Consider the following 57,671-nt stretch of genomic DNA (forward strand, 5'->3'; position numbering starts at 1 on the left):
TTTATAAGTGTCCATTATTCGGGTTATAGTTCAGCACGGGGCGGCTTTTTTTACATATCACTCTTTGAATTTGTCGACGGCTGGGGAATGGGATCAGGATGAACAGGGTCCGGATCTGGAGTAGGTTCAGGATCTGGATCTGGTTCCACAGGATCTGGATTCGGATCAGGCTGAGGATCAGGGTCCGGATTTGCAGGATTCTTATCCTTGTCTGGATTGGAATCAGCAGATCCGGAGTCAGAACTATCCCCATCAGACTGATCTGAGGACGACCCTGAAGAATTTGAATCCCCCGAGGACCCTGAGGATCCTGAGGAACCCGAAGATCCCGAAGATCCCGACGAACCTGAAGATCCTTGGCTAGAAGAACTTCCGGTGTTTCCGGTATTACTGTTAGAACTGGAATTATTATAAGAAGAGCTGTTACTTCCGCTTGAATGGCTTCCAGTAGAACCCTGGTAGCTGGAACTATTTGATTGAGAATGAGTGGTACTCTGACTGGACTCTGAGTCATTTGTGAAATCAGACTGGGAAGAGGTATCTTCCTCTTCAGTGGAGGTTGAGGAGTCCGTGACATCGGTGTTATCGTCTAAAGCTGTCTCTTTAATCGCCGCTAGTTCCTTTGTAAGATCACCCTCACCTTCAAACTCACTTTCCATTGTACGACTTTCTTCATCCTTTTCTTGATAATCCGGGACAACTTCTTCAGAGGATTGTTCTTCTTTCATATGTAGTGATAATTCCGTTTGGTCATCTGGAGTGACATTTTCAAATTCATTAGTACTTCCACAGGCAGATAAAAGCACTAAAGAACTGAACAAAGCGCATGGAACCCAACGTATTTTCATAGAGGCTACTCTCCTTATATGTATAATGGCAATTTTTTCATGAGTGATTAAATATTGGTTTGATTATAACATAGGTCCTTAGACCGTGGAGCATAAAAATAGGATGCCTGATTCAATCAGACATCCTGAGAAAGTGAAAATTAGAAGTTTGTTTTATCTAGCTCTTCTCCCTGGGATTCATAGCCTTGCATATATTTAATGCGGCGCTGAGCTGAAGTTTCGTTTACCTGCTCATCGGCGTGATAAGAGGAACGGACCATTGGACCCGCTTCACAGTGCTTGAAGCCTTTCTCCATGGCAATTTTTCTTAGTTCTTCAAATTCATCCGGGTGATAATAGCGCTCTACATTCAAGTGCTTTTTCGTTGGCTGCAAATATTGGCCAATGGTCATAATGTCTACATTATGAGCCAAAAGGTCGTCCATGGCTTGAATAATTTCTTCTTTTGTTTCTCCAAGTCCGACCATGAGGCTGGATTTAGTTGGAGTGTTTGGACGGATTTCTTTAACTCGGCGCAGGAGTTCAAGAGAACGATCATACATAGCCCGGGCACGGACGCGTTTGGTCAGACGGCGCACGGTTTCAATATTATGGTTGAAAATATCGGGTTCCCCGCCCATAAGGGTATGAAGACTATCATAGTCTCCTTTCATGTCTGAAGGAAGAATTTCTACTGTACATCCAGGGACCCGGCGGCGAATGGCCTTTACCGTCTCACCGAATACAGCAGCTCCGCCATCGTTAAGGTCATCTCTTGCCACGGCGGTTACTACAACGTGTTTTAATCCCATAATTTCCACTGATTCAGCAACACGTTCCGGTTCTCCCAGATCCAATTCATTGGGCAGTCCGGTTTTAACTGCACAGAAGCGGCAGCCGCGGGTACAAGTATCTCCAAGGATCATGAATGTCGCTGTTTTACGTTCACTCCAGCATTCATGGATATTCGGACAGCGAGCTTCTTCACAAACAGTGTTGAGTTTCTTCTCGCGCATGAGTTTCTTTAGACCCGTATATGATTTATTGGTGTTGATTTTTATTTTTAGCCAATCGGGTTTTCTTATGTAGTCTTGTTTCTTAGCCATTTGTATAAGTCCACTCCTTTTTAACGTGCATAATTCCAAGCATCATTATTGTAGCGTTCTTCAGCAATTTTATAAACTTCATCCCATTGTTCATCACTGAGGTGAAAAGGCTGCAATTGAATCCCTAATCCTTTCTCGAACCCTTCGTGGAAAGCTTTCTTCGTTTCGTCGAAAGTGACTGGGGAATCGAGAACGCTGTTAATAGATACAGCTTTATCGCCAAAAGCACGACGGGCGCGTTCTTTTATTCGCTCGTTTTTATAAATAAACATATCAAACAGTTTCATATCATCGACATCGATGGGGATGGAACCATGTTGAAGTATCACGCCTTTTTTCCTTGTCTGTGCACTGCCAGCTGCTTTCTTGCCTTCTACAATGAGTTCATACCAGGAAGGTTCCTCAAAACAAACTGCTGATCCGGTCGTTCCTAATTTGCCTTCTGGAACAGCGAATTCAGCATTTATATCAAGGTTTTTAAAACCCTCGAGCAGTCCTTTGGAAAGAACTAAATAGGCTTCTTTAACCGAAGCGGGCATATCTTCATGATCCTCAGATACGATCACACTGTAGGTGAGCTCCTGATCATGTAAAACAGCTCGTCCTCCAGTTTGGCGGCGGACGAGTTCAAATCCATGCCTTTTTACACCTTCAAGATCGATTTTACCTTTTACTTTTTGGAAATATCCTACAGAGAGTCCTGCTGGAGCCCAACCGTAGAAGCGTAAAACCGGTGGTATTTTACCTTCACTATGCCAATTCATAAGTGCTTCATCTATTGCCATATTGATGGCAGGGGTGCAATGGCCAGAATCGACAAAGTACCAAGATTCCATCATGTTGACCTTCTTTCCCAATTAAATTGCTTTACCTAGCTAAAATATTCAAATTAATTCTAACAAGGCATATAGAGTAAGTCAAAAAAGCTTAAATAGAATGTTAACTTCCTAGAATGTTTATTTTGGAGAGTCTCTCTCCCTGCTTTAGAGCGATTCAAGGGATTACCGATACGTAAAACAAAGATAGGGGTAAGGTAATTCCTGAGGGATGAGGAGACGAAACCAAAAATATACTTAAGAGAACGTAAAAATTTCTCAGTAACTCCCATTAAATGTAACATTTACCTTCGAGAGAATAAATAGTAAGAAATCACATGGGCCAGAAGGAATGGTGTAAAATAAGGTAAGGAGGGCGTTACCCATGAATCAGACTCTATTATCAAGTATTCTATTCTTTATAAGTGCTGCCATTTGGGCGATCCTTGCTTTTGTATACTTTGATTTAAGATGGCTGAACTTGTTACTTTTTATAATTTTTTTAGTTCTTGCCCTTACTCAATATAATCGCTATTACAGAGACCACGAGCTGGAAGATGATGACTGATCACTGGATTGGTCATCTTTTTTTGTCCACGCGATCCAAAGCTATCTATCCCAAGTGACGGGAGGTCGCCCTTCTTGCTGCCGCTGACTTAGCTCAGAAGATCTCTTTGCTTCTCTTCGCCGTTCGTCTTATGCTTGTCGGATTTTCCTGGTCGCTTGCGTTGTTGAACAACTAGTTCAATTGTACTAAAGATGTTTCTCTTATGATTCTATCTAGGATCAGACTTCTGATTTCTCTTCTTCTTACATAGGATAAATCGTACCCTCCAGCTGCATTAGGAGGGGCCAGTGCAGGAATTATTCGTACATGTTTTGTTTTTTTACAGCATAGGATTAAATAAATTCGTCTGTTACGACGGGGGAGGTCGCTAAGTGGACATTTTAAAGAAAATACAAGACCACCGGGAACAAGAAGAGGAACTTAAATGGGAAGGTACATTTGCCGAATATTTGGATTTATTAAAGGAACGTCCTTTTTTAGCTCAATCAGCACATTCCCGTGTATATAACATGATTAAAAATGCGGGTGTAGTAGAAGAACATGACCATAAGCGTTATAAATTCTTTGATGATGATATTTATGGTCTGGATCTTGCTATGGAGAAGCTAGTGGAGGAATATTTCCATCCAGCAGCACGGAGACTGGATGTACGGAAACGTATCTTGCTTCTAATGGGGCCGGTAAGCGGCGGGAAGTCAACCTTAGTCAATCTTTTGAAACGCGGACTTGAAAAGTTTTCTCACACCGATGACGGTGCCGTGTTTGCTATAAAAGGATGCCCGATGCATGAGGATCCGCTTCACTTAATTCCTCACTTGCTGAGAGAAGAGTTTGCAGAGCAATACGGGATTCGGATTGAAGGAAGCTTGTCACCTTTGAATACTATGAGGCTGGAGAGTGAATTCGGCGGAAGAATTGAGGATGTTCTTGTTGAGCGTATTTTCTTTTCTGAAGATAAGCGTACAGGCATTGGTACCTTTAGTCCATCTGATCCTAAATCGCAGGATATTGCTGACTTAACTGGTTCCATTGACTTTTCAACCATTGCTCAGTATGGATCTGAATCTGACCCTCGTGCCTATCGTTTTGATGGCGAGCTGAATAAAGCCAACCGCGGGATGATGGAATTCCAGGAAATGCTGAAATGTGATGAGAAGTTTCTCTGGCACTTATTAAGCCTGACTCAGGAAGGAAACTTTAAAGCAGGAAGATTTGCTCTTATTTCGGCAGATGAATTGATTGTAGCCCATACCAACGAGGCAGAGTATCGTTCCTTTATCGCGAACAAAAAGAATGAAGCGCTGCATTCCCGGATGATTGTTATGCCAGTTCCTTATAACTTAAAGTTCAGCCAAGAAGAAAAAATCTATGAAAAAATGATTAACGAGAGTGATATCCGTGATGTACACATTGCTCCGCACACGTTGAAGGTTGCTGCAATGTTCTCTATCCTTACAAGATTAAAAGAATCGAAGAAAGCGTCCATCGATATTTTGAAAAAACTGCGGCTCTATGATGGCGAAATCCTTGAAGGGTTCAGCGATGTGGATGTGGAGGAACTTAAAAGGGAGTTTTCTGACGAGGGAATGAGCGGAATTGACCCTCGATATGTTATTAACCGGATTTCTTCTACTATTATTAAGAAAGAAATGACTTCGATTAATGCTTTGGATGTCCTAAGATCTTTAAAAGACGGCCTCGACAGTCATGCTTCTATATCCAGTGACGATAAAGAGCGCTATCTGGAGTTCATCTCTTTGGCTCGTAAAGAATACGATGACATAGCTAAGAAAGAAGTACAGAAAGCGTTTGTTTATTCTTATGAAGAATCCGCTGTAACGTTAATGGATAACTATTTAGACAATGTCGAAGCTTACTGCAATAAATCTAAACTGAGAGACCCGCTTACAGGAGAAGAATTAAATCCTGATGAACGTCTGATGCGTTCAATTGAAGAACAAATCGGAGTCTCAGAGAATGCTAAAAAAGCATTCAGAGAAGAAATTCTGATACGGATCTCAGCTTATGCTAGAAAAGGAAAGAAATTTGATTACCAGTCCCATGAACGATTAAGAGAAGCGATTCAGAAGAAATTATTCGCTGATTTGAAAGACGTTGTAAAAATTACAACTTCTACGAAAACTCCAGATGAACAGCAGTTGAAGAAAATGAATGAAGTGGTAGCTACTCTAGTAGACGAACATGGTTACAATTCAAGTTCTGCGAATGAATTACTTAAATACGTTGGAAGCTTGTTAAACCGATAGTTAACCTCAGACCGTCGGACCGTGAACCCTTTCACAGTCCGGCGGTTTGTTGTGTTATAATGGCGTCAAAATGAAAGTGGGTGGGACGATTGGCGAAGAAATATTATGCAATTATTGATGTAGGTTCAAATACTATGAGACTGGTCATTTACCTCAGAGATAAAGGCGGACGTTTGCGGGAAATTGAGAATGTCAAGGCTGTCGCCCGACTAAGAAATTACCTGCTGGATAATGAAACACTCTCAGAACAGGGCGTGCAAAAGCTGACGAGTACATTAAACAGCTTTAATGAAGTTGCCAAATCGTATCAACTAGAAGAGATGGTTTGTGTAGCAACGGCAACAATCAGGCAAGCCGCTAATCAATCAGAAATCCTGAAAAGAGTTTCTGATGAAACAGGTTTCCACATGAGGATTCTCTCAGAACATGAAGAAGCTTACTATGGCTACTTAGCGGTTGTGAATTCTACTTCTGTGACAGAAGGGATCACAGTCGATATCGGCGGTGGAAGTACGGAAGTTACATATTTTAAAGATCGGCAGCTTATTGAATCACACAGTTTTCCTTTCGGAGCTCTTACTCTAAAACAAGACTTTTTTAAAGAAGATCTCCCTACAGAAGAAGAGTTTTCTAATCTTCGCCACTATGTACTTGAGCAGTTTCATTCCTTGCCGTGGCTGAAAGACCGTCAAGTCCCTTTAATTGGAATAGGCGGTGGCGCGCGTAATCTTGTGCAGATTGATCAAAGTCTGAAAGATTACCCTCTCGCTGGTCTTCACCAATATAAAATGAAAGACAGCGATTTGTCTTTTGTTAAAAATTATTTGTTTACGCTGCCGATGAAAAAACTTCAGAAAGTAGAGGGGTTATCCAAAGACCGGGCCGATATTATTCTGCCTGCTACAGAGGTCTTCCACTCGCTTTATGACACCATCCAGGCTTCGGGCTTTATATTGAGCCGTAAAGGTCTGAGAGACGGTGTTTTTTACGAACAGCTTACAAGAGACATGGGGACTTCCCTGTTTCCTAATGTCCTGGAAGAAAGTATCCAGGAGTTAATCAACGATTATGAGTTAAGCATGAAACAGGTTCATCACGTTCAGCATTTGGCCTATGAGCTCTTTCATCAGCTTCATGATAAAGGGATCGGATCCTTAACGAAAGAGGATTGGGTCGAGGTGAAAAGGGCGGGTTATGTGTTTAATTTAGGGGAATACATTGATAATGAAGCCAGTTCCCAGCATACTTTTTATTTACTGGCAAACCGGACAATTGACGGCTTAATGCATATCGAGCGGCTCCGTTTAGCTTTAATGGCATCCTTTAAGAATAAAACGATTTTCAAGCAGTTTCTGCACCCTTATAAAAAATGGTTTTTAAAAACAGAACAAAAAAAGATCCGGCTGCTTGGGGCAATGCTTAAATTCTGCTACAGCCTCGATAGTACCCGGAGACAAACGGTGAAGGACATTCACATTACTATACATGATGGTGATCTGCAGATTACTGCTTATTCTGGAGGCGACTGGATGCCGGAAGAATATCAAGCAGAGAAACAAAAAAAGCACTTGGAAAAAGCTTTGAAGAGGTCGATCGAATTGTCTTTTGAAGAGACAAGTGGAAGTTCCTCCTAAATCATTTTTTTCACGAACTTTACAGGATATTTAAACAGATTTAACGTTCAGCTTATATTTAGGGGGTATTGTGAAAATAGGACTACAAAATGTAAAGGGTGAACGTTAAATGTTAACAGAATCCAAATCTTTAGAATTAGACAACCCGTTATACTATAATAATCGAGAATTGAGCTGGCTTGCGTTTAACGAACGTGTACTGGAAGAAGCACAGGATGATGATAACCCTTTGCTGGAACGGCTTAAATTTCTTGCCATTTGTTCTTCTAACCTGGATGAGTTTTTCATGGTTCGGGTGGCCGGGTTAAAAGATCAGGTGAAGGCAGGGTTTAACAAACCTGAAAATAAGGCAGGCTTAACACCAAAGCAGCAGCTTGCAAAGATTGCAAGTATTAATCATGATATTGTGCACAAACAATATGAATCCTACCAGAAAATGATGCCTCAGCTTGAGGATGAAGATATTTCAATTCTATCCATTGAAGATCTCACTCACGAGGAAATACAGCGGATGGAGAAATATTTTGACGAAGAAATCTTTCCGGTACTCACTCCCATGGCCGTAGATGCTTATCGCCCATTCCCGATGTTATTAAATAGATCCATCAACTTAGCAGTGGTCCTAAAGGATGCCTTTGATACGACTGAGGAAGTAACGAAAACGGCAATCGTCCAAGTTCCTTCAGTGCTGAACCGATTTATTGAAATTACTCATACATCGAAGCATCAGTTCATTCTACTAGAAGAAATCATTAGTTATTTCATCAATAAATTATTCCGAGGGTTTATCGTCGAATCAATTTCTGAATTCCGCATTACGAGAAATGCGGATATGACGATTCACGAAGAAGGTGCTAGGGATTTATTAAAAGAAATAGAAAAAGAACTTAAAAAACGAAAATGGGGAGCAGCAGTCAGGCTGGAGGTACGGGAAGGGAAATTTGATGACAAGGTCATTGCCTTTCTTCTGCGGGTGCTTGAGATTCATAAGGATGACCTTTACATCACGAATGGACCGCTTGATTTGACATTTCTCTTTAAGTTTCATAAAACCATAGCAGAATGTAAAGACCATCTTGTTTACGAGAAGCTGATGCCTCAGCCTCCCCGTGATTTAGAAGGAGAAGAGAATATCTTTGATGCAGCATGCGAAGGTGATGTTTTTTTGCATCACCCCTTTGAATCCTTTGAACCGGTGGTGGAATTTGTCTCGGAAGCGGCAGATGACAGTGAGGTACTGGCTATTAAACAGACACTGTACCGGGTAAGTGGAGATTCTCCCATCATCGAAGCCTTGAAAAGAGCTGCCGAGAATGGAAAGCAGGTAACGGTGCTCGTGGAGTTGAAAGCCCGGTTCGATGAAGAAAATAACGTTCAATGGGCAAAAGAACTAGAGAAAGCTGGGTGTCATGTCATTTATGGCATGACATACTTGAAAACTCATAGTAAAATAACATTGGTCGTTCGTAAACGGCAAGACAAAATTGAGCGTTTCGTTCACCTGGGGACAGGGAACTATAATGACCAGACAGCATCGCTCTATACAGATATGGGAATTATTACGTCTAAACGTAAATTTGGAATTGATGCTACTGATTTCTTTAACTATTTAAGCGGTTATACTGAAAAACCGCATTACCACCATTTATCGATGGCTCCTTTTGATATTCGCAATGACTTCATTCGATTCATTCATAATGAAATCCGTTTTCATAAGCAGCATGGTAACGGAAGAATTATTGCTAAAATGAATTCATTAACGGATAAAGCCTTAATTATGAAACTTTACGAAGCTTCTCAGGCGGGTGTGCAAATTGATTTGATTATCCGGGGCATTTGCTGTTTGCGGCCTGGAATTACAGGAGTCAGTGATAATATCCGGGTAATTAGTATAGTGGGACGCTTTTTGGAACACAGCCGTATTTTCTTTTTTAACCATAATGGTGATGAACGAATATTTTTATCCTCAGCGGATATGATGACGCGGAACATGGCAAAGAGAGTAGAACTTTTATTTCCAATTTATGATTCTTCAGTTAAATCCCGGTTAAATAAAATTTTATCTCTCATGCTTCGTGATAATGTCAAAGCCCGTGAACAAGCGAGCGATGGCAGCTACCGCTATGTAAAGCCCCAGAAAGGGGAGGAACGCATTAACAGCCAAATGAAGCTTTTTGACTTAGCGTACCGAGTTCTTGAGGATGAAGAATAACAAGTTCATACCACTTTACTGGTAAAAGAGAAAAAGGCGTACCCAATGGTGCGTCTTTCTTGTTATAATGGTAATGTTGTTAAGATGCAAAAAATAAGCTGTATATGTTGAATAAGTATTCGAATCAATTCTATAATAGGAAATGGGCTTGCAAACGTTTACGAAACAACACTAGTCAACAACTACTTGGGGGTATTACACGTGTCAATACAAGGGTCCACCGAAAGATTTTGGGAAAACTTTCACGGCCCCAATATGGGGTACATCGAAGAACAATATGAACAATATCAAAAAGACCCTTCTGCAGTCGATCCTTCTTTAAAAGAAGTATTTGATGAGCATGGGGCACCTGATTGGATGAAAACAGGGGCAGCCGCACAGCCAAATGGGGCAGCTTCAGCCACATCAGCCGATATTGAAAAGGTAACCTCAACGATGAAACTTGTTGAGGCTATTCGCCGTCATGGCCATTTACAGGCCAATATATATGCCGTGGGCAGTGATGAGCGCCCAGCAACAAGACTGCTTGATCCTGACTATTACGGATTAAGTGAGAAAGATTTAGAAGACATCCCAGCAGAATGGGTATGGCCGAATTCACCGGTTAAATTGCAGAACGCTCTTCAAGTTGTGCGCACATTGAAAGAAAGATATGCGGGAACGATTTCATTTGAATTCGATCACGTTAATAATGATGACGAGCGCCACTGGCTGCAGAATAAAGTAGACGCTGGATTGTTTCAAGTTAATTTGAGCAATGAAGAGAAGAAAACACTACTAAAACGTTTGGCTAGAGTGGAAGGGTTTGAACAGTTTTTAGGAAAAACATTTGTTGCCCAGAAACGCTTTTCAATTGAAGGCCTGGATATTATGGTACCGATGCTTGATTATCTTATTCATTCAGCATCCACTGACAAAATTGAGAACATAATGATGGGAATGGCTCACCGCGGTCGTTTAAATGTTCTCGCTCACGTTCTAGGGAAGCCATATGACCTTATATTCTCTGAATTTCACCATTCAGCGGATAAAGAACTCGTTCCTTCAGAAGGTTCTACAGGCATTAACTATGGCTGGACGGGAGATGTGAAGTATCACTTTGGTGCTCACCGTAAAGTTGGAAATGGAGAGCAATCCACTACCCGCGTTACCTTGAGTCATAATCCGTCTCACTTGGAATATGTAAATCCAGTAGTAGAAGGCTTTACAAGAGCTGCACAAGATGATCGCACTAAACCTGGATACGCTGAAATGGATCAAGATGAAGCTTTCGGCGTATTAATCCATGGGGATGCTGCCTTCATCGGTGAAGGAGTAGTAGCGGAAACCCTTAACATGAGTGACCTGCCTGGTTATCGTACGGGGGGGACAATCCATATTATTGCTAACAATCTTGTAGGGTTTACAACGAATCGCAGTAATGGGCGATCTACCCGCTACGCCAGTGATCTGGCAAAAGGATTTGAAATTCCAGTCATTCACGTAAATGCCGACGATCCAGTAGCTTGTTTGTCAGCGGTGGCATTTTCTTATGAGTATCGTCAGGAATTCCATAAAGACGTATTAATCGATCTAGTAGGCTACCGCCGTTATGGTCATAACGAAATTGATGAACCTAGGGCGACACAGCCGCAGCTGTACCAGGAAATTGATAATCATCCTACCGCAGCCTCCGTCTATGAAGAACGCCTGATTGACGAAGGTGTAGTAGATAAGGGTGCATTAGAAGAGTTAAAAGAAGAAATCGATAAAAAGATGAAAACTATTTATGACAACATGGGTGAGCACGATACGGACGAGCCTGAAGTCAAAGAGCGTCCGGGCGGAGTAGAACGTCCTCTTGATGAAATTGAAACTGCTGTAAGCATTGATCGTCTCCGCAGTTTGAATGAAGGAATGCTCGAGCGTCCAGAAGGATTTAATGGATTTAAAAAGCTTGAGAAGATTCTCCAAAGACGTGGAAAAATGCTGGACGAAGACAATCAAGTAGATTGGGCTGCAGCGGAAGCTCTAGCATTTGCATCGATAATCGAAGATGGTACTCCTATCCGAATTACCGGTCAGGATACAGAGAGAGGAACATTTGCTCACCGTCATATGGTTCTTCATGATGTAGAAACGGGAGAAACGTATTGTCCGCTTCATGGATTAGAACAAGCGAAAGCTTCCTTCGATATCCACAATAGTCCATTATCGGAAGCGGGAGTTATTGGCTTTGAATATGGCTACAGCGTTCAGGCACCCGAAGCCTTAGTTCTTTGGGAAGCTCAATTTGGAGATTTTGCTAACGCTGGACAAGTTATTTTTGACCAGTTTATTGCTGCTGGACGAGCAAAATGGGATGAAAAATCCAACATGGTCTTCCTGCTTCCTCATGGTTATGAAGGACAGGGACCAGAACACTCCAGTGCAAGACTAGAACGTTTCTTACAAATGGGCGCAGAGAATAACTGGACTGTAGCTAATGTTACTTCCTCTGCTCAGTATTTCCATCTGCTAAGACGCCAGGCTGCTATTAGCAACCAGGAAGAAGCGCGTCCTTTAGTATTGATGACACCTAAAAGTCTGTTAAGAAATCAACGCGTTGCCGTCGAAGGTAAACAGTTTAGTGAAGGTAAGTTCCAGCCTATCCTTAGACAGCCTGGGTTAACGAAAGAAGAGAACAAAGATAAAGTGAAAACCTTGCTGCTTGGAAGCGGAAAGATTATGGTCGATATCGAGGATACGGTTGAAAAAGCTGAAAATCATTCGTTTGATACTATTGATGCCGTTCGTATTGAACAAATCTATCCGTTCCCAGAGAAGCATTTGAAAGAAATCTTGAGCGAATATCCAAACCTTGAAGAACTTGTTTGGGTTCAAGAAGAACCGCAAAATATGGGGACATGGTATTATGTAGAAGGAATTCTTCACAAAATGCTGAAAGATGGTCAGATTCACCGTTATGTTGGACGTCCTCACCGTGCTTCGCCATCAGTGGGTGAACCAAACATTCATAAAACCGAACAAAATCGTATAATCCATGAAGCGCTACAGATGTCTAAAGGAGGAAATTCAAATGAAGGAAATTAAAGTACCTGAATTAGCTGAATCCATTACTGAAGGTACGATTGCAGAATGGCTAGTAAAGAAAGGGGATCAAGTTGAAAAAGGCGATCCTATTCTTGAACTAGAAACAGATAAAGTAAATGTAGAAGTTAACGCAGACGCTAGCGGTGTCATTGCAGAACTGCTCAAAGACGAAGGGGAAGATGTAGAAGTAGGAGACGTCATCGCCAAAGTTGATGAGAATGGTGAAGCAGGTTCATCGAATGAGGATTCCTCCTCAGACAAAGATCAAGAGGAAGAAAAGCAAGAAGAGAAACAACCTAAACAAGAAGAGCAGGAAGAAAAACCTGCAGCAAAATCTAATGATAAACAAGATACTTCTTCTGAGAAGGGCAATAAAGGGGAAGTAATTGCTACTCCTGCAGCTCGCAAACGGGCTCGTGAGCTTGGAATTGATCTTTCTGAAATCTCTGCACGTGATCCACTTGGCCGTATTCGTCCTGAAGATGTAGATGCGGCAGCAAGCAGCAGCAGTCAGAAAGATGAAAAGAAAGCTCCTAAAAAAGAGAAGAAAGAAAGCAGTGAAAAAACAGAGTTTGAAAAGCCGGTAGAGCGTGAGAAAATGTCCCGCCGCCGTCAAACGATTGCCAAGCGTCTAGTTGAAGCACAGCAGACTTCTGCCATGCTGACTACGTTCAATGAAGTGGATATGACAAATGTGATGAAGCTCCGCAGCGAACGTAAAGAATCCTTCATGAAAAAGCATGATGTTAAACTAGGGTTTATGTCATTCTTTACGAAAGCAGCCGTAGGAGCATTAAAAGAATTTCCACTAATCAATGCTGAAATTCAAGGAAACGAAGTTGTGAAGAAGAAATTCTACGATATCGGCATGGCGGTATCTACCGAAGAAGGTCTGGTTGTTCCTGTAGTACGTGATGCTGACAGACTTGACTTCGCTGGCATAGAAAAAGGAATTGCAGACGTGGCAACGAAAGCACGTAACAAAGAACTTCAATTGGAAGATCTTCAAGGCGGGTCATTTACGATTACAAATGGCGGAATCTTTGGTTCTATGCTTTCTACACCGATCCTGAATTCTCCACAAGTGGGAATCCTTGGTCTTCATAACATTGAAAAACGCCCGAAAGTGATGCCTGACGATACGATCCAGGCTCGCCCGATGATGTACATTGCGCTTTCTTATGACCATAGAATTGTAGATGGTAAAGAAGCAGTTCAATTCCTGCGCAGAATTAAAGAAATGATTGAAGATCCTTATGATCTACTGCTAGAAGGTTAATTAATAGGAGAACCGCCGGCTGAGCCGGCGGTTCTTTTGTTTTTTATGTGTCCTCTTTAGAAGATAAATTAGGAAAGACTTCCGCTGGATAAAGCAGGCGACCATCCACTTTAAGAAAACGGTTGTATAAGCACAACTTTGTGTCCAACTTTATCTTTTTTGGAAGAAACTAGTACCTTGAGGTAACAACCATTGCGATTTTTTGCAAAGCGATTTATGATAGAGAATAGAGTAATTAGAAAGACATAATTAGTGATTTGGAAATACAGCTAAGAATACGAAGAAAAGAGTTTTGACTATGACAATAATTGCAGAATTATTTGATGGGTCTTATGATTTATTATTTCTATCCATCTATATAAGTCTATTTGTGACGGTAGCGGTCGATACCATTTGGCTGCATATGGTGAAGAAACCCTCTAAGGGTCTCGTAACTCACCATCTTACTGCAGAAAAAAAGCAGGCGGAAGTGAAAGAACGGCTTCATTTATTGTCGCCGGTTAATGAAATGATCCATTGGCTGCAGAGAACCGTTAGAAGAAAAGATGATTCCGGAGATGACGACCATTTCCTTCTTTATATTTGCTGTTAGATATTCAAATATAGAGGAGGAATTGTAAGTGAAACGTTTATTAGGTATTATCAGTGTTTTTGGGTTAATGTTAGCAGGGTGTTCACCGAAGAGTGCAGCAAATGGGGATGGCTTTTTCGGCCACTATTTGGTACAGCCTTTTATTGATTTAATTAAGGTAGTAGCAGATGCATTTGGTGAGAATTATGGCATTGCGATCATTCTTATAACGCTTGCCGTTCGTTTTGTGTTAATGCCATTTATGTTGAGAACATTTAAAAATAGTCAGGACATGCGGGTGAAAATGGACGCTGTAAAGCCTGAGATGACAGACATTCAAACTCGTTTAAAGGCAGCGAAAAATCAAGAAGACAAACAAAAAATCCAAGCAGAAATGATGGCTCTTTACAAGACTCACAATATAAACCCTTTAAATATGGGCTGCTTGCCGCTTATTATTCAGATGCCTATTCTGATGGGCTTCTATTATGCGATTCGCGGGTCTCACGAAATTGCTACTCACACATTCCTCTGGTTTAATTTAGGCCAGCCGGATATGGCGATGGCGATTATCGCAGGGATTCTGTATTTTATTCAGTACCGTGTATCTATGATCGGTATGACTGAACAACAGCAGAAGCAAATGAAGCTGATTGGTTTGCTATCACCGGTAATGATTTTATTCATTTCCTTCTCAGCACCAGCAGCTCTTCCTTTATACTGGGCCGTTGGCGGACTGTTCCTGATTCTGCAGACGCTTATTTCGAAGAAGCTTTATCAACAGCCAGTGATTAATAAATAACTGACTACCGGATGCATTCCCTGCATCCGGTTTTTTTGGTATGTCTCAAGACGGTCTGTTGTTTATATCCCCTTAAATTAAAAGAGGAGCATGTAAAGCATTGATTGCTGCTAAAATTCCGATTTAATTGCGTGTAGAAAGGTAGAGCGATAATTTTCCTTCGATTGAAAATGTCCGTTCACTTTATAGACAGCGGGGTTGGATGGGAAATAGCGAGACTCCCGCGGGAGAAGGAGCTAGGCGAGACCCCACAAGGAGTGATAACGACTGAGGAGGCTTGCCAGTTCCCCCGCAGGAAAGCGAGTTATTTCCCATCCAACCCCAGTCTTGATATGGCAACGGACCTGAAATGTCTCGAAACTGAGTCTTCAAGAATAGGGTGCTTTAGCGGAATAATGAACTGCCTCAATTTTCATCTTCAAAGCTGCTGATATAATAAAACCATTTTTATAAAAAATATCTAGGATAGCCTGCCTGAATTATAGGAGAAAACACAAATAATTTAGGTATATTAGATTTCGTTTCATCCAATCACGTGGACCTGCATACGATAGAGTAATACTCGAGTAGGAGGGGGAAAATGATGGAAGATGAGAAAAGTTTCATAATTGCCGAAGACGACTGGTCCCTCCATCGGAAAGGCTACGATGATCAGCGGCGGCACCAAGAAAAAGTAAAGGATGCTATGAAGAAGCAACTGCCAGATTTAATAACAGAAGAAAATATCGTAATGTCCAACGGAAACCGTGTCGTTAAGATACCTATACGTTCACTTGATGAATATAAAATCCGTTATAACTACGAAAAAAACAAGCATGCTGGTCAAGGTGAGGGAGACAGCCAAATAGGCGATGTAGTTGCACAGGCGCCGTCATCCAAAGGTAAACCCGGAGCAGGAGAGGGAGCTGGAGATCAGGCAGGAGAGGACTATTATGAAGCTGAGGTTTCATTAGCTGAGCTAGAGGAAGCATTGTTTAGGGAGTTAACCCTTCCTAATCTAGATGAGAAAGAAAAGGATACCATCATTCAAACAGATTTCGAGTTTAGTGACATTCGTAAGACTGGATTAACCGGTAATATTGATAAGAAAAGAACCATGCTTGAGGCATATAAGCGGAATGCTCTGGGTGGAGAGGCATCATTTGCTCCTATTTTCCCGGAAGATATTCGATATAAAGCTTGGAATGATTTCGAAAAGCCAGAATCAAAAGCAGTAGTTATTGCTATGATGGACACTAGTGGATCCATGGGCCAATGGGAGAAGTACATGGCTAGAAGTTTTTTCTTCTGGATGAACCGGTTTTTAAACAAAAACTATGAAACCGTGGAAGTTGAATTTATTGCCCATCACACTCAGGCAAAAGTAGTCAGTGAGGAAAATTTCTTCTCGAAAGGTGAGAGTGGGGGAACGATCTGTTCATCTGCTTACAGAAAAGCTTTAGAACTTATTCATGATAAATATTCTCCGCAGCGCTATAATATTTACCCGTTTCACTTTTCTGATGGTGATAACTTAACGTCTGATAATAAACGTTGTTTAGGGTTAATAGAAGAACTGATTTCTGTATCGCAAATGTTTGGCTATGGAGAAGTGAATCAGTACAATAGAGCTTCCAGTTTAATGCAAGCCTACAAATCCATTGATCATCCAAAGTTCAGGTATCATATTTTACGAAAGAAAGCCGATGTCTTTTACGCTATGAAAGAATTTTTCAGTGAAAAAGGCAGTATGGAAATTACAAGCTAAGACATAAAGAACGCCAGATCAGTCGTGATCTGGCGTTCTTTATGTCTGCTTACGATGGGACATTATTTCGATTGAAGCAAACCACGAAAAAAGCCGAGCTTGAGGCAGCTCGGCTTTTCTCGTAGCAGCTATGATATTTGTGGTGAATCGTTATGATATGAAGAATACATTCTTTATTATAGGGAAAGAATGTCCATTTGTAAACCTTTTCGTCATAAAACATGAAATATTTACTAGTTCTTTACGTTCACAAATTATGGGTTTGTGGTGGTAGTGATTATCAGATACAATATAAGTCACTAAGGAGGAGAGGCCACGTGAATAAAAAGATCGGATTTGTAGGGTGCGGAAATATGGGTCAAGCGATGATCCAAGGAATGATGAACTCTGGCACCGTTAAAGAAAATCAAATATCTGCTACAGCACTAACCGATGAAACCATCGATTTTGTTGCAGAAGAATATGGTATAAATATTACAGATGATAATAAACAGTTGGCAAGAGAAAGTGATGTTCTATTTTTAGCGGTTAAGCCATACGTTTATCAAGGGGTCATACAGGAAATAAGGTCGGAAGTTCCAGAGGATACGGTCATTGTTACTGTAGCCGCTGGTATCACTCTGCAATCCATTCATGAAGCGTTTGGATTTAATGTGAAAGTGATCCGCTCGATGCCAAACACCCCATCACTGGTTGGGGAAGGGATGAGTGTCCTTTGTCCTAACGACTTCGTGACGGAAGAAGAACTGGCTGAAGTGATGGAGATTTTCCAAAGCTTCGGGGAAGCCGAGGTTATTGAAGAGAAATTGATGGATGCGGTACCTGCGATTAGTGGTTCTTCCCCGGCCTTTGTTTACATGTTTATCGAAGCCATGGCAGATACAGCAGTACAGCAAGGTTTTCCGAGAGATAAAGCATATAAATTAGCTGCTCAGGCTGTCCAGGGAGCTGCTAAAATGGTGAAAGAAACAGGGAAGCATCCCGCTCAGTTGAAAGATGAGGTTTGTACACCAGGAGGAACCACCATTGCTGGGGTCACCTCATTGGAACAAAGTGGGTTAAGAAATTCGGTGATACAGGCTATGACAGCTTGTACCAATAAAGCGAAGGAATTATCCAGCAAGAAATCATAAACATATTGTCATGCTACAAGACCAGACATGTTTTATATGCATGTCTGGTCTTATTAGATTGTGAAACCTATAGGTTGGATGAAACGTACTTTAAATGGAAGATGAAAGAGCAGGTGAAGTAAGTGAGAGAACCAAGTCAACGAATATCTGAAAAAGCTTTAGAGTTATGGCGCATTTATGGTGCGATCCAAGTCGGTATTATGCTCCTTATTAGTATTGGATTTATCGTTCTTACAAACATTTGGGATTGGCCAACCTGGATCATTTCCATACCCTTGGCCGCGACCATCCTGCTTCTCGTATTTTCTGTATGGCTGATTCCACTGGTAAAATGGAAGAGATGGAGATATGAGGTGACGGATCAGGAAATTGAGCTTCAGCATGGATTATTCATTATTCAACGCACTCTGGTGCCTATGATCAGGGTCCAGCACGTGGATACAGAGCAGGGACCTTTACTTAGAAAGTATCGCTTAGCTACAATCAGCATTTCTACTGCAGCGACTGTTCATAAAGTACCTGCCTTGAATGAACAGGAAGCGGAACGGCTTCGTCTGTCTATCTCTTCTTTAGCAAGGGTGGCGGAAGAGGATGTCTGAAGTGAAACGGCTTCATCCAGTTTCCGCGGTTATCAATTTTGTTAAAAGCTTAAAGGACTCCCTTCTGCCTCTACTAGCGATTATCTTTTTAAATGGCAATTTCTCGGGAGGCTCCGTGAATTGGATATCTATAGGAATTACGGGATTAGTTTTGCTCAGTGTTCTTCTAAGAGGGATATTTCGCTGGATTAGTTTCACTTATCGCGTAGAAGAAGGGGAACTGAGGATTGAATATGGGCTGATTTTCAAGAAGAAAAGGTATATTCCAATTGATCGAATCCAAAGTTTGAATTTTTCTGAGGGGATTTTCCACAGGCCGTTCCACTTAGTAAAGGTATCCGTCGAAACTGCCGGCGGATCGGGAGGGAAGCAAAAGGCGGAAGCAGAATTAACCGCCATTAAGAGAACAGAGGCGGACGAACTCGAGAATCTTATTTATAAGGAACAGCAGACAGATGTATCGCTCGAACAAGAAGTGAATAAAAGGACTAATCGAAAATTGGTTTATGAAATGAAATGGAAGGATATCGTAGTGATGGCAATTTCCTCAGGCGGCGTAGGCGTGGTTTTGTCTGGGGCAGGAGTGTTCTTTTCACAGTTTATGGATGTTCTGCCGCTTGGAACCCTATACAACGAGATCAAAGATTGGCTGCAGTTCAGCGTGTTAATTATTGCTTTCTCTGCTTTTGTCCTGCTATTGATTGCTTATGGTATCTCAATTATTTTGACAGTATTCAGGTATGCAAACTTTGCGGTTTATCTTGAAGAAAACGATGTAATTATTACGAGAGGTCTGCTAGAGAAAAAGCAGATGACCATTCCAAGGAAGAGAATTCAAGGGATCCGTATGGACGAAAACTTAATTCGCCAGCCATTAGGGTATGCCTCCTTGACTCTAATTAGTGCAGGAGGATCCATGAACAAGGAAGCAGAGCAGCAATTACGACTCTTCCCATTAATTAAAAGGAATCAAATAAGGGGCAAACTGGCAGGAATCTTAGATGATTATGGACTAGATGTTTCTATCAAAAGGCCGCCAGTCCGTTCTGTGCGCCGCTATCTACTGCGAAAATCTTGGATCACCTGGATTCTTTCGGCAGCGGCCATCATTATTTTCTTTCCACTTGGACTTTTTTCATTAATTGTACCTTTATTTTTTACAGGTATCGGCTGGCTCAGTTATCGAGATGCGGGATGGAATGTGAACAACGACCAGCTGCTTTTGAGAAACCGGGCTATTGGATTACAAACGTATATTATGAAAAGACATCGGATCCAATCGGCGGCCGTTTCCCAGACCATCTTTCAAAAACGTGCTGAACTGGAAAGTGTTGCCGTATCACTAAAGTCAGGCGATGGCAGAGCTAAGGCTGAATGTTTGTATCTGGAGAAAAATGATTGTGAAACAATTATGAAATGGTACAGACCATTCTCTAAGGCATAGATGCATAGACCGTGCTTTTAAAGCGCGGTTTTTTGTGTGAATAGAAAGAGTATAATTCATACGGTGATGTCTTTTATTCCAATATAGTGCCTCATTCATGAAGTATTTGTTCGAGACAATAGTGTTCTATAGGGACAGAGGGACAGTTTAGTTTTCTTCCAGGTGTGATCTTAAAAATCCGAACGATAAAGTAGAATCACTTGAATTTTGTACGGAAAATAACTAATATAGTAAACGGTGTTATTTTTCAAGAAAGTAAGGTGTTTTCTTTTGTTTAAGCGATTTAAATTAGCTGAAAATCAAACGAATGTAAAAACTGAAGTGCTGGCAGGAGTTACTACTTTTTTAACTATGGTTTACATTATTGTGGTGAATCCGGGAATTTTGCAAGCTGCTGGACTGCCCTTTGAACAAGTATTTATGGCAACTGTAATTGCGGCAGTTATTGGCACTTTAACTATGGCTCTGGCGGCAAATTATCCGATTGCGATTGCGCCGGGTATGGGAATGAATGCGTATTTTGTCACGGAGGTAGCTCAGCAGGGAGTCACTTACTCTGTTATTTTAGGTACGGTTTTTCTTGCTGGAATTCTCTTTATTATTCTGAGTTTAACGAGTCTTCGGGAAAAGTTAATTACTGCGATTCCTCCATCATTGAAATATGGAATTACTTCAGGAATAGGCCTGTTTATTGCTTTTCTGGGACTTAGAATGTCTCATATAATAGTTGCTAGTGACGTGAATCTGGTAGCTCTCGGGGATTTATCTGCTCCAGGGACACTGTTAACGATTGTTGGACTGTTGATTACTCTTGCTCTTGTTACACGTAAAGTTACGGGTGCTCTGTTTATAGGGATGATGATTACCGCCATTATTGCTTATTTTACAGGTCAATTAAACCTTGAAGGTTTTGCCTCTGCCCCGCCTGCTCCAGTATTTTGGGATATTGATCTTGGAGGGGTAGTAAGTCACAGCTTATATACCGTAATCTTTGCTTTCTTGCTTGTTACAATTTTTGATACGACGGGAACTATGGTCGGTGTCGCGGAACAAGCCGGTTTTATTCGAGAGGACGGAAGTCTGCCTCGAGCTCGTGCAGCTCTCATGTCTGATGCAGCGGCCACAACCATAGGATCGATGTTTGGGACAAGTCCATCTTCCGCTTACATTGAATCTTCTACCGGTGTAGCTGCGGGAGGAAGAACAGGATTAACGACTGTTGTTGTGGCATTATTATTTATTGTATCGATTTTCTTTTCTCCATTTATCGCTGCTATTTCAAGTCTGCCTGCGATTACTGCTCCCGCTTTAATTATCGTGGGCTGCTTTATGATGGGGGGGCTCGCGAAAGTGAATTGGAGTTCTTTCGATGATGCTTTTCCTGCATTTATTATCATTCTTTCCATGCCGTTAACGTCGAGCATAGCGACGGGGATTTCACTTGGGTTTATTACGTATCCATTCGTAAAAATATTCCGCGGTAAGGCGAAAGAGGTTCATTGGCTCATTTATGTATTTGCATTGATTTTTATTTTGCAGTTGATTTTCTTCCCCGGTCATTAGTAGAGAGAATGTATTTTTAATGTATAGGGGAAGTTGATCATACAGAGAAAATGTAATTATCTATACTAGAAAACCCGAACCGATTATTATACAACGGTTCGGGTTTTTGTGTTTTCTAATGAAAGATAGCAAATTATTTATGAAAGCACTTATTCTATCCTCCGTTCTTCCATTCCTCCTACTAATTTGAATGCTCCTTTTTTTACAACTATTTCCTTAGTACAGACATTTATTTAATTGACTCTCCTCAGTATAAATATTTCTTACTGTGGGAAGATATGGATAGGATAGGTGATGTGTATGGGTTTTTTTAAACGAATATGGCAAAGTAACCATAGTAAAATTACGGATCGGCAAGTTAGGGATGATTCTAAGGATCCAGAACAGCCGAGTTCTGGGAATCTAAAAGATGATGTAAATTATATATTGAATGCGTTACACCAAACCGCTGATTTAAAAGTAAGAGCCTTAAAAAAGGGAAAAGCGGCATTGCTTTACTTGGAAAGTTTAAGTGATCAGGAAAAAATCCAGGAGAACATTTTTGTCCCTTTGGAACTCGGTAAATATGATGACATATCTGAAATTCCTAATGCGAAGGTATCTGAAAACTTAGAAGAAGTAATCATCACCTTACTTCGCGGTCATGCCGCTTACTTAGAAGAAGGAAGGAAGAAAGTCAATTTATTTAACGTCACTTCTTCCTATAATCGCAGTGTAGATGAACCTGCAAATGAAAAGGTTGTCCGTGGCTCTCATGATGGTTTTGTTGAAAATATCTTAATCAACATCAATTTAGTTAGAAAGCGCATTGAGCACCGGGATTTAAAGGTAAAATATTTTAAAGTTGGAAAGAAGACCAATACCAATGTCGCACTCTTGTACATGGATGGCATCGTTGATCCAGAGATTGTCCAAAAGGTCGAAGGAAGAATTAAAGATATTAGCGCGGATATGATTCATAGCCCTGGGTATATTGAAGAATTTATAGAAGACCAAACGTCTTCACCCTTTCCTCAGATGTTGAATACAGAGCGTCCGGATAGAGTAGTAGCCAATCTTATTGAAGGAAGAATAGCTATAATGGCTGAAGGGAGCCCTACCACACTCATTGCTCCTTCTACTTTCTTTATGTTTTACCAATCACCCGATGATTATAATATGCGGTGGTACACGGGAACATTTGTGCGGATTATCCGATTAATGAGTTTTTTAATAGCGGTAGGTCTTCCAGCTTTTTATATTGCGATTGTTAGTTTTCATTTTGAAGTTATCCCAGATGAACTTATCATGCCGGTAAAAAGTTCGATTAATGAAATTGCTTACCCACCGATTATGGAGGCACTGGTAATGGTGGTCATTATTGAATTGATTCGTGAATCCGGGATCCGGCTGCCGCAGCCAATTGGTCAAACGATTGGTATTGTAGGCGGTCTCGTTATTGGAGATGCGGTTGTGCGAGCGGGTCTGGTTTCAAATGTAATGGTGATCGTCGTTGCTCTGACGGCAATTGCTTCCTTTGTTGTACCGTCAAATGAATTGAGTACAGCGCTAAGGCTGTTAACCTTCCCTCTCATTCTTTTAGCAGCAACTCTTGGGTTTGTTGGAATTGTATTTGGATTATTGTTTATTGCGATTCATTTGGCCAAGCTAGAGTCTTTCGGTGTTCCTTATTTTGCACCTCTCACACCATTAAGAATTCGAGATCTAAAGGATACCTTTATCCGTATTCCTTTATTTAAAATGAACCAGCGGCCTAAAGATGCCCATCCTATGCAGCCCAAAGCAATAGATAACTCAAGGGAGTGGAAAAAACGTGAGCAGTCCGGGCAAACAAAGCAGCAGCCAAACAAATAAGCCGGAAACAAATAATTCCGGTCAATCGTCTGGTGTCCAGCAGACAGAAAAGCCGCTTCATGTAAAACTAAATGAGACAAAGATCTCCAGACGCCAATTCTTCTTTATGATCATTCAAACGCAAATTGGTGTAGGGATTTTATCTATGCCCTATGACTTGCACAAAGTGGCTAAACAAGATGGCTGGATGTCTTTAATCTTGGGCGGACTCTTGCTGCAAATTGTTTTGCTGGTCTTGTGGCTGATTGCAAGAAGCTATCCTGAACTGAACTTTTTTCAAATCATTGAAAAAGCCTTTAGCAAATGGATTGGTAAATTTATTTCTTTAACTTTTATTTTTTACTTTGTATTAATAGCCATATTAATTGTTTTATTGTTTGGCCGGATGATTAGTTTGTGGGTTCTACCAAGTACACCATTTTGGGTTTTAAGTATATTAATGGTCATGATTTGCCTGTATTTTCTATCTTCAAATCTAACGGTTATTGCAAGACTCTACACCTTTCTATCATTCTTACTCTTTTTCCTCTTTGTGTTGATGATTTATTCTATAAAAGAAATAAGAATCATGTATATTCTACCCATTATGGCTGATGGGTGGGGGCCTGTCTTTAAAGGGATGAATCAGGCGATTCTCTCTTTCTTTGGTTATATTGTTTCCCTGGTCTTATTCTCACGAGTGGAGGGAAAACCAAAAGAAAAATTAAAGACAATATTTCAAGCTCATTGGTTTGTCCTGTTCTTTTATTTGTTTATAGTTCTGGTCTCCTATACATTTTTTAGCACAGATGAAATTGATCTAGTTCCTGAACCAGTACTTTATATGTTGAAGTCCTATGAGTTTTCAATTTTGGCCAGGGTAGATTTATTCTTTATTTCTATTTGGATCGTATCTGTAGCTACCTCGCTTACTACTTATTTGTTTATGGCAACGGTCGGATTGTTAACGGTATTTAACTCGCAGAAGTACCGGTTGATGAGCATTATTATTGGATTTATTGTTTTTGTTATAGCGTTGTTTCTAGGCTATGATATGCACAAAGTTGAAATGTTTAGCAAATATGTAGTTCATTCAGGTTATGTTTTTACCGTCGGATTCCCCTTTTTGATGTATATGGTGATAGTCATTAGAAAGAAATTTCAAAAGAAGGGGAGTCGGGCTACATGAAAATAAGAGGTGTATGCATGCTGCTCGCACTCCTTTTGTTGACGGGCTGCTGGGATCAGCGGCAGTTTAAAGATGTAAAGCTAGTTCTTGCCAAAGGCTTTGATCAAAGTGAAAACGGGAAGATTATTGAAACCGTATCGATTCCTTCTGTTGAAAGAGGAGGTGACGGTCCTGGTCAGGAACATGTCCAAATTATTTCTACAGAAGCGGATTCTGTCCGGGATGCGCGAGAGAAGATTGACCAGACTATCTCCAATTCCTTTGACCCTGCCAAGCTGCAGTCCATATTAATAGGATCCGACCTAGCAAAGAAAGGTATTTACCCAATATTAGATGATTTTTATCGAAATCCAGATAACAATCTGAATTCTTATTTGGCATTAGTAGATGGAAAGGCTAGAGATGTGATTTCGCTTCAGAACCCTACGGAAGTAAGGATCAGCAAGTACATTAGCGGCCTTCTCGATGCTTTGGTTACCTCTACTCATTTTACAGGAAAGAACCTGCAGAACATTTGTTCAGATCTTATTGAACCAGGAAGAGACTTTACGCTGCCGATCTTAACCGTTATCGAAGGGCCCCAGCTGATAAAATATCAAGGTCTTGCCCTATTCCATGGCGATGTGTACACGGGGGAAAGTCTTAACCCAGCACAGTCAGAACTTCTTATGCTTTTGGAAGGCTATAAAGGTAAATTTGCCAGGTTGACGAAGAAGGTAGAAGAACATGAGAATAATCAATTATTAGATTATTTAACTTTTAATGTAATGAAAGTGAAGCAAAAACTCACAATATCAGCTAAAGGCAGTGAAGTATCCGCAAAAATTGATTTAAACATGCGAGTAAGAGTTGTAGAATTCCCGAGTAACCATCTAGATTCTCCTGCTAAGGTAAAGAAATTAGATAAAATCCTATCAAAAGAATTAACGAAGGATGCAGAAGAGTTACTGCAGACTGTTCAGGAGGCAAATAGTGATGTATTTGCGATTGGGCGTCAAGTGAAAGCCTATCATCCAGAAGTATGGGGGAAATTGGATTGGGATAAAACTTTTCCAAAAATTAAGATTGAACCTAACGTAACGATTGATATTCAGGAAACAGGGGTAATAAATTAGAAAAATTGAATGGTTTGAAACCTTTTGCTTCACCAGATCGTCTAATTATTGTGAAAGTATAGAGGACTAGGTCATTCCTCTTAAAATGAATTTTTTAACAAACGGAATAGAGCCCAAAGCATCTGGATGTTCTAGCTTGCTGTGTTCTTTCCAACTAATTATGAGTATGCCTCCCCTTAGGTATAGCATCCTGCAGCTTGACCGGCTGCAGGGTGTATTTTTTTGCGAACTTTAAAAACGTGTTATTTGCAGATTCTTTAATGCGGCTTTCGCTGTTGTATAAAATATGGGTTTTCAGCCAAACTACTTTTGAATAACTCAAAAGGAGCGATTGCAGTGAAAGTAGTTTGGATGACGTTAGGAGTGCTCATGCTTGCAGCTGTACTGTTTGTACAACAACCAGTGGAATCGCATGCTCAGTCCACAGATACGTATACAGTAAAGTCCGGGGATACATTATGGAAGATTTCGAAAAGATATCACATAGGTCTGTCTGAAATCATTAATGCTAACTCCCAAATTAAGAATCCTGACCTGATTTATCCTGGAGAAAGGGTAACGATCCCGCTAAAGAAAAAAGTTAAATCAATTGAACAGCAAGTCATTGATCTAACGAATAAAGAACGCACAAGCAGAGGGATCCCAGCATTGAAAGCGGATTGGCAATTGTCTAGAGTAGCCAGATATAAAGCAAGAGATATGGCGAACAAAGGCTATTTCTCTCATACTTCTCCTACTTACGGGTCTCCTTTCAAAATGATGAAAGATTTTAATATTTCTTATCACAGAGCTGCTGAAAACATTGCGGCAGGCCAAAGTACCCCTGAAGAGGTTGTAAATGGCTGGATGAACAGTGCCGGTCACAGAAGGAATATCCTTGATCGAAAGCTGACTCGCATTGGAGTCGGTTTTGCTAAAGGCGGAAGCTATGGGTATTATTGGTCACAGATGTTTATAAGTAAATAAAAGGAAGTGAGAGGCAGTTGGTTTTTACCAACTGCCTTTTTCGATTAGTCTCCCATTACTACAGAATAACAAATATCTCTAACTAGAAGGTTTTGTTTCTTAAGACTTTTGATTAGGGGCATCAGGAAATTTTTTCTAATTAAAAATTAGAGAACAGCACCGTACCGGCAATGTTGGCAGTAGTCATAGAAAAATACATTTATAAGAAGATTCACTCTTTTTTAAAAGTCTTGCAAGACGTCTGACAACCTGTTAAAATCCAATATGGAAACCAGATATGAAAGCATTTACATTTGTCTGGAAATCGAGACGACTTACAACTTTTGAGGAGGACTAAAGCGTGGATATTTTACTAGGTATCTTAGCGATTGGGGTTATTTTGGGAATCGCATTTCTCATGTCCAATAATAGAAAAAACATAAATTATTTCGGTATTGTGGTCATGCTTTTCGCACAATTAGTTACAACATTTATTATGTTTAAAACTGAAATCGGGGCTAAAATTATTAATGGCGTTTCCTGGGTTTTTAACAAACTGATTGAATTTGGAAGTAATGGGGTAGATTTCGTACTAGGTGGAATCGCCACAGATAATGGGGCCACTGTTTTCTTCTTTAATGTGCTTTTATTAATTATTTTCTTTGCTACGATCCTTTCTGTACTTACGTATTTGAAGATCCTTCCGTTTATTATTAAATATTTGGGTCTATTTATATCATTCATCACTCGTCTGCCTAAAGTAGAATCATTTAACGCCGTAAACAGTATTTTCTTTGGTCAGTCTGAAGCAATTCTTGCGATTAAGACTCAATTTACCCATTTAAATGAAAATAGGCTTTATATCGTAAGTGCTTCAGCTATGGGGTCTGTATCTGCTTCCATAGTAGGTGCATATCTTAATATTCTTCCTCCAGATTATGTGCTTGTAGCTTTACCATTAAATATGTTTAGTGCGTTAATTGTAGCTTCCATAGTAGCTCCAGTTAAAGTATCAAAAGAAGAAGACCGTGTTGATATTCATGAAGTATCAAACGCAAACAGCTTTTTTGAAGCAATGGGAAATGGAGCGTTAGATGGTGGTAAAATCGCGTTAATCGTAGCAGCTATGCTGATTGCTTTTATCGCTTCTCTTGACTTAGTGAATGCTGTCTTTTCATTCTTCTTCTCAGGATTTACATTGCAGCAGGCACTTGGATATGTCATTGCTCCAATTGGATTACTAATGGGTATACCAGCTGGTGAAGTCATTGATGCAGGTGCCATTATGGGTACGAAAATAGTGACCAATGAATTTGTAGCTATGCTGCAATTTAAAGAAATGGTCCCTGAAGTTTCTCAGAAAACCGTAGGGATTGTTACCGTTTTCCTTACCAGCTTTGCAAACTTTTCATCTATTGGGATTATTGCGGGTACGGTTCAGGGAATTGACCCAGACAAAGGGCGAAAAGTTTCAGGGTTTGGACTTAAGCTGTTAATTGGTGCGACACTAGGATCTATGCTATCTGCAACCATGGCAGGTCTATTCCTATAAATAAAAGTTATAAGCTTTGCCGGGAACTCCTCCCGGCAAAGCTTTTTTTGTTGCACTTATACAGCCTCTTGAAAGTTTATTTTTATCTGAAAGCGGCAATACACTCAATAGATTCCAATTAAAGGAGACGAGTGATCTATGGTGAAAAGTTATAAACTCTTTATTAATGGAGAATGGGTGGAAACACAAGATGCCCTTGAAGTCCCAAATAAATATACTCAGGAAACCTATGCGAAGGTTTCAAAAGCATCTGAACAGGAAGTTACCCAGGCAGTAGATGCTGCTGAGCGAGCCTTTAAAGAAAATCCAATGCCCCCTTATAAACGATATCAAATCCTGAAACGTGTTAGCGAACTGTTACAGGAAAATAAGGAAGAACTCGCAAAAATTATTACCGCTGAAGCAGGTAAACCTTTAAAACAAGCGAGAACAGAAATCGATCGAGCCACTCAAACTTTTGAGATTTCAGCAGAGGAAGCTAAGCGAATTCACGGAGAAGGCGTTCCAGTAGAATCAGCTCCCGGGTCTGAGAATCGTATGGCATTTACCATCAAAGTACCTGTAGGTGTAGTCGGAGCCATTAGTCCGTTCAACTTCCCAGTAAATTTAGTTGCCCATAAGATTGCTCCAGCCATTGCGGCCGGGAATGCCGTTGTATTAAAGCCTGCTAGTAAAACACCGATTTCTTCAATAAAGCTCGCTGAACTTTTTGAAGAAGCTGGACTGCCTAAAGGGTTCTTAAATGTTGTAGTAGGTTCAGGTTCCACCGTAGGGAATCAAATGATGGAAGATTCAAGAATTAACATGTACACCTTTACGGGAAGTGCTAAAGTTGGCATGAAGCTTAAGCAGAATACAGGAATGAATAAACTCATTCTGGAACTAGGAAACAACTCACCTGTCATTGTTGATAAAGAAGCAGACGTGGAAGCTGCAGCTCAAAATGTGGCGGCGAAGAGTTATGCATTCGCTGGACAGGTCTGTATTTCAGTGCAGCGATTATACGTACATGAAGACATTAGAGAAGAATTTCAAAAAAAATTCATTGAAGCCATTCAATCCTTAAACATTGGTGACCCTAACGACCCGGACACAGACGTTGGTCCTATGATTAGTGTGGAGGAAGCTGAACGGGCAGAGCAGTGGATTGAAGAAGCGAAGCAAGGAGGAGCAAAAGTCATTCACGGTGGAGAACGTGAAGGCGCTCTATTACAACCTGCTGTTCTTACAAATGTAACCAACGATATGAAGGTTGTATGTGAAGAGATTTTTGCACCGGTCGTTAGTATGATTCCATTTACAAATATTAAAGATTGTATTGAGGAAGTGAACAAATCTCAGTACGGGCTGCAAGGCGGTATTTTCACACAAAATATTGATACAGCCTTCTATGCGGCTAAGCATGTTCAAGTTGGCGGTCTTATGATTAATGATTCTTCTCAATATCGCGTTGATCTCATGCCGTATGGTGGTGTGAAAGGCAGCGGATGGGGGAAAGAAGGTCCGAAGTATACGATTGAGGATATGACAGAAGAACGGTTAGTGGTCATGAATCTTAATCAACAGTAGATGAAGCATAAAATACAAAGAACGCTTGGACGGACTTATCCAAGCGTTCTTTTTATATTCCGTAATTAACAAAAGCTCCCGTTACTTGAAGACTCAGATTCAAGACATTTTGAAGATTTCTTTTACGGTTATCAGTAAAGCGAGGTCGGGGAAATGACTCGCTTTCCATGGGCGGCCGGTGAGCTTCCTCGGGCAAATTGCCCTGTGGGATCTCACCTGTCCTATCCTCCCATAGGAGTCTCCCCATTTCCCCGACCTCTTTATGATTATTGAGAGAATTGAAATATTAAATTGGGGATAAAAATGCATAATCCAGAAATATAAATACAGAACGTCTAATTATGAAGAATGGTCTAATATAGAAGATTGTTTTCTACTCTTCCCATTGGTTCATATGTCCTCTCGATTTTGTGAATTATTTTTTTGTAACAATGTTGTTCATCCATATAGATAGGATAGGAAAACGATGCTCATTTCCCATGCAACCATATCTCGATACATGCATCTTCTTTACCAGCCTGCAGCAGGGTTCTAAAGAGTATTTTTACACCATGAAATATTTTATTTCCACCCTATACTGGAGGGTGGTGTATAGATTTCGAGAGCAGTCATACAGCTAGGAGCGGAGGGGAACGGGGAGACTCCTGCGGGAGGAGAGTGCAGAATGAGACCCCACAGAGCGAACAGCTCGAGGAGGCTCATCGCGCGCCCGCGGAAAGCGAGTCGTTCCCCGCAGCCTCTAGATTCTCATCAAAAGTCTCGAAATCGAATCTTTCACAATTAAAGTGGACATGTGAGTGTGCCTGCAGATTTGTATGCTTCCTCACCAGTACCATAGTGGGTTAGGCTCAAACACGAGCCTTTCTGTTGATCATTTTCTTTTGTAAAGAAAGCATACGAATCAGTAAAAAAACTGCTCCTACTGTTAGACCAATAATCAAGCTCATCCAATAGCCATAGGGACCAAAACTAGTGTAATTAGCAAGCAGATATCCGCTTGGCAAACCGATAACCCAATAAGAGATAAACGCCATAATTAAGGTAATATTCACATCTTTGTAACCGCGCAAAACCCCTTGAATCGGCGCACCAACGGCATCAGAAAGCTGGAAAAATATGGCGTAAAAAATGAAATTTTTCGTTAAAGCAATGACATGTGGATCCGAACTGTATAATTTGGCTACGGAATCATCAAACGTGTACAAAATCACCCCTGCAAGAATCGAAAGGAGGACAGCCAGAGAAATTCCAATATAAGAATACGTTCTGGCGTCTGTATATCTTTTTCCACCGGCTTCATACCCCACAGCGATAGTAAGGGTAAAAGCAATACTTAATGGCAGCATATAAAGAAAAGATGCAAAATTAATCGCTGCCTGGTGAGCGGCGATGGTAGAAGTATCAAATGCCGTCATAAAAAAAGTGACTGCAGCAAATATACTGGTTTCAAAGAAAATAGCAAAACCAATAGGAAGACCGATTTGTAACTGCGCCCACCATTCTTTTAATGAAGGAGTCATCCATTTCTTGAAAATATCATAACTTTTTAAGGGGTGGACCTTTTGGATAACAGCGGCCACGATAATGAATGCCACCCAATAGGTTAGTGCTGATGCAAGTCCTGCCCCTATGCCTCCTAGAGAGGGGAATCCCCATTTTCCGAAGATGAATACATAGTTGAAGAAGATATTTGTAGGCAGAGTAAGTAAAATTATGAGCATGGAAATTCTCGTAAGGCCAAGCGCATCAATAAAAGATCGTAGCAGATTAAACATGAACAATGGTATAATTCCGATTCCAAGTGTGATTAAATAATACTTGGCTACATGACTGACTTCCGGCTCGATATTCATAAGTGAGAGGACTGGATTCAACAGAAAAAAACCAACCACCGCAACGACAATAGCGAGAGCAATAGATAAGTAAACACCTTGCTTCACAGCGGGAGCAATTTCTTTTTCCTGTTTTCCACCTTTCAACTGGGCAACGATGGGGGAAATGGCCATGAGAATTCCGTTCAGCCCCGTGAATACAGGCACCCAGATACTTGAGCCAATGGCCACACCAGCAAGCTGTTCTGGCCCGGCTTTTCCAGACATGACTGTATCAAAGAAGTTCATCGCATACATCCCAATTTGAGTGATGACAATGGGCAGCAGAATCGTCAGGAATAATTTTATTTTTTGCTTAAATGTGTTTGTTTCATACATAGGGTTCACCCTTTTTTGGTACAATTCATGTAGAACATGAGGATTATAGCACAATTGTGATGGTGAGCCTAGTTAGAATGATTAGAGAAGGGACGTTGAAATACCGATGAATACCAAGCGAATATTGTTTACAGGCGGAGGAACTGCAGGACATGTGATCGTGAATCTAGCTCTTATTCCTGAGTTCCAGAAGCTTGGTTATCAAGTAGATTACATTGGCTCTTACGAAGGAATTGAACGGAAACTTATTGAATCCCAGGAAGGTGTTACGTACCACGCGGTTTCTACGGGAAAATTGAGAAGATATATGTCAAAAGAGAATTTGAAGGATCCGTTTAAAGTGATGAAAGGTCTCCTGCAATCGATCCGGATTATCCGTAAGAGGAAGCCTCAGGTCATTTTTTCAAAAGGAGGATTTGTTTCGGTTCCTGTAGTTGCGGCAGCTAAATTGAACAGAGTCCCAGCAATTATCCACGAATCGGACTACACTCCGGGGCTTGCCAATAAGCTGTCTTTCCCGTTTGCAAAGAAAGTTCTTGCAACATTTCCTGAAACGATGGAGCACCTGCCAAAGGATAAAGCACAGTATATTGGAGCGGTCGTCCGTGAAGAATTATTTGAAGGTAAACGGGATAAAGGATTGAGAATCTGCGGATTCACTAATGATAAACCCGTGATCATGATCATGGGGGGAAGTACGGGTTCGAAACGGATTAACGATGCCATTCGGAATAACCTCGATCGTCTTTTAAAGGAAGTGCAGATCCTTCATATTTGCGGGCAAGGGAACCAGGATGCTTCCATCAAGAGAGAGGGTTACGTACAGTTTGACTATGTAAATGAGGAACTCAAGGACTTATTTGCAGCAAGTGACTACATTATTTCCAGGGCAGGATCGAATGCCATTTTTGAATTCCTTGCCTTGCGTAAACCGATGCTGCTCATCCCTCTCTCGCGAAAAGCCAGTCGAGGCGACCAAATATTAAATGCGGATTCCTTTGTAAAGCAAGGGTATGCCAGGAAATTAGAAGAAGAAGAGTTGACGGAGGAGAGCTTACTAGCGGAGATTAAAAAGCTAATGAGCGAAAAAAACGAGCTGCTTGAGCATATGAAGAATTATCAGAGTGAAAAAACAAAAGACCGCGTAGTTGAGATCATTCAGGCAGCAAAGAAATCATAAACCCTTACCGCTGAGAGATCTCATCCTCAGCGGTTTCTTCTTATGAAAAATAATTGCGTAGACAGCAGAAGGCGGTTTCAAATACTTAGAATTACCGACGTTATGCGTTACAATAGATTGGAATCTATTATTACATTTTTTTGAGCAGGAGTAGATAAAGTGAAACCAATAATTTGCCGTTATTGTTCTAAAGAAATTCGGGATCGAGATGAACTTGTCACTGCTTCCAATTGGTTTCGAATCCGTCCCTATCATTTTCGGTGTTTTAGCTTACTTGAACAAGATACAAAAACAGTCGCTGGTGCTTGGACGCCGATTAATGGCAGAACCGGCTTAGTTACGGTACTGATCATGGTGGTATTATCTATCGTTATGCTTGGTACAAGTTTGTTAGGAGGAATTGGTGATTTAATAGGGATTTTAGCTTTGTATCCAGTATTATTACGGTTGATCTCATTTATAACCATTGAGAGCAGACTGCCGAAGTTTGTGGAAGATAAAAAGCCTCCACAATAGTTTTTTCGTCTCCATTTTTGGACTCCTCTCTTTAGCCTGGCAGGAATTATAAGGAAAGGAGTCGAATGAAATTAAGGAGGACAAGATGGGGCATAGATTGCATTCTAGTAACTAGGTGCTCACATTTAATAATAAATATTTATCTGGAGGCGTTATAGATGAGTAAGATGGGTTTGCAGCTTTATTCGATTAAAGAAGAAGTGGAGAAAGATTTCCTGGGCACTGTAGCTAAAGCTGCCGATATGGGATATGATGGCGTTCAATTTGCCGGGTTCTTTGACACCCCAGCCGAGCAAGTACGAGACCTGTTAAATGAAAAAGGAATCGAGGCAGCAGGTGCCCATATTGGAATAGATCAGTTAAGAGGAGACCAGCTCGCTGAAACCCTCGAGTACAATAAAACGATTAATAATTCTCTCATTATTTGTCCTTATATTCCTGAGGAAATGAGACAAAGCGGAGATGATTACCGTAAGCTTGCTGAATTATTAAATGAGATTGGTGCTGCCTGTCTTCAGGAAGGCTTTACTTTTGCTTATCACAACCATGCATTTGAATTTGAAAAGTATGGAGATAAAACAGGTTTTGAAATTCTTTATAAGAATACGGACCCTGCCTACGTGAAAATGGAGCTGGATTGTTTCTGGGCGCTGTATGCTGGATATGACCCGAATGATATTATTCAGACGTATGGCGATCGCGTTGTTTCTTTACATATTAAAGATATAAAGAAACAAGGGAATGAGAATGTTAGCACGGAGATTGGAAATGGACACTTGGACATAGAGGAGATTATTAAAACGAGCAATGATCATTTAGTGAAATGGTTTGTTATCGAACAAGAACATTACGAAATAGATCAAATGGAAAGCACAAAAATGAATGCAGACAACCTGAAAAAAATGCTCGTGTCCGCCAAGTAGTTTTCTGCAAAAACAAAGACCGTGATAAAACTAGGCGGGAAGCGAAATAGCAGCCTATTAGAAATAATGGCCCTGGCACAATTGGAAAGTGTGTCAGTCACATCATTGCTGTATACTGAAAAAGGGTGAAATAATTTATTAAATAACCCGAACCTTTCATTAACAGGGGTTCGGGTTTTCTATGTTTAGATCTAAACGCTTCTCTCCTCTTTTGATCCTCCAGTTGCGAGTCGCAGATCCACGCGGTTCTATGCCATCGACTTCCCGAGGGGGAGTGCGCCCCTCTTACAGCCGCTGACTTAGCCCAGGGGATCTAAACGCTCCTCTCCGCTTTTATTCTTTCTTGCAGGGGTTGTTATTTTGTGGTAATGTAATTTTCGTTGCTTCGAATATCTGCAAGGGCTTGTTTCAACGTCATTCCGTTTAAATGAGGAAGGGAGAATGACAAATGACTGACAACCACCCTGATTTAGATCAAGAGCTTGAAAGACTTTCTTTTACTAAAGCGTATATGGACCATTTAATTACGGCGCAGGAAGCAGACCAGGAAACCCTTAAGAAACGTCAGGAAGATACGCTTAGTAAATTGGACTTTAAGGACAGCAGCCTTCGTTATCAAGAGATGCTGGCTCATTCCAATTTTATGAAGATGTCTAAAGATCAGCTTGAGAACCTCAAACATCTACGAAAGAAACCTTATTTTGCCCGCATTGATTACCATCGAAAAGAAAAACCAGACCAGGAAGTATTCTACATCGGTAAAGTTTCATTATTTGACCGGGAAACCCAGCAGCCCATTATCCTTGACTGGCGTTCGCCGCTTGCGAATGTCTATTATGAAGGCCGTCTTGGAGAGGTAAGCTACGAAGCTCACGGTGAACGATATGAGGGAGCGTTATCATTAAAGCGCCAATACCAAATTGAGGACGGAGAGCTGCATGATTTTAGGGATATTGACGTTACCACTAAAGATGAACTGCTGCAAGACTCCTTATCCCAAAATGCTGAAAGCCGTCTGACTGAAATAGTTTCCACGATTCAAGAAGAACAGAACCGAGTGATACGTGCAGACCTTAGAAGACCCATTATTGTTCAGGGAGCAGCAGGAAGCGGCAAAACAACCATTGCTTTACACCGTATCTCTTACTTTCTATACTCCATGAGAGACATATTCAAACCTGAAGAAATGCTGATTCTTGCCCCTAACCGTTTATTCATCCAGTATATTTCAGAAGTATTGCCAGAGCTTGGGGTTGAAAAAGCCAGGCAGACGACCTTTAGTGATTTTGTCAGAGAAGTCACGGGAATTCATTGGCCGGTCGACAGTCAGCAGGCAACTCTCATGAAGGCGATTGAATCGGAAGAACCTCAGGAAGATTCGATTGCCTTGTGGATGGCAGGCTATAAAGGATCGAAGGAATTCAAACAGCTGCTCGACCGCTATATACAAATTCTTAAGAAAAAATACTTAGTAGACCAGGACTTTATGATGGGTGAATTTAAAATAAAAAGCGGGAAAGCCATTAAACGGTTATTTATTAAAGAATACAACTATTTCCCTTATGAAGTCCGAGTTCAGAAGATAAAATCCATTCTCCAAAGTGAATTACGAAGGAAGAAGAAACAGATTCTCTCCAAGGTCGCTGCCAAATACGATCAAGAACTAGATAAAGCACTCTTTGGAATGACTGACCCGGCTAAGAGAAAAACGCGGGTCAGCTTTCTCATTACTCGCAAGGAAGAGAAACTAAATGAAATAAAAAAGGAAGCGCGTACGGCCGTTTCCAAATATATGAAACAGTATCCTAAGTTGAAATTAACAGAAGTATATCAAGAATTATTCAGTGAATCTGTCTTTTCTTCTCTATTGGAAGAGGATTCGGAATCAATAAGGGAAATGCGAAAGCTCACCAGCTCCTATTTAAAGCAGAGACAGCTCTCTTCTGAGGACCTTGCAGCCCTGCTTTATCTGAAGTCGTTTATCACTGGAATTGCGAAAGAAGATCAAGCGAAGAAAGTAGTGATTGACGAAGCACAGGATTACAGTTATTTAGAAATTTATAGCTTAAGGCGTGCCTTTCAAACAGATTTATTCACAATTGTCGGCGACTTAGCTCAGGGAATTTACCGTTACCGTGGATTAAAGCACTGGGATCAATTAAAAGAAGATGTTTTTCACAAAGTAAATTACTTAACTTTGCAAAAAACGTATCGAACGACCATTGAGATTATGAATGCTGCGAATGAACTGCTCATGCTTATGCCTGATAATCTACCCAAAGCAGAACCGGTAGTCCGGCATGGGGAAAAGCCCTTATTTCTTGAGAAACAAGCAGATTGGATGGAACGCTTCTCCGAGCTTCTACATCACCTGGAAGAACAGAAGATGACTAGTTATGCGATCGTTACGAAGACAAAACAAGAAGCAGTTCAGGCGGCAGAAGAGCTTAAGGAAGCGGGACATGATTTTCAGGCTTTTCACGAAGAGCAGGGAATGAGTAATCGGATGATTTTACCAGCCTATTTGGCAAAAGGGCTGGAATTTGATGTGGTATTTTTATATTGCGATCAATATCCCTACAGACTTACAGAATTAGATATTAAAATGCTGTATGTAGCGATGACCCGACCGCTGCATTCGCTTTTTTTTATCGGAAATGAGCCAGCTGACTTTTTACTAACTCACCTGGATTCATCTTTGTATCATACCGATGCCCAGGTTTAAATCGGGGCATCTTCAGGGTACTTAACTCTGTAGAGCTATTTATTAAAGGAGTGTATATATCATGAGTTTAACGGATACAGCAACCTTGAAAAATGGAGTGAAAATGCCCCAGGTAGGACTTGGAGTTTATAAAATGGAAGATGGGAATGAAGTTGTAAAAGCAGTTAAATCTGCATTGGATCTTGGCTATCGTCATATTGATACGGCTTCGTTCTACGATAATGAAGAAGGCGTTGGTCAGGCGATTCTGGAAAGTAAAATCCCTCGTGAAGAGTTATTTATTACCACTAAAGTCTGGAACGATGAGCAAGGCTATGAGGAAACTTTACAGGCGTTCGATCGCAGTCTGAATAAGCTAGGAATTGAGTACCTTGATCTTTATTTGATCCACTGGCCAGTAGGTGGGAAATATAAAGAAACATGGAAGGCACTCGAGAAGCTTTATAAAGACGGAAAAGTGAAAGCTATTGGTGTTTGCAACTTTATGGAACATCATCTTGAAGACTTAATAAAAGATGCTGAGGTTAAGCCAATGGTCAACCAGGTAGAATTTCATCCGGAACTTTACCAGAAAGATTTGGCAGAGTACTGCCGGCAGAATGAAATTCAATTAGAAGCCTGGGCGCCACTAGGAAGAGGGAAATATTTTGATGCGGCGATTTTAAAAGAACTTGCGGATAAATATAATAAAACACCTGCGCAGATTATCTTAAAATGGGACTTGCAGCACGGAATTGTGACGATCCCTAAATCATCTAATAAAGATCGTCAGGCACAAAATGCTGACCTCTATGATTTCGAACTAACGGATGAGGAAATCCAGCAGATTAATGAACTTCATAAGGATAATCGGATCGGCTTCCACCCTGATGAATTCAATTCCTAATTGGTATAAAAAATCCTGCAGAGAAAATGATTTCTCTGCAGGATTTTTATTTAGTTCACATTGTTGTTTATCCGACCCCCCTTACAGGACCGGGCATTGTCCGGAAGGGGACTCGGCTTACAGGTAACTCAGGTTATAAAATTATTCAGTTGGAAACCCGGATCCCTGAAGCAGCTCTTCTGTAGATGCCGCTAATAAATCTTCAGTATGAAGGGATGGATGCCGTTTCATATAAGCATGTATAATGCGGTAGCCAAGGTGGTAGCCCATCCATTTAGGGAGCCGGCGCGTTCCGTTTCCATATAAATAAATTTGATGATGGTCTAAGCCTTTTCTTGAAAGCTGGTGCAGGAACTCTTTATTCCAGCAATCAAGAGCCTGTTCTTCCGAATATAATGAAGTCCAAGGGGCAAGCCACTCGTCACCGCACTGTTCCTTGACTGCGTATTCGCCTATCCCTTCCATGATAATAGAGTCGCTTAAAGTGAGTTCTTGCAGTTCAGTCTGGCCAGATGCCAGCCGGCAGACATGGCTGTACTCATGCGCGAGGAGCGCTTTTATTTCCTCTTTGTTCACGTACGGAGATAAGAACAAAAATATAACTTCTTTATAAGCGAGTCCATTCTTTTTTACAGCTTGTTTTCTTGTTGCCTGCTGCGCTTTTTTAATGGGAAAAATATAAATCGGAATGTCTGGCCCCTTCCATTTTCTTTTCAGGAGTTTGTATTCCCTTTCTACAAACCTCCATAGCTGCAATTCCTCCATTTTATTCAGCGTGTGCAGAAGATGATTTCTCTCTTCTGGTTCAAAAAGACCTTGCTCCAGCAGATTATAGTGAATTTCTTCTCTATGTACATGCGGAAACAACGATTTTAATGGTTTAGCGACCACATCACATTGAATAAAGTACCATTGCGATCGTGGGGCTCGTTTACTCTTTTCAACATACGTACGGATCATATCTTGAGTGGGTATCAACATAGAACGTCTCTCCTTTACTTAAAACCATTCTATGCTTCACTAAGAGAAAATTATGAACAAATTGATGCTATAAGCAATCGTCCATACCATTCCCTCTATTGGACATATACTAACAGCACATATCATTTTTATGTGACTTTGACATAGAGGAGGATACGCATGCCGTACGGAGATCTTTATGGACGCTGCAGACAGTTTCATGGCAGACCAGTCAGAATTGCTTGTCATGATGGAAGAACGCATCTAGGTGAAGTTACTAGAGTAGACAGGGATCGAGTTTGGATTCGTCCGTTGAACGGAAATCGTGGTTTTGGATATGGTTATTATGGATGGGGTTATGGTTATCCCGTTGCTTTTGCTGCAATAGCAACGATTGCAGTCGCTTCACTATTTTTTTGGTAAAATCATGGATTCAAATATAAGGGCACGAGAGTCTTTCGCTTATATTTGATCATTGACCTTACAAAGGCCGACCTTTTTTGTTTTTTGGCAAGTTGAAAAGCCTCGCTGTCAAGCGAGGCTTATTCTGTGATTCCATGGCGCAGCATCTTAAATTTCACATGAATATCCACATCTAAATTAGGAATGGTTTCTCTCCACTGCTTCTCAGTTAACCGCTGTGTCCGATTTTTGCTATTGTAATTTCTGCCAAACCCCACAGGGTCAATCTGATCCTCTTTTAATTGTTCGATCAACCCTTCTAATTGCTTTGTTAATTCTTTTTCTACTTCTCGTTCTATTTTATCTATGACCTTCATTTGTTTTAAATCAATATCTTTGGATAGCTCTAAAAGTCTGGCATCCATTTTGATATGAACGGTTTGCTTAGAAGGAGAGCCTTGTTTTGGAGAAATTTTGACTTTACTGTTGATTTCATGAAAAGAAACTAACAGAGGACCTTCATCATAATCTTGTTTGCTCGTTTCTTTTTTATCCTCCTCAAATGCATCTTTTTCAAGTTTTAATTGAAATTGCCCATCCGAGAACTCATTCTTTAAGATCATTAATTTATAAATATCCTCCTGAGGAAGTTCATCTTGGAAAGAATCTTCCTTAAATAAAGCTAAACCTTTGATCACCGCTTTATTATTTTCAAGTTTCATCAAAGGGAGAACAGGATCTATTCCCACGTCATAATACATATGGTTAAACTCATGCAGCGTACAGTTTGGAATAATTTGTCTATGAATACTTTTCTCCAGGAGCCGCTGCATATAAGTACCGATGTTGGGCGCGTCTTCTGAATTAGCTGAATTCAATAATTCAGCTGCCTGGTTATCAGCTATAGCTAGATAGCCCATGTCAGAAACTTTGGCATCCCTTGAAAGGGTATCCATGTATCCTTCCAGTCCGCTTTTTGCAATATCTCTTCCGTAGATTTCTAAGCGAACTTGGCCGGAAACCAACTTGTGACTAGTTTTTGTATCTGCATTTAAACGCAGTCCTTTAGAAGTAGCCGCTTCACTTATAAGTACTTGAGACGTAGTAGGGGAAGTAGAGCTGAATTGGTTGATTACCATACTTCCCCTTAATTTATTATTGTCTATTTTGTCATAGCCGACTGCTGTAATAATACCTAACTGCTCCAAGTAATTTTTGGGAAGACATCCCGTCAGCAATAGTGATAGGAGAAGAAACAGAATGCTTATTCTCATGAGGAATGCCCCTTTTTAAGTCGTTTTTTAATTTTAACGATTGGATAAAGAATCAGGGGGTAAATAAAAACGAGATAAAACCCTGATTTTGCGGCAAAATCCGTAAGCTTGTCAATATTGATCCGGTATTCAATTAGCATAGAAGCAATAAAGAGACAAACTGCCAGCGTGTACATCGTAGGTTTTTCCGGTGCGTTAAAGCTCCTGCGAAATATACGGATGATCATCCAAAAAAAGATAATTAAGTTAGGCAGAATAACTGTCATCCACAGGGATACGGCGAGAACATCAAATCGTTCAATAAAGGAGAAATGGATGATTTTAAAAAGCGAAAGCGTTGCCCAGACCGATTCTTTCAATTGACCGGGGCTGAAGTAGCCTATGGAAACGACGGTGACAAGAAAGATAAGCAGATTCGTTAAGAAAATCCCGGCGTGAAGTGGGAGGTGGATATCTTTCTTATTCCGGATATAGGGATAAATGAAGAAGAGCACCTCGAATCCTAGAACTGAATAGCTCATCTTAAATGCTCCTCGTAATATATCCATATAGCTATGAATTCCAATCGGAGTAAAGTGGCTCCAATCCATAAGTGATAAAGGTTTATATAGGGAGAAAACAAGCCAGATGGTTCCGAAAAAAAACAAAAAGCTAACCCCGACCATGACACGAAAACCACCCAGCAAACTATAAACCACTAAAAAAATTAAAAATAGACTCATCAGCCATGTAGACATTTCAGGCAAGACAAATACCTGAACAACCTCAATGTAATTCTTTAAAACAGCTAAGAGAATGGAAAACAAATAGACGAGGTAAGCAGAGGAAATCAACCTTCCTATCCACTTGCCAAACACATCTTCTTGAATGCCTAAAATATCGGCGCTTTCATACTCCTTAAGAATCAGCAACATAATCCAAACCACAAAGTGGATACAGAGGCTGGCAATAATGATGGAAATCCAGGCATCCGATTCAGCCTCTACAAATAATATCCGCGGAACTCCCATCAGTCCTGCACCAATCTGTAAAGTGTGAACGATAAAGAATACATAAAAAGCTTGAACAGCCTGGTCAGACGAGATCGTTAAATTTATTTTCATGGTTCATCCACATCTTTATGGATGGTCGCTTTATCTTTGCTGTATTTCGCTTGATCTTTAGGCATGACATTCACCGGCCTTCTTGTATTTTTCTGAAAGGGCAGGCGGATGATGGAATCATTAAAATCTTTGGCTTGAAACGGGTATAAGGGTGCGAGATAAGGACGCCCTAATGATTTCTGTTTAAGCAAATGGATAACCAAAAAGCTGAGCCCTGCGAAGATTCCAATTAATCCATATGCCCCTGCTAACACGATCATGGGAAAGCGAATGACTCGAATCGCTGTTCCCATTAGATAGCTGGGAGCTGTAAAGGAAGCAAGTGCACTCAATGCTACAATAATGATTAAAATATTACTCGTAAACCCCGCTTTTACAGCCGCTTGTCCTAACACGATACCGCCTACAATACCCATCGTTTGGCCAACCTTAGTCGGAAGTCTTGCCCCTGCTTCTCTTAACAATTCAATAAGCAGTTCCAATAACAGAGCTTCAAAGACAGGAGGAAAGGGAACCGTAGATCTTGATTGCCCCAAGGTAATCAGCAGGGAGGCCGGAATGGTTTCATAATGATAAGTTAAGGCTGCCACGTACATAGGTGTAAGAATAATGGAAATAAACATTGACCAGAACCGTAGTAAACGAATAAAAGTTCCCATGTTCCATCGCATATACAGATCTTCCGTGGATTCAAAAAAACTGAATAGCGTCATTGGACCAATTAATACGGTAGGACTTTTGTCTACAAGTACCCCTACTCTTCCTCTGGAAAGAGAATGGCAGAACCTGTCAGGAAGCTCGGTAAACAGGAGCTGTGGGAAGACAGAACTTGATGAATCTTCTATATACTGTCCTAATACGCTCGTATCTTCCACTTCGTCAACGGTCAATTCTTTGATTCTCTGCCTGAAGGTTTTCACATTTTCTTCATTGGCAAGTGACTTTAAATAAACGAGGCGGATTTCTGATTGAATTCGCTCCCCGACAATCAATTTTTCTACGACTAAGTCCTCTGTATCCAGCCGCCAGCGGAGGACATTTAAATTCGTCTGCAGTGATTCTGTAAATGAAACTTGCGGTCCGAATACTAATGATTCTGTTTCCGCCCTGGCAAGCTGCCGTTTAGATTGCTCGGGCACGTCAAAGATAATTGCTTCTTTTTCTCCTGGAAAATAGATGGCGGCAGATCCATGAATGATCTTCTTCGAAATGTCGGGCACAGAGTTGACGGTTTCTGAGGAAGCCAGCGGAATTTTATTTTGCAGTTCTTGAATGGTCCAGGGTTTTCTATTGCTCATAAGAGGTTCCAGCAATTCATGTTCTAGTTGTTCCTTGTTTACTTGATAATTAACGAAATGCAGGATGATTTTCTGGCCTTTAATATGAAAGATTTTTTGCACTAAGTCTGGACTTTGATTGAATTGATCTTCGAGTGCTTGAATATAGGCCTCTAAGTCCATAGGTAATTGGGTACCGTTCATGATCTCACCATCTCTCGAAAGTAGCTGGAATTAGTATGTGATAAAGCATTTTATTTATGAAAAGAGATACTATGTTTTAGAGGTTATTTTCATACGGGGTTCTTAAATTGCGTTTAACAGCGTTTAGTAATACCTGCCTCATATGCATGAAATCAAAGGATTAACTCCAGGACGCTTCCTCGAGTACGGTCTTTGACTTTCCAAACATGAAATGAACAGAGTCTTCATGAAAAATTAAGCAAGAAAATATGAAAAGATGGGAAGAATGATAGGAAAAGGAGGGAAAATATGTGGAACATCAATTAATCGAAGTTTATGTACCGGATCATCATTTTGAATCCATTGACGAAAAATTAAAACAGTACAATTACCAATCGTATTGGGTTTCCAGTGAATCTGAAGAACGAATGCTTGTAAGAATCTTAGTAGGAACGAGAGAAGTGGAAGAGATTCTTAACTATTTGGAGGGCGTCTCTAATGTAGTTGAAGGGTTTGAAACGATGCTTATTCCTGTAAAAACATATTTTTCTAAGGAAACCGTCAACCGTTCTTCCAAGGAAGAAGTGGAAAAGGAAGAGGAAGAAAATGAAAGGATCCGTTTACTTCGTGCCAGCAGACAAGAACTGATTACCTCTGTAGAAAAAAGCGGTACGATTACCTGGAATTATTCCCTGCTTATTATTTTATCTGCTATAGTAGCTACGGTCGGATTCTTAAAAGACAGCGAAGCCGTTGTAATTGGAGCCATGGTGATTGCGCCTATGATCGGTCCTGTCATTGCGGTTGCTTTCACTTCCGTATTAGGAGATTACAAACTACTGGGCAGAGCGGCCGTAACTTCTTTATATGGGATTGGCATTGTTTTATTTATTTCCATACTATTTGGGTATTTTTCTGATATGGGAATGCACACCGACCAATATTTAGACCGCACAAAGGTTACGATTATCGATATTTATCTCGGGGTCGCCTCAGGAGCTGCTGGAGCATTGGCGTTTTTAAATCGATTATCTGGAAATCTGGTGGGAGTCATGGTAGCTGTTGCCCTTCTGCCTCCGACGGTTGCGATGGGGATGTCCATTGGAGATGGGGCTTATCTTCACGCGTATGGGGCATTTCTTCTTGTAACAGTTAATATTATGTCCATTTTACTGGCCGCTGTAACGATGTTTTCGATTAGCGGAATTCGGCCCGTCCGTTGGGAAGAAGTGAGAAAAGCGAATGTTTCCAGGCCGTTATCTATTATTTTCGTGATTATTATTGTCGTCATTCTTGCCTTAGTTATAGTGATTGGTAAGGATGTAAATGCATAGATGAGACCGTTAGGAAATAAACTTCCGGAGTCTGCATCTTTCTGAGGAAGTTTATTTCTTTTTAATTCACGGTTGATTAAAAATTTTGAAAATTATATAATATATAATCATGGATAGAAAGGAGGTCACGATCATGGAAAAGCTAAGATTTGAAAGAATCCGTAACTTTATAAAGATCGTGGCTCCATTCTAACCCTTTAAGAACGTGATTACGGGAAAATGAAAGCCGCGTATTGCCGTGGCCGTTTAATGTTCTCAAGCATACGTCCTGGACGTATGCTTTTTTGCGTCTTTTACAGAATTTCTGCTTTATGGTTAGTTTCAGCTGCGAACTTTATGAAAAGTTCACCAGTTGTTCTATATAAAAAATTCTAGGAGGTACTTATGAGATGGAAAGAATCAGAGTCAGGAAAGAATGGAACGATGATTGGAAAGAAAGCGGCTAGCTGGATTTTAATTGGGAAAGGGCGGGACTTTTATGTTTAGTGTGTTATTTAAATTAGGTTGGTTTTTTAAAAAATATTGGAAGCGTTACACCTTCGCTATTATCGCGCTGATTGTTGTAAGTGCGATTGATCTGATTCCTCCTAAATTAGTAGGGATGGCGATTGATGAGATCCAATTTAATTCATTGAAGATGGATAAACTCATTCATGTGATGCTGCTGTATGGAGGGTTAATTGCAGCGAGTTATACGCTCTCCTATCTTTGGGATTATACCCTGTTCAGCGGTGCCATGATTATGGAGCGTTCGATGCGTTCACGGCTGATGAACCATTTCCTGAAGATGACGCCTACTTTCTTTGGGAAGAATCGTACCGGTGATTTAATGGCTCGCGCGACCAATGAATCCGTTGCTCTAATGTTGCCATTAAATCACCTATACAATTCTTAACTAATGGTTATCCCCTTAGAGAAAATTTACAGTCACGCTCGCTTTCGTTGCATCTTGATTTTTTAACCATATTATTTCTTTGATTATGCTCTTATAAAGATTGTTCATTGCTTCATGATCCTTGGCTTCTAGAATGTCTTGCATAAACAATCCAATTGATGAGATTGTTTCATTACGTTCATTCTTATCTGTGACTTGCATTTGCTTTCTTATTTTTTTCAAATCGTTTTCCAGTTCTAACTTATTCTCTTCACGCTGTTTCATTTTCTTTCTGTAGCGATTGAGGTCGTAAGCACCTTCCTCATAAGCATCCTCAATTCGTTCAATTGCAAGTTCTTCTTTTGCCAACCTATCTTCTAAGTCATTGATTTTATTTTGTAAATTGTTTTCCTTTTGTTTCTGCATATCATCTTTTTCTACATTTTCAAGTCGGTACTTAATAATGTTTGCTGTTTGATAAATTGCATCTTGGATTATGTCAGTGTATCCACCTCTGTTTCCACATTCACAATTACACATACTTTCTGGTGTTTTATGAGGTATGTTTTTTCCACATGATCCACATTTAATTAATCCAGAGAACATTCTTGCTTGGTTGGTGTATCTTCTTTTTGGTCGATTTTTGAATATGTCTTTCATTTTGTTTAGTTCTTCTTCTGTGATTATTTCCTTATGACAATTTTCAACCACAATCCATTTTGATTCTGGGATGCGTTCATATGGTCTTGCATTAGGATGTTTTTCTCTGTACTTTTTTGAAGCACCTTTAGATTTATTTCCAACTATGCAACCTGTATACACTCTATTACACATCATCCTCTGAATTGTTGAATGATACCATTTACCACCTTTAGGTGAAGGAAGTTTTAATTTATTCAATTCCCAAGCTACTTCATAAGTTGATTTTCCATTTAATATCCATTCCACCATCATTCGTATGTGCTTGTACTTTTCTTCATCAACATCTAAACCCTTTGTTTTTGGATTGTAGATGTAACCATATGGTGCAAGACTATAGACAAAGTTTCCTGCAAATAATCCATTTCTTTTACCATCTCTTAGCCTACGTTTAATTTCTCTGTATTCAAATTTCGAAATAAATCCTTGAATTTCTGCTTGCTGTTCATCACTTTCATTGTTGAAGTCAAATATCTTATAGGGACTTATTGTAATGTAGTAAGTGTAGGTATTTCTAAAAGTAATTAGGATTTTTTCTTGATCTCCACTTCCTCCACGACCAATACGTGCATAATCATATCCTATGACAGCATCAAATGATTTTTCTTCAACGTCTTGTAATAGTTGTTGCATTATTGGTCTTCCTGCTATGGAGTCACCAGAACCAATTTCTTCGTATAGGACATACTTCCAACCTTCATGTTTACATTTTGCTATCATTGCAGATTTATGTTTTTCTAAGTCTTTTTCTAAATCACCACGACTTTTCCTAACATATAGTGCAACGGTATCTATATTTGATTCTTTAGGTGCAGAAATTTCATCAGCTTGCACTTGAGTTGTCATTAATTATGTCAGTCCTTTCATACGTTAAAGTTACTGAAAATAAATCATTTTCATTTGGTGTAATATCTGTTGCCATCCAAGACTTTTCAACAGTTCCCCATAAGCCTTGTTTTTCAGCTTGGCTTGAAATTGCATTGTAAGACCTGTCCAAATAAATCATACAACCTTTGACACCATGAGTAGGATAGTATTTCTTCAAAATTTCTATTTCTTCATCAGTCCAACCATCTTTTCTAGTCTTCATTCTTTGTTGCTTGGCGAGTTCTTGAGCCTCTACTGTTTTCTTTAAACCAAGTTGATGAGCTTTCCTTCGTAAATCATTTTCATTAATCTCCATGTGGGCAAATTCTTCAACTAAATCTGCATTAATTGAATGAGGGTAAAGTTCACTTAATTTTTTCTTATCTTTGTCTGACCAAATAATTCTCTTTTTTCTTTTTCTTTTAAGTCCAAGCCTTTCTGCTTTATCTCTAACTTCACTGGCTTGAAAACGTTTAAGGAGGGCAGTAGTTTTTTCAATGCCTTTTACTTGATAATTTTCTTTAAGGATTTTAATTTCTTCGCTTGTCCAAATATCAGTCATTATAAACCTCCTATATGATTATTCTTTGTATTTATTATACCAATTTTCTTGATAAAAACAATAAAAAAAGAACATATCGCTATGTTCTAAATAGAGTATTCTTATTATGGATATCTTTTATGTATTTCTTTTGCAATACGGTCAATGACTTCTTGGGGAACTTTTTCAGCATAGTCATTTTTAAATTTTTCAAACAATTTATGATTAGGGATAATCCGTACTTTCATGTTGGTCACTCCTTGGTATAATAAAATAAAGGGAGGTATTAACCATGTCTTTATTTAAAGGGAAGATATATTGTTTCACGTGTAACAAAAAACATAAGTATAAAAAACGATCTAAAAAGCCTGTATATGTATGTTCTAAATATGATAATTATGGTTCTAATGCTTGTGACAGAAATCAAATCAGTGAGGAAGAGGTAGTTTGGCTTATTTCTGGTCACTTTGCAATTGGTGAAATAGATGTTACAAGAGAGTTTATAATTGAAAATGTCTCACATATTATTGCAGGTGCAGAATCTATAGAGGTCTTCTACAATAACGGACAAAAATCGCTAATATCATCAACTCAGATGATTAAGTAATAAAAATACATCAATTTGCATATTTATTCTTTAGGGTGAACTAGCTATAAAAATACCCTAGAGGTTGAGGGAGGAAAAGGGCTTTAAAACCAATGTTTCTTCTCAACCTCTAGGGTGAAAAAATCTCCATTACACATTTTAAATAGGGAAAATACGTGTAAAATTAGGGTTAATGTATAATATGTATATTAAAATCGAAACAGAACACAATTTGAAATTATTATTATTTATTGCATTTGTTTGAAATTTAAATTTTTGTCAAAGATATATACACCATTATCCGAGTTCTCATACATTACAGTATGAGGGAAGAACAATTCGGTTAATAACGCATTAAAATTCGGCATATTAGTAATAGATTCATCAAGGTAAATGTGAGTATATCTTGACCCTTTTCTCACAGGATTATCTTTGATAGATGACATTACAATTTTGCTACCATTTTGATATCTAGCAGTGTATCTATGATGTAAGTCAACTGTTTCGTTGCTTAACTTTGAATTTTTCTTTTCTTTCTTCATTAATTCTGTTACTAGGTGCATACTTCTTGACCTACTACCTAAATCAAGATGGTTATGCAACACTAAGATAATTCTATTTTCCATTGTTATCATTCCTTCTGTAAACTCCACCACGTATATCCTTACCTTGTGATTTCAGCCAGTTAAGCATTTCAAGACCGATTGAATCATCTACTAGTAAAGGTTGATTGTTATTTAAAACTTCTTTGGTGAATGTTTGTGCTAATCGAAGTACAGTAACTTCTGTATATAAAAGCATATCTGCTCTTGTTTGATTACCTACTACAATTGCAAAGTTGTTTTTTAAAGCAATATCAGTTAAGACAGGAAGGTAGTCATTAACACTAACTTCATTGCCAATTTCAACTAGTTTTCCTTTATTCAATTTTCTTCTTAGAAAAAAATTTTTCATAATAGAAATCACTCTCCGTAATTTATATCCTCCACAGTCTTGTCGTGACGGATACCTTTAAATGTCGGGAATCGCATAGATGGTAGACCTGTCTTTTCATCTTTACTTTCTTCAAAGAATTGCACTTCAATGATCTTTCCAACAATAAGGTCTGGGCATTCTATATAATTATGACGATCCTCTAGTGTAAAACCAGAACCCACACCAACTAAATTACCTTTGTATTCAACATTTACACGACTCAATAATCCCTCAAATTGACCGTCAATAGCTCTCTCTGCACTCATTACAAGCAAGTCTGCTGTTTTAAACTCTTTAACTTTTTGAAGATCAACAGTTCTTTTTGCTTGATATAGCCCATCTGCTGAATTAATCATCAGACCTTCAAAACCTTCTGCTGTGACTTTAGACATAATGTTAGGGATAATACTTTTATCTTTTCCTTCATATAGAACAGGAAGAGTATAAATATATTCACTTTCTTCTATGATTTGCTCATCAAGTAAGTCAAGCTGTTTTCTTCGTTTCTCATATGTATTTTTTGAAGTTCCATCTTTAAATTCTGTCAAAGGTAGCATGTCAAACATGTAAAACTCTAAGTTTTTCTTCTCACCATCTTTACGAACTACCTTTTGTGTAGCTGTAAAAAGTTCTTTGGAAGGAAGATTATCCTCATTCTTTAATAAGATTTCACCATCAAACACCCATCCATCGGGTAATGCTTCAAAGTGTTCTTCTAAATCAACCATTCCTTCAATCTGCTGACCACTTCTAGTGAAAAATTTTGTTTGACCATCTTCTTTAACTGCTAGGCAACGGTTTCCATCAAGTTTAAGAGTAACGAAAAATTTGCCTGTAATTTTCTTTTCTTTCTTAGCAAAGGACTCAGCCAACATTACTGAGAAACTTGGAACAGTGTCTTTACCATATACTTTATTTACAGTCTTACTTGTGATGCCAACTTTTAGTGATTTAGTGACGAATTTTCTTACAAATGTTTTTAGTTCATCTGAATCTAAGGAGTTGATAAAGTGTTGGATATTGGCAATATCAAAATCTCTACCACTATTACGTGTTGAAAGATAAGTAATTAATGAATCAAGAGAACCAATGTCAATTAAAACTTCTTGATTTTTTACTTTTTTATTTATTTTCTTTGTAGAAAGTCCTGTAACTACATATGGATTTAGAAGAAACACAAGGGCTTTGCGAAAATCCTCATTGCCCTCATGCTGTTTTAAAATTTCTTCTTTTGCCGTTTTAGCTCCATTAGTTTCTAATTGGTGAAAAATTTCATAAACTTCTTGTATATTCATATTACACCTCTAATTAATAATTATTTGTTGCGGTTTCGAGTGGATTTAATAAGTTCATCTGCCAAACCATATTCAATAGCTTCATGGGGAGTTAAATACCAGTCAATTTGATATTTAATAGCTTCTTCCATTTTTTCTTTTGGTAGGTTTGTGACACTGAGAAGAAATTCATTCATTCTCGTTCTTAGTGAAATTGCTTGTTTTAGATATTCTTCTACTCCTTGAGTTTTTGCATGGATACCAAAAGCAGTATCATGAAACATAAATGTTGCCATTGGATGTGCAAACCTTCTATGACCAGAAGCAAAGATATAAAATCCCATGCTCATTGCTTTACCATAGATGTATGTATAAACAGGAGTTTCACTAGAATCAATAACCCCTGCTAAAGCAATACCATCGTGACAAACACCACCATAAGAGTTGACAATTACTTTGATTGGTTCTCTTACATAATTTTCGTCTTCTTTTTCTTTTTCGCTGTCAATACGATTGATTTCAATAATTTCCATCAGAATGTTTTCAACAGATTGGGCATCTACATCTTTATTTAAGATAAATTCCCTTTTCTTTCTGTTATTTTTATTATTGTTATTGTTCTCATTATTGTTTTTGTTTTGTTCTGACATAGTGAATCTACCTCTCTTTATGTATTTTAATGTGCTAAAGTGTCTGCTTCTCTTAAAAACTCAAGACGTTTGAAATGATCTTCCCCAACATGATTTTTTAATTTGTCTGGATTTGCTTTATCATCCAGTAAAAACATATGAAACTGAATAAGCAATGAAACTGTATGTATAAATGATTCATCAAAACCTAACCGTTTAAGTATCCTTATAGCAATTTGTGAACCAACATGTTCATGTCCAATGAAATTCGCATATCTTACTTCTTCACCTTTTCGATTAATAAAGCTTTTACAAAGATGTTTTCCGAGATCATGAAGAAGTGCAGTCCATAGCATGATTTCTCTTTCTCTTTCGTTTTCTGCATTATAGTTGTCTAAAACATGTTTATAAACATAATATGTGTGTCTACTTACTGAGAATGAATGGTATTTAGAATCTTGTGCTAAATCCATCACCTTACTAAATTCATTGAAATATGTAGAAAGAAAATTCATGAGGTCATATCCTTCTCTACCAAGTGAAACACCTAGTCTAACTGCATCAGAAAACTGTTTCGGAAACTCATTATTCAAAGTTTCATCATCATATTCGAATATAATCTTATTCCAACCTTCACTATAAATAGGTATTTGGAGATTCTTATACATTCTTTCTATTGCACCAAATGGTACAACACGTTCCCTTTGAAGATTTTGAGATTGTGCAATTTCTAGATTAGAAGTCAAATATACAATAGTCTTGAATGAGTTTTTTGGCAGTTGTCGAAGCAAGTGCGAACGTTTTTTACGACTAATATTGGTAGCATCATAAATTACGAACTTTCCTTTCTTCATTGCTTCTAATGTTCGCTTTCTCATTTCTTCAAACACAACTGCATTATTTTCTTGACTTGATTCATCACCAAATAATTCAAGTCTTATAGCATCAGATGAAAGATATGCTATTTCCACATCTACATCTTCAACTTTAGTGGCTGAAATTAAAGCTTCTGCAAATGTAGACTTGCCACTCCCGGCAAGCCCACAAAGCATAAGAAATTTTGGTTGATCCATGTTACACCTCTTTATGTTATTATTTGTTGCACTTATAGTGATTCAGATTCTTCCATGTCTAATACATCATCAGCTTTTATAATTGACTCTAAAACTTTAAAGTGGAAGTTTTTATGCTTGTAAGCTGTGAATTTTTCCTTGTTGTCAACTCTAACAATAATTCCTTCACGAATATGTGTTTTTCCAATTGGATCAGCACCATCTTCATACTTTTTAACTCTGGTCATTAAGTCTTCAACAGTGGTAAATTCGAATTTATCAAACTCTGGGCAATATTTAACTCCCATTTGTTCACAGCGCATTTTAACTAAGTGCCAAGGGTATTCTACTGTATGACCATCTTCATTTGTCATAGTCATACGATAGACATAAATATCACTCTTACCATTCTCACAACCATATGTATATTGAGTCTTTTCACCAAATTGCTTAATGAAGCTTTTGTCTTTGGTTTTACTATTGTTGCATTCTGGCATAATGAATTGATTTTCACCAGTGTATCCTACAACCTCATAGTATACGCTTTCACCTTTTTGAAGTTTGTTATCGAAGAAATCATGCCATTGTTGTCGGAAACCATTTCCACCATAATATCCACCTTCAAAATTTTTTAATGTAACATTCCTTGTTCCAGTTACATGTTCCCAATCTTTGTGGTTGATATTGAATCTCTTCAATAGTTTATTTAAGAAAGATGTTTTCTTTTTAATTGCATAAGATGTTCGTTGAGAAGTACCATGCATTTTTAAAGTAATGTAACATAAGTCACCTTCTTTAAAACTATTGGTATTGTATGCTAATTGTGCTGTATCAAGGTGTTTTTCAAAGTAAGGAAATGATTCTTTATCTTTAACTTTCTTCTTAGGTTGATTCGGCATATCTTTCTTTTCTTTGCCTTTAGGGATGTATTTTTCACAGATGACAGTTCCATTTAATACAGTGACAGAATCTCCTTCTTTGAGTGAAGAAGTTTTGCAGAATCGAGATAAACTTTCTATTGGCATAAATAAACCATCAGATTTTTCACCTCTAAGTTTAATTGTCGTAATGTGACGTTTGTTTGGATCAAGATAACCACCAGAATTACTTCCACTAATACGAAGCAAGTTGTTTTCCTTTGCGTATTCTAAACCTAACTTTCCATCTGTAGGGAAATAAACACCTAAGTCTCCAACTTTTACATCTAAACCAACAATTACATCATTACCAAATAAAGTTGCAACTTGTAACCTGTCTGCATTTGAATGTTTTCTTAATTCTTTGACACTAGTTATGTATGCTTGATAAGCCAATTTACTATCCCCTTAATGTTTATTTTACAATTATTTGTTGTATCTGTCAATCAATAATTTTAGTGAGATCAAACATCCCACTATCTGTCTTGCTTAATTCAATAAATTTCTTAATGTCTATTGGACTTAACTCTATTCCTTGTTTTCTGTAATAGGATATCAGCAAAGCAATTTGCCCTGCCACAAATGGTGAAGCCATTGAAGTTCCAGACATAATTGCATAATTGTTATCTTTATAGGTACTTATAATATTAGTCGAAGGTGCAAGTACATCTAACCCTTCACCATGATTGGTAAAGTTCGTTCTTCGCATATCTTCTCCTACCCCACCAACTCCTATCACTTCTTTTAAGTGTGCAGGATATTCGACTTCATTGATTCCAGAGTTTCCAGTGGCACAAACAATTGTGATTCCTTTTTCATAAGCTCTCATTATTCTCTCTAAGAGAATATTTGGTAAGCCTTTTCTAATGCCTAAACTCATGCAAAGAACATCAATCTTGAAATTAATTGCAAAGGTAATTCCATCTAAAATGCTTGCCATACTGCCGTTTCCGTTATCATCTAATACTTTAGCTACATATAACTCTGCTTCTGGGGCAATGCCTGTTTTTTCACCAACAAGTAAACCTGCTACATGTGATCCATGACCATACAAATCAGAAACATCTTTTGTTTTGGTGAACATATTTATACCTAATTTGAAAGATTTTAAATCTGGATGACTCTCATCTATTCCAGTATCTATAGTGGCAATCTTTACACCTTCACCTTTTGTTTTATTCCAAACTTGAGGAATGTTTAGTGCTTCTATACCCCAACTATATGTAAAATCTTCTTCTAGTTCATTTAAAATTATCTTACTATGTAGTTCATTATTTATCATTATTGTGTTCTCCTATGGTATTGTAGGCATTAAAACTTTCACCATTTGACCGAATGTTAGCAAACCTGCAACAACTGTAGGTACAAAGTCAGTTGGACTTAATACATCATCAAATGATTTCTTTTCTTCTTCAATTGATTTTGGCTCAGTCATTGGTACTTCTGAAAATTTAGGTACACTATCTTGAACCTGTTTGATTTGTTGTATTTGATCCTGTTGCTTCATCACAATCTCTGACAATTTAGCATTTACAGATTCTATATTTTTAATATGACTGCTTTGAGTTTGATTGTACTTAGCAATTGCTGTTATTTTTCCATTTAGTCCATTTAAATAGCTGAACAATAATAGAATTAATACCGCTATAATTAATCGCTTCAAATTTTTGTTGAATTTGTTTTGTGTTTTTTTATTAGAATATTTCTTCATATCCTTCATCTCCTATGTTTTTACAAATCCATTTAGTCAATTCTCCAATATCATGAGAGAAATGGAAATGTGTTCTGGTATCCAATAGTTGATATTGGTCATAGAATTTGTGTTCTAAAATCTCTTCTTCATATTCTTCAATTGTATTAAAAGAGAAGAGATAGTCATTAAGACCTCCATTTGGCTCTTCATTAAAGGCAAAAAGCCAATACCTTCCCTTTTTACTTTTCATTAAATTCACTCCAACGGTGCTAAGAACTTTAAATAACTCTTCAAACTATTATATAGTGGTTTGAATTTATCCTTATAATCTTGCCAATCTGTTGAATCCATATCCATGATTTCCTTGTAATATCCATTTGCTCTAGAGTAATTAACGATTTTATTGTATTTGGCAATTTGTATACCAAATTCTAAGATTCTCAATGAATGAAATAGACTTTTTTTAGCAATGTAGATTTCACCATCTTTTAGTTTTTTTCCACACTTTCCAAAACTAACTGATGCTGTGGATGATATTGACCTTCGTAGAGTTTCTTTATTCCTTTTAAAGAATACTAAATACGGATCATTTTCACTTTGAAAAATACATTCTAAAGCACTTATGTAGTGTTCTTCGATTCGTCTTATGAATGCAGGTTCACTTAAAACTTTGAAATTACCCTCATCATTGTCTACGCTATATTCATAATCAGAATCGGCATCTACTACAACAATATAATCAAAATCAGAATCTTTAGTGGCAGTTCTATAAATTCGAGAGCCATAGAGGTATTTCTTTAAAATTGGCTCGCTTATGCTCTCTCTTACTTCATATTCCTCCATTTTACTCCCCCATCATTTTGATAAAAGACTGATTTTATACAATTACTGATTCTGTTCAATAATTGAGTGTATAATTTTTATTGTTTCATTTTCTTTATCTCGAATGTTCTTTACGACATAATCATAATCGGTTCTGTTTTTCATTTCTTCTTCATATGTAGAAATTCTTGATAAAGCATCGTCAATCGTATCTCCACGAAGCAACATATTAGCCAAGCAATCCTTTTTATCCATGTGTAAGAAAATTCCAATGGAATCTGGAAAAGCATTACTAACCTGTTTGTAGCCATCATAGTTGACGATAATATAAACGTTATAATTTTGACTAAGAACTCGCTTGATTTCTTTTTTTGTAATACCATATAATTTACCATCATATACAACACTTTCAGCAAATTCATCATTCTCTCTCATTTTGTCGAAAGTAGCTTCATCAACGTAATAATATGTTACACCATCAGTTTCATTTTCACGAATTTTTCTAGTTGTATGTGAAATACATTCTCCAATAAATTTAGTTACTTTTGCATTGTAATTTCGCTTTAGCAAATTCATTAAATAAGTTTTCCCAGAACCAGAAGGTGCTGTGATCAAAACAATTCCCATAAAGATAACTCCTTTATAATTATTTGTTGTACTTAACGGTTTTTCTTACGAGATTTCTTAGCAATCTTACTACGCTTTTTAGCTTTTTCTTTTTGGTTTTTAGGTTTTGGTTGTTTGAATTTTTTACTTGCTTTAGAGAATTTATTAAAGTTTGCTATCGCATCTCTTACTTCTTCCTCAGACATATTTTCTTCTTCTGCAACTTCACGAATAATTTCCTCTAAGGATTTCTCTTCAACATCTTCCATACCTTCAATTGTATAGTCTTTCTTCAAATCCTCTTCACTTGGCATTAGTTCTTTAAATTCTGGTTTTTGCATACATTTCATCCTTTCTAAATGTAGATTAACATTATTTGTTGCACTTGTCAATGGGTAAAAAAAGAGAAGAGGATTATCCTCTTCAATTTTTATTTACCAGTTGAACCCCATCCACCAGTACCACGTGTACTTGGTTTGCTTAACAATTTATCATAATCAACATGCACATCTTCTGCTTGAGATTGTGGGAAAATCACTGCCTGTGCTATTGCTTTTTTATATGGTACAAAGTATGTATTCGTTTTTTCATCAAAATATTTTTCATCAACATCACTTGAAATTACAATGTCTGCAACTAATGGTACAACTTGAAGGATAACTTCTCCTTGGTATGTAGAGTCAATTAAACCACTTACAATGATTAATCCTGTACTTCCTATAGAAGATCGTTCATGTTTTAGAGATAGTACATCTTCAATATCTAAGTATGAAGCAAACCCTAGAGGAATTCTAGCTAATGTGAATTGCGGTATGCGTAACTCATATACTTGTTTACCATCAATAACTTGTGGTTCAAGCCTTGCATAACAATCTCTTCCACCATTTTCTTTCTTTTTTGTGGGAATAACTCCACCATTTACAGAAGCTAAGTATGTAGTTTTCTCATTTTTGACTAATTTTTTCTTAGCCTCAAATTTTAGCTTATCAATTGCCCAGAGGTCTAGTTCTTTTTCATTTCCGTCATTGAAGATAACAGTGGCTTTGTGAGTTTCTTTGTTAATTGATTTTACGATTGCTGATGTTTTATCTTCTCTAACCCAAACTACTTCGTCTTGCTTATAATATCTTTTTTTCTTTTGTTTTTTATCCATGTTATGTGTGATCTCCTTAAGTTCTAATTGAAAAGGTGGAATGAATCCACCTTTATTAACGTATTTATTATACCATTATTTGTTGCTCTTGTCTAATTTAGATGCTATATATCGTAATCATCGTCATTCATTTCTTCTACCACAGACATTAAATATCCATTACCTACA

53 protein-coding genes (1 of these 53 running past the window's edge) are annotated in these 57,671 nt (G+C 38.9%); 28 read left to right on the forward strand and 25 right to left on the reverse strand.

The genetic code is table 11. The annotated features are described in order from the left end of the window. Positions 1-50: 50 nt before the first annotated feature. The 3 genes from Q7A53_RS04865 to Q7A53_RS04875 all read right to left on the reverse strand — a co-directional run bounded on the left by Q7A53_RS04865 (position 51) and on the right by Q7A53_RS04875 (position 2,769). Positions 51-848 (reverse strand): hypothetical protein, encoded by a 798-nt coding sequence (locus Q7A53_RS04865; RefSeq protein WP_411788005.1) that lies wholly within the window; start codon positions 846-848, stop codon positions 51-53. A gap of 140 nt (positions 849-988) precedes the next feature. Then, a complete protein-coding gene (gene lipA, locus Q7A53_RS04870; protein ID WP_411788006.1) occupies positions 989-1,933 on the reverse strand; it encodes a lipoyl synthase in 945 nt (314 codons plus the stop codon). A 20-nt stretch (positions 1,934-1,953) separates the two neighbouring features. Further along, entirely contained in the window at positions 1,954-2,769 is an 816-nt protein-coding gene (locus Q7A53_RS04875) for a lipoate--protein ligase family protein (protein ID WP_411788337.1), read from the reverse strand. A gap of 364 nt (positions 2,770-3,133) precedes the next feature. Between Q7A53_RS04875 and Q7A53_RS04880 the strand changes: the two genes are divergently transcribed. The 19 genes from Q7A53_RS04880 (at position 3,134) to Q7A53_RS04970 (ending at position 29,842) form a co-directional block, all read left to right on the forward strand. Continuing rightward, positions 3,134-3,316, forward strand: coding sequence for a hypothetical protein (locus Q7A53_RS04880; protein WP_411788007.1), 183 nt, complete (start codon positions 3,134-3,136; stop codon positions 3,314-3,316). Between the two features lie 371 nt (positions 3,317-3,687). Next, on the forward strand, positions 3,688-5,583 hold the full coding sequence (locus Q7A53_RS04885) for a PrkA family serine protein kinase (RefSeq protein WP_411788008.1): 1,896 nt from the start codon (positions 3,688-3,690) through the stop codon (positions 5,581-5,583). 89 nt (positions 5,584-5,672) lie between these two features. Next, positions 5,673-7,217: a Ppx/GppA phosphatase family protein gene (locus Q7A53_RS04890; RefSeq protein WP_411788009.1), complete on the forward strand. Its 1,545-nt coding sequence runs from the start codon at positions 5,673-5,675 to the stop codon at positions 7,215-7,217. A gap of 109 nt (positions 7,218-7,326) precedes the next feature. After that, positions 7,327-9,429 (forward strand): RNA degradosome polyphosphate kinase, encoded by a 2,103-nt coding sequence (locus tag Q7A53_RS04895; RefSeq protein ID WP_411788010.1) that lies wholly within the window; start codon positions 7,327-7,329, stop codon positions 9,427-9,429. A 255-nt stretch (positions 9,430-9,684) separates the two neighbouring features. Next, positions 9,685-12,501: a 2-oxoglutarate dehydrogenase E1 component gene (locus tag Q7A53_RS04900; protein ID WP_411788338.1), complete on the forward strand. Its 2,817-nt coding sequence runs from the start codon at positions 9,685-9,687 to the stop codon at positions 12,499-12,501. After that, entirely contained in the window at positions 12,488-13,780 is a 1,293-nt protein-coding gene (gene odhB, locus Q7A53_RS04905; RefSeq protein WP_411788011.1) for a 2-oxoglutarate dehydrogenase complex dihydrolipoyllysine-residue succinyltransferase, read from the forward strand. Before Q7A53_RS04900 ends, odhB begins: the two co-directional genes overlap by 14 nt. 298 nt (positions 13,781-14,078) lie before the next feature. Further along, on the forward strand, positions 14,079-14,372 hold the full coding sequence (locus Q7A53_RS04910) for a hypothetical protein (protein WP_411788012.1): 294 nt from the start codon (positions 14,079-14,081) through the stop codon (positions 14,370-14,372). Between the two features lie 67 nt (positions 14,373-14,439). Next, complete coding sequence (gene yidC, locus Q7A53_RS04915) at positions 14,440-15,153, forward strand: membrane protein insertase YidC (protein WP_411788339.1); 714 nt, start codon at positions 14,440-14,442, stop codon at positions 15,151-15,153. Positions 15,154-15,736: 583 nt separating this feature from the next. Then, the gene (yhbH, locus tag Q7A53_RS04920; protein WP_411788340.1) at positions 15,737-16,900 is read left to right on the forward strand and encodes a sporulation protein YhbH; all 1,164 of its coding nucleotides are present in this window, start codon (positions 15,737-15,739) and stop codon (positions 16,898-16,900) included. A gap of 317 nt (positions 16,901-17,217) precedes the next feature. After that, a complete protein-coding gene (gene proC / locus Q7A53_RS04925) occupies positions 17,218-18,033 on the forward strand; it encodes a pyrroline-5-carboxylate reductase (protein ID WP_411788013.1) in 816 nt (271 codons plus the stop codon). Between the two features lie 122 nt (positions 18,034-18,155). Further along, positions 18,156-18,632, forward strand: coding sequence for a PH domain-containing protein (locus Q7A53_RS04930; RefSeq protein WP_411788014.1), 477 nt, complete (start codon positions 18,156-18,158; stop codon positions 18,630-18,632). After that, a complete protein-coding gene (locus tag Q7A53_RS04935) occupies positions 18,625-20,076 on the forward strand; it encodes a PH domain-containing protein (RefSeq protein WP_411788015.1) in 1,452 nt (483 codons plus the stop codon). The genes Q7A53_RS04930 and Q7A53_RS04935 overlap by 8 nt, the downstream gene beginning before the upstream one ends. A gap of 270 nt (positions 20,077-20,346) precedes the next feature. Beyond that, entirely contained in the window at positions 20,347-21,639 is a 1,293-nt protein-coding gene (locus Q7A53_RS04940; protein WP_411788016.1) for an NCS2 family permease, read from the forward strand. A gap of 300 nt (positions 21,640-21,939) precedes the next feature. After that, the gene (locus Q7A53_RS04945) at positions 21,940-23,493 is read left to right on the forward strand and encodes a spore germination protein (RefSeq protein WP_411788017.1); all 1,554 of its coding nucleotides are present in this window, start codon (positions 21,940-21,942) and stop codon (positions 23,491-23,493) included. After that, complete coding sequence (locus tag Q7A53_RS04950; protein WP_411788018.1) at positions 23,453-24,661, forward strand: GerAB/ArcD/ProY family transporter; 1,209 nt, start codon at positions 23,453-23,455, stop codon at positions 24,659-24,661. Before Q7A53_RS04945 ends, Q7A53_RS04950 begins: the two co-directional genes overlap by 41 nt. Then, positions 24,658-25,776 (forward strand): Ger(x)C family spore germination protein, encoded by a 1,119-nt coding sequence (locus tag Q7A53_RS04955; protein WP_411788019.1) that lies wholly within the window; start codon positions 24,658-24,660, stop codon positions 25,774-25,776. Before Q7A53_RS04950 ends, Q7A53_RS04955 begins: the two co-directional genes overlap by 4 nt. Before the next feature lie 369 nt (positions 25,777-26,145). Beyond that, on the forward strand, positions 26,146-26,742 hold the full coding sequence (safA, locus tag Q7A53_RS04960; RefSeq protein ID WP_411788341.1) for a SafA/ExsA family spore coat assembly protein: 597 nt from the start codon (positions 26,146-26,148) through the stop codon (positions 26,740-26,742). A gap of 340 nt (positions 26,743-27,082) precedes the next feature. Beyond that, positions 27,083-28,273: a NupC/NupG family nucleoside CNT transporter gene (locus Q7A53_RS04965; RefSeq protein WP_411788020.1), complete on the forward strand. Its 1,191-nt coding sequence runs from the start codon at positions 27,083-27,085 to the stop codon at positions 28,271-28,273. 138 nt (positions 28,274-28,411) lie between these two features. Further along, a complete protein-coding gene (locus Q7A53_RS04970) occupies positions 28,412-29,842 on the forward strand; it encodes an aldehyde dehydrogenase family protein (RefSeq protein ID WP_411788021.1) in 1,431 nt (476 codons plus the stop codon). 848 nt (positions 29,843-30,690) lie between these two features. On the opposite strand, the gene Q7A53_RS04975 is transcribed toward Q7A53_RS04970, so the two are convergent. After that, positions 30,691-32,052, reverse strand: a complete 1,362-nt coding sequence (locus Q7A53_RS04975) for an MATE family efflux transporter (RefSeq protein WP_411788022.1) — start codon at positions 32,050-32,052, stop codon at positions 30,691-30,693. Positions 32,053-32,158: 106 nt separating this feature from the next. Here Q7A53_RS04975 and Q7A53_RS04980 point away from each other — a divergent pair, with 106 nt between their 5' ends. The 5 genes from Q7A53_RS04980 to Q7A53_RS05000 all read left to right on the forward strand — a co-directional run bounded on the left by Q7A53_RS04980 (position 32,159) and on the right by Q7A53_RS05000 (position 38,282). Next, positions 32,159-33,232, forward strand: coding sequence for an undecaprenyldiphospho-muramoylpentapeptide beta-N-acetylglucosaminyltransferase (locus Q7A53_RS04980; RefSeq protein ID WP_411788023.1), 1,074 nt, complete (start codon positions 32,159-32,161; stop codon positions 33,230-33,232). A gap of 159 nt (positions 33,233-33,391) precedes the next feature. Then, a complete protein-coding gene (locus Q7A53_RS04985) occupies positions 33,392-33,748 on the forward strand; it encodes a hypothetical protein (RefSeq protein ID WP_411788024.1) in 357 nt (118 codons plus the stop codon). A gap of 158 nt (positions 33,749-33,906) precedes the next feature. Then, on the forward strand, positions 33,907-34,671 hold the full coding sequence (locus Q7A53_RS04990) for a sugar phosphate isomerase/epimerase family protein (protein ID WP_411788025.1): 765 nt from the start codon (positions 33,907-33,909) through the stop codon (positions 34,669-34,671). A gap of 448 nt (positions 34,672-35,119) precedes the next feature. Then, positions 35,120-37,396, forward strand: coding sequence for an RNA polymerase recycling motor HelD (gene helD / locus Q7A53_RS04995; protein ID WP_411788026.1), 2,277 nt, complete (start codon positions 35,120-35,122; stop codon positions 37,394-37,396). A 61-nt stretch (positions 37,397-37,457) separates the two neighbouring features. Further along, on the forward strand, positions 37,458-38,282 hold the full coding sequence (locus Q7A53_RS05000) for an aldo/keto reductase (RefSeq protein ID WP_411788027.1): 825 nt from the start codon (positions 37,458-37,460) through the stop codon (positions 38,280-38,282). Between the two features lie 141 nt (positions 38,283-38,423). Here the strand turns inward: Q7A53_RS05000 and Q7A53_RS05005 are convergent, their stop codons facing one another. Continuing rightward, on the reverse strand, positions 38,424-39,263 hold the full coding sequence (locus tag Q7A53_RS05005) for a DUF2268 domain-containing putative Zn-dependent protease (RefSeq protein ID WP_411788028.1): 840 nt from the start codon (positions 39,261-39,263) through the stop codon (positions 38,424-38,426). Positions 39,264-39,422: 159 nt separating this feature from the next. On the opposite strand from Q7A53_RS05005, the gene Q7A53_RS05010 reads away from it, so the two are divergent. Further along, on the forward strand, positions 39,423-39,665 hold the full coding sequence (locus tag Q7A53_RS05010) for a hypothetical protein (RefSeq protein WP_411788029.1): 243 nt from the start codon (positions 39,423-39,425) through the stop codon (positions 39,663-39,665). Positions 39,666-39,784: 119 nt separating this feature from the next. Here Q7A53_RS05010 and Q7A53_RS05015 read toward each other — a convergent pair whose 3' ends face one another. From Q7A53_RS05015 to Q7A53_RS05025, 3 genes are read right to left on the reverse strand one after another with little or no spacing between them, the layout of a single operon-like run. Beyond that, a complete protein-coding gene (locus Q7A53_RS05015; RefSeq protein WP_411788030.1) occupies positions 39,785-40,918 on the reverse strand; it encodes a Ger(x)C family spore germination protein in 1,134 nt (377 codons plus the stop codon). Then, positions 40,915-42,021, reverse strand: coding sequence for a GerAB/ArcD/ProY family transporter (locus Q7A53_RS05020; protein WP_411788031.1), 1,107 nt, complete (start codon positions 42,019-42,021; stop codon positions 40,915-40,917). The genes Q7A53_RS05015 and Q7A53_RS05020 overlap by 4 nt, the downstream gene beginning before the upstream one ends. After that, positions 42,018-43,502 (reverse strand): spore germination protein, encoded by a 1,485-nt coding sequence (locus Q7A53_RS05025; protein ID WP_411788032.1) that lies wholly within the window; start codon positions 43,500-43,502, stop codon positions 42,018-42,020. The genes Q7A53_RS05020 and Q7A53_RS05025 overlap by 4 nt, the downstream gene beginning before the upstream one ends. A gap of 290 nt (positions 43,503-43,792) precedes the next feature. Here Q7A53_RS05025 and Q7A53_RS05030 point away from each other — a divergent pair, with 290 nt between their 5' ends. Next, positions 43,793-44,815: a TIGR00341 family protein gene (locus tag Q7A53_RS05030; protein ID WP_411788033.1), complete on the forward strand. Its 1,023-nt coding sequence runs from the start codon at positions 43,793-43,795 to the stop codon at positions 44,813-44,815. A gap of 478 nt (positions 44,816-45,293) precedes the next feature. Continuing rightward, positions 45,294-45,710: an ABC transporter transmembrane domain-containing protein gene (locus Q7A53_RS05035; RefSeq protein ID WP_411788034.1), complete on the forward strand. Its 417-nt coding sequence runs from the start codon at positions 45,294-45,296 to the stop codon at positions 45,708-45,710. 15 nt (positions 45,711-45,725) lie between these two features. Here the strand turns inward: Q7A53_RS05035 and Q7A53_RS05040 are convergent, their stop codons facing one another. The 3 genes from Q7A53_RS05040 to Q7A53_RS05050 all read right to left on the reverse strand — a co-directional run bounded on the left by Q7A53_RS05040 (position 45,726) and on the right by Q7A53_RS05050 (position 48,044). Then, positions 45,726-47,234 carry a recombinase family protein gene (locus Q7A53_RS05040; RefSeq protein WP_411788035.1) on the reverse strand — a complete coding sequence of 503 codons (1,509 nt, stop codon included), beginning with the start codon at positions 47,232-47,234 and terminating at the stop codon, positions 45,726-45,728. After that, positions 47,212-47,817 (reverse strand): hypothetical protein, encoded by a 606-nt coding sequence (locus tag Q7A53_RS05045; RefSeq protein WP_411788036.1) that lies wholly within the window; start codon positions 47,815-47,817, stop codon positions 47,212-47,214. The genes Q7A53_RS05040 and Q7A53_RS05045 overlap by 23 nt, the downstream gene beginning before the upstream one ends. Positions 47,818-47,921: 104 nt before the next feature. Beyond that, complete coding sequence (locus Q7A53_RS05050; RefSeq protein WP_411788037.1) at positions 47,922-48,044, reverse strand: hypothetical protein; 123 nt, start codon at positions 48,042-48,044, stop codon at positions 47,922-47,924. Between the two features lie 44 nt (positions 48,045-48,088). Here Q7A53_RS05050 and Q7A53_RS05055 point away from each other — a divergent pair, with 44 nt between their 5' ends. Continuing rightward, complete coding sequence (locus tag Q7A53_RS05055) at positions 48,089-48,403, forward strand: recombinase zinc beta ribbon domain-containing protein (RefSeq protein WP_411788038.1); 315 nt, start codon at positions 48,089-48,091, stop codon at positions 48,401-48,403. Positions 48,404-48,630: 227 nt separating this feature from the next. On the opposite strand, the gene Q7A53_RS05060 is transcribed toward Q7A53_RS05055, so the two are convergent. The 14 genes from Q7A53_RS05060 to nrdF all read right to left on the reverse strand — a co-directional run. Further along, positions 48,631-49,008, reverse strand: a complete 378-nt coding sequence (locus Q7A53_RS05060) for a hypothetical protein (protein ID WP_411788039.1) — start codon at positions 49,006-49,008, stop codon at positions 48,631-48,633. Beyond that, on the reverse strand, positions 48,998-49,336 hold the full coding sequence (locus tag Q7A53_RS05065) for a hypothetical protein (protein WP_411788040.1): 339 nt from the start codon (positions 49,334-49,336) through the stop codon (positions 48,998-49,000). Before Q7A53_RS05065 ends, Q7A53_RS05060 begins: the two co-directional genes overlap by 11 nt. Positions 49,337-49,344: 8 nt before the next feature. Then, the gene (locus Q7A53_RS05070) at positions 49,345-50,652 is read right to left on the reverse strand and encodes an ATP-dependent DNA ligase (protein ID WP_411788041.1); all 1,308 of its coding nucleotides are present in this window, start codon (positions 50,650-50,652) and stop codon (positions 49,345-49,347) included. Between the two features lie 20 nt (positions 50,653-50,672). Continuing rightward, complete coding sequence (locus Q7A53_RS05075; protein ID WP_411788042.1) at positions 50,673-51,281, reverse strand: ATP-dependent Clp protease proteolytic subunit; 609 nt, start codon at positions 51,279-51,281, stop codon at positions 50,673-50,675. A gap of 26 nt (positions 51,282-51,307) precedes the next feature. Next, positions 51,308-52,333: an AAA family ATPase gene (locus Q7A53_RS05080; RefSeq protein ID WP_411788043.1), complete on the reverse strand. Its 1,026-nt coding sequence runs from the start codon at positions 52,331-52,333 to the stop codon at positions 51,308-51,310. A gap of 32 nt (positions 52,334-52,365) precedes the next feature. Next, positions 52,366-53,625, reverse strand: a complete 1,260-nt coding sequence (locus Q7A53_RS05085) for a hypothetical protein (protein ID WP_411788044.1) — start codon at positions 53,623-53,625, stop codon at positions 52,366-52,368. Positions 53,626-53,671: 46 nt separating this feature from the next. Next, the gene (locus Q7A53_RS05090; RefSeq protein WP_411788045.1) at positions 53,672-54,511 is read right to left on the reverse strand and encodes a S8 family peptidase; all 840 of its coding nucleotides are present in this window, start codon (positions 54,509-54,511) and stop codon (positions 53,672-53,674) included. Positions 54,512-54,523: 12 nt separating this feature from the next. Continuing rightward, positions 54,524-54,940, reverse strand: coding sequence for a hypothetical protein (locus Q7A53_RS05095; protein WP_411788046.1), 417 nt, complete (start codon positions 54,938-54,940; stop codon positions 54,524-54,526). Beyond that, on the reverse strand, positions 54,924-55,172 hold the full coding sequence (locus Q7A53_RS05100; protein ID WP_411788047.1) for a hypothetical protein: 249 nt from the start codon (positions 55,170-55,172) through the stop codon (positions 54,924-54,926). Before Q7A53_RS05100 ends, Q7A53_RS05095 begins: the two co-directional genes overlap by 17 nt. A 5-nt stretch (positions 55,173-55,177) precedes the next feature. After that, positions 55,178-55,765, reverse strand: coding sequence for a nucleotidyltransferase family protein (locus Q7A53_RS05105; RefSeq protein ID WP_411788048.1), 588 nt, complete (start codon positions 55,763-55,765; stop codon positions 55,178-55,180). Between the two features lie 42 nt (positions 55,766-55,807). After that, positions 55,808-56,371, reverse strand: a complete 564-nt coding sequence (locus tag Q7A53_RS05110; RefSeq protein WP_411788049.1) for a guanylate kinase — start codon at positions 56,369-56,371, stop codon at positions 55,808-55,810. A gap of 32 nt (positions 56,372-56,403) precedes the next feature. After that, positions 56,404-56,691 (reverse strand): hypothetical protein, encoded by a 288-nt coding sequence (locus Q7A53_RS05115; RefSeq protein ID WP_411788050.1) that lies wholly within the window; start codon positions 56,689-56,691, stop codon positions 56,404-56,406. Between the two features lie 89 nt (positions 56,692-56,780). Further along, positions 56,781-57,503: a hypothetical protein gene (locus Q7A53_RS05120; protein WP_411788051.1), complete on the reverse strand. Its 723-nt coding sequence runs from the start codon at positions 57,501-57,503 to the stop codon at positions 56,781-56,783. 104 nt (positions 57,504-57,607) lie between these two features. Then, positions 57,608-57,671 carry the end of a class 1b ribonucleoside-diphosphate reductase subunit beta gene (gene nrdF / locus Q7A53_RS05125; protein ID WP_411788052.1) on the reverse strand. The gene runs 893 nt beyond the window's last position, so only the last 64 of its 957 coding nucleotides appear in the window; its start codon lies beyond the right edge, outside the window; its stop codon occupies positions 57,608-57,610.

The sequence above is a fragment of the Halobacillus rhizosphaerae genome, assembly GCF_046719735.1.
Taxonomy (GTDB): domain Bacteria; phylum Bacillota; class Bacilli; order Bacillales; family Halobacillaceae; genus Halobacillus_B; species Halobacillus_B rhizosphaerae.

What these genes read in the sequence shown, in the direction of transcription:
- Q7A53_RS04865 (WP_411788005.1), bottom strand. Translation starts at nt 848, where the DNA reads ATGAAAATACGTTGGGTTCCATGCGCTTTGTTCAGTTCTTTAGTGCTT.
- lipA (WP_411788006.1), bottom strand. Translation starts at nt 1,933, where the DNA reads ATGGCTAAGAAACAAGACTACATAAGAAAACCCGATTGGCTAAAAATA.
- Q7A53_RS04875 (WP_411788337.1), bottom strand. Translation starts at nt 2,769, where the DNA reads ATGGAATCTTGGTACTTTGTCGATTCTGGCCATTGCACCCCTGCCATC.
- Q7A53_RS04880 (WP_411788007.1), top strand. Translation starts at nt 3,134, where the DNA reads ATGAATCAGACTCTATTATCAAGTATTCTATTCTTTATAAGTGCTGCC.
- Q7A53_RS04895 (WP_411788010.1), top strand. Translation starts at nt 7,327, where the DNA reads ATGTTAACAGAATCCAAATCTTTAGAATTAGACAACCCGTTATACTAT.
- Q7A53_RS04900 (WP_411788338.1), top strand. Translation starts at nt 9,685, where the DNA reads ATGGGGTACATCGAAGAACAATATGAACAATATCAAAAAGACCCTTCT.
- odhB (WP_411788011.1), top strand. Translation starts at nt 12,488, where the DNA reads ATGAAGGAAATTAAAGTACCTGAATTAGCTGAATCCATTACTGAAGGT.
- Q7A53_RS04910 (WP_411788012.1), top strand. Translation starts at nt 14,079, where the DNA reads ATGACAATAATTGCAGAATTATTTGATGGGTCTTATGATTTATTATTT.
- yidC (WP_411788339.1), top strand. Translation starts at nt 14,440, where the DNA reads ATGTTAGCAGGGTGTTCACCGAAGAGTGCAGCAAATGGGGATGGCTTT.
- yhbH (WP_411788340.1), top strand. Translation starts at nt 15,737, where the DNA reads ATGGAAGATGAGAAAAGTTTCATAATTGCCGAAGACGACTGGTCCCTC.
- Q7A53_RS04935 (WP_411788015.1), top strand. Translation starts at nt 18,625, where the DNA reads ATGTCTGAAGTGAAACGGCTTCATCCAGTTTCCGCGGTTATCAATTTT.
- Q7A53_RS04945 (WP_411788017.1), top strand. Translation starts at nt 21,940, where the DNA reads ATGGGTTTTTTTAAACGAATATGGCAAAGTAACCATAGTAAAATTACG.
- Q7A53_RS04955 (WP_411788019.1), top strand. Translation starts at nt 24,658, where the DNA reads ATGAAAATAAGAGGTGTATGCATGCTGCTCGCACTCCTTTTGTTGACG.
- safA (WP_411788341.1), top strand. Translation starts at nt 26,146, where the DNA reads ATGCTTGCAGCTGTACTGTTTGTACAACAACCAGTGGAATCGCATGCT.
- Q7A53_RS04970 (WP_411788021.1), top strand. Translation starts at nt 28,412, where the DNA reads ATGGTGAAAAGTTATAAACTCTTTATTAATGGAGAATGGGTGGAAACA.
- Q7A53_RS04975 (WP_411788022.1), bottom strand. Translation starts at nt 32,052, where the DNA reads ATGTATGAAACAAACACATTTAAGCAAAAAATAAAATTATTCCTGACG.
- Q7A53_RS04980 (WP_411788023.1), top strand. Translation starts at nt 32,159, where the DNA reads ATGAATACCAAGCGAATATTGTTTACAGGCGGAGGAACTGCAGGACAT.
- Q7A53_RS04990 (WP_411788025.1), top strand. Translation starts at nt 33,907, where the DNA reads ATGAGTAAGATGGGTTTGCAGCTTTATTCGATTAAAGAAGAAGTGGAG.
- helD (WP_411788026.1), top strand. Translation starts at nt 35,120, where the DNA reads ATGACTGACAACCACCCTGATTTAGATCAAGAGCTTGAAAGACTTTCT.
- Q7A53_RS05000 (WP_411788027.1), top strand. Translation starts at nt 37,458, where the DNA reads ATGAGTTTAACGGATACAGCAACCTTGAAAAATGGAGTGAAAATGCCC.
- Q7A53_RS05005 (WP_411788028.1), bottom strand. Translation starts at nt 39,263, where the DNA reads ATGTTGATACCCACTCAAGATATGATCCGTACGTATGTTGAAAAGAGT.
- Q7A53_RS05010 (WP_411788029.1), top strand. Translation starts at nt 39,423, where the DNA reads ATGCCGTACGGAGATCTTTATGGACGCTGCAGACAGTTTCATGGCAGA.
- Q7A53_RS05015 (WP_411788030.1), bottom strand. Translation starts at nt 40,918, where the DNA reads ATGAGAATAAGCATTCTGTTTCTTCTCCTATCACTATTGCTGACGGGA.
- Q7A53_RS05020 (WP_411788031.1), bottom strand. Translation starts at nt 42,021, where the DNA reads ATGAAAATAAATTTAACGATCTCGTCTGACCAGGCTGTTCAAGCTTTT.
- Q7A53_RS05025 (WP_411788032.1), bottom strand. Translation starts at nt 43,502, where the DNA reads ATGAACGGTACCCAATTACCTATGGACTTAGAGGCCTATATTCAAGCA.
- Q7A53_RS05035 (WP_411788034.1), top strand. Translation starts at nt 45,294, where the DNA reads ATGTTTAGTGTGTTATTTAAATTAGGTTGGTTTTTTAAAAAATATTGG.
- Q7A53_RS05040 (WP_411788035.1), bottom strand. Translation starts at nt 47,234, where the DNA reads ATGACAACTCAAGTGCAAGCTGATGAAATTTCTGCACCTAAAGAATCA.
- Q7A53_RS05045 (WP_411788036.1), bottom strand. Translation starts at nt 47,817, where the DNA reads ATGACTGATATTTGGACAAGCGAAGAAATTAAAATCCTTAAAGAAAAT.
- Q7A53_RS05050 (WP_411788037.1), bottom strand. Translation starts at nt 48,044, where the DNA reads ATGAAAGTACGGATTATCCCTAATCATAAATTGTTTGAAAAATTTAAA.
- Q7A53_RS05055 (WP_411788038.1), top strand. Translation starts at nt 48,089, where the DNA reads ATGTCTTTATTTAAAGGGAAGATATATTGTTTCACGTGTAACAAAAAA.
- Q7A53_RS05060 (WP_411788039.1), bottom strand. Translation starts at nt 49,008, where the DNA reads ATGGAAAATAGAATTATCTTAGTGTTGCATAACCATCTTGATTTAGGT.
- Q7A53_RS05065 (WP_411788040.1), bottom strand. Translation starts at nt 49,336, where the DNA reads ATGAAAAATTTTTTTCTAAGAAGAAAATTGAATAAAGGAAAACTAGTT.
- Q7A53_RS05070 (WP_411788041.1), bottom strand. Translation starts at nt 50,652, where the DNA reads ATGAATATACAAGAAGTTTATGAAATTTTTCACCAATTAGAAACTAAT.
- Q7A53_RS05075 (WP_411788042.1), bottom strand. Translation starts at nt 51,281, where the DNA reads ATGTCAGAACAAAACAAAAACAATAATGAGAACAATAACAATAATAAA.
- Q7A53_RS05080 (WP_411788043.1), bottom strand. Translation starts at nt 52,333, where the DNA reads ATGGATCAACCAAAATTTCTTATGCTTTGTGGGCTTGCCGGGAGTGGC.
- Q7A53_RS05090 (WP_411788045.1), bottom strand. Translation starts at nt 54,511, where the DNA reads ATGATAAATAATGAACTACATAGTAAGATAATTTTAAATGAACTAGAA.
- Q7A53_RS05095 (WP_411788046.1), bottom strand. Translation starts at nt 54,940, where the DNA reads ATGAAGAAATATTCTAATAAAAAAACACAAAACAAATTCAACAAAAAT.
- Q7A53_RS05100 (WP_411788047.1), bottom strand. Translation starts at nt 55,172, where the DNA reads ATGAAAAGTAAAAAGGGAAGGTATTGGCTTTTTGCCTTTAATGAAGAG.
- Q7A53_RS05105 (WP_411788048.1), bottom strand. Translation starts at nt 55,765, where the DNA reads ATGGAGGAATATGAAGTAAGAGAGAGCATAAGCGAGCCAATTTTAAAG.
- Q7A53_RS05110 (WP_411788049.1), bottom strand. Translation starts at nt 56,371, where the DNA reads ATGGGAATTGTTTTGATCACAGCACCTTCTGGTTCTGGGAAAACTTAT.
- Q7A53_RS05115 (WP_411788050.1), bottom strand. Translation starts at nt 56,691, where the DNA reads ATGCAAAAACCAGAATTTAAAGAACTAATGCCAAGTGAAGAGGATTTG.
- Q7A53_RS05120 (WP_411788051.1), bottom strand. Translation starts at nt 57,503, where the DNA reads ATGGATAAAAAACAAAAGAAAAAAAGATATTATAAGCAAGACGAAGTA.